The sequence below is a fragment of the Streptomyces longisporus genome, from assembly GCF_039532765.1.
Taxonomy (GTDB): Bacteria; Actinomycetota; Actinomycetes; order Streptomycetales; family Streptomycetaceae; genus Streptomyces; species Streptomyces longisporus.
Genome location: NZ_BAAASG010000014.1, coordinates 1 through 55,587 on the forward strand (window position 1 = coordinate 1; position 55,587 = coordinate 55,587).

The following is a 55,587-nucleotide window of genomic DNA, read 5'->3' on the forward strand; positions in this document are numbered from 1 at the left end:
GATCAAACTCTCCGTGAATGTTTACCCGTGATCGGGTGACACATCACGAGAGCGGAACCGCCGAGCGGAATAAGCCCGGCCGTTCACAGCGTCCTCGCTGTGTTTACTTCAAAGGAACCTCGCCCCAGCCATGACGGCCGGAGACGGGGTATCAACATATCTGGCGTTGATTTTTGGCACGCTGTTGAGTTCTCAAGGAACGGACGCTTCCTTTGTACTCACCCTCTCGGGCTTTCCTCCGGGCGCTTCCCTTCGGTCTTGCGTTTCCGACTCTATCAGATCCTTTCGGGCCTGATTCCCTGTCGGCGGGGCCTTTCGACATTCACTACGTTAACCGATTCCCCCGACAAACTCATAATCGAGTTCCGCGAGTCCGAATTCAGGCATGCGGGCACACCGAATTCGACCCCGCCGAGGGGCGATCGTAGGTAGTGGTTTGGCCGCTTCCGGCTGCTGGCGATTGCCGTACCCGGTTCAAGCGGCTCGGGCTACATTACGCACGTTCCAAGGACGCGTCAACTTGAGCGACGCCTCGGGACGTGGGCCCGATAGGGGCTCACCGTCGGGTCGTTGGCGATCCAGAAGCGCCATGGGTGCACGCCCCCGTCACCGGCCACGCCGGTGCGTGGACCGTTGCGTACCTGGTCGGGGGCGACAGCGGCGCCCGTGAGGATCCGCAACGGGGTGTCTCCCGGGGCGCAGGCGTCCGTGCCGTCGAGATCGCGGGCCACGCCCAGGGCTGTGGCCAGGCGGGCGGGCCCTTTGGCCAGTTCCTTGTCGTTTCGGGCCGAGAGTCGACGTTTACGAGCGAGCTCGGCACCCTCGATGACCTCGCCGGCCCGAAGCAGGACCGCGCTCGCCCGCCCTTCGGGGCCGCACACCAGGTTCATGCAGAACCACATGCCGTAGGTGAAGTAGACGTATACATGCCCGGGCGGACCGAACATCACGCCGTTTCGGGCCGTGCGGCCGCGATAGGCGTGGGAGCCGGGGTCGTTCTGGCCGTCGTAGGCCTCGACCTCTGTGAGGCGCAGGGCGATCGGACCGTCCGGTGTCGTACGGACGAGGATGCGGCCCAGGAGGTCGGGGGCGACTTCCAGGACGGGGCGGTCGAAGAACTTCCTGGGCAGTGGCGTACGGTCCGGTGGCACGATCATGGGGCACGAGCCTAGTCCAGACGGGTGGAGACCAAGGGCTGGTCAAGGTTCTCCCTCCTTGCCAGGGTGTGGGGCGGAACCGGCCTTGCCCGGATCGCGTTTGTAGGGATCAAGGGTCCACACGTAGAGGGAGAGACATGGCGTTCAAGAAGCTGCTCGCGAGCCTGGGGGCCGGCGGGGCTTCGGTCGAGACGGTGCTGACCGAGGTCAACGTCGTTCCGGGCGGCGTCGTCCAGGGTGAGGTGCGGATCCAGGGCGGGTCCGTGAACCAGGACATCGAGGGCCTGTCGGTCGGGCTGCAGGCCAGGGTCGAGGTCGAGAGCGGCGACGAGGAGTACAAGCAGAACATCGAGTTCACCAAGGTGCAGCTCGGTGGCGCCTTCGAGCTGCAGGCCGGGGCCGTGCACGCGGTGCCGTTCGGGCTCGAGATCCCGTGGGAGACGCCGGTCACGATGATCGACGGGCAGGCGCTGCGCGGGATGAACATCGGTGTGACCACGGAGCTGGCGATCGCGCGGGCCGTCGACTCCGGTGACCTGGACCCGATCAATGTGCACCCGCTGCCCGCGCAGAAGGCGATCCTGGACGCGTTCATCCAGCTGGGCTTCCGCTTCAAGAACGCGGACATGGAGCGCGGACACATCCGGGGTACTCGGCAGAAGCTGCCGTTCTACCAGGAGATCGAGTTCTTCCCGCCGTCGCAGTACCGCGGTCTGAACCAGGTCGAGTTGAGCTTCGTGGCCGACGAGCACGCCATGGACGTCATCCTGGAGATGGACAAGAAGCCCGGTCTGTTCAGCGAGGGCAGTGACACGTTCCGGTCCTTCCAGGTGGGTCTGCAGGACTTCCATGGGACCGACTGGGCGGCGTACCTCAACCAGTGGCTGTCCGAGGTCGGCAGCAAGCGCAACTGGTTCTAGGCTCGGAACTGCTGATTCCGTCATCGATCAGGAGGTACCGAGGTGACCGAGCTCAAGCGGCGGCCGCTCCCCCATGACTTCCATCCGCCCGTGCCGTCGTTCACGGTCACGAGTGAGGACGTCGAGGAGGGCGCCACGCTCAAGGACGCTCAGGTCTACGCGGGCGGCAACACCTCGCCGCAGCTGCGGTGGGAGGGCTTCCCTGCCGAGACCAAGAGCTTCGCCGTGACGTGCTACGACCCGGACGCCCCTACGGGCAGCGGGTTCTGGCACTGGACCGTGTTCGACATCCCGGCCTCGGTGACCGAGTTGCCGGCCGGTGCGGGCAGCGGCAAGTTCGAGGGACTGCCCGAGGGTGCCGTGCAGGTGCGCAACGACTACGGGAGCAAGGACTTCGGCGGGGCCGCTCCGCCGCCCGGGGACGGTCCGCACCGCTATGTGTTCACGGTGTACGCCGTGGATCAGGAGAAGTTGGGCCCGGACTCCGATGCCTCTCCCGCCGTCATCGGGTTCAATCTGCGGTTCCACGCGATCGCGCGTGCCCAGCTGATCGGTGAGTACGAGGTGCCCGCCGAAGACTGACGTTCATGGAACGTTTGCCCGCCTCTGGTCTTGGAATTGATCAGGGGCGGGCAGTTTTTATTGCGTTGTCCATCTCGGCGTGCCCGGCCAGAGTTGATCCAAGCCCGCCAGGGGGTGGGCCGACTGCACGGGAGGTGGGCTGGGATGCGGGACACGCTGGTACTGAATGCGAGCTTCGAGCCGCTGTCGACGGTGACGTTGAATCGAGCCGTCGTTCTGGTGCTGCAGGACAAGGCCGTTGTCGAGCAGGCCCACCCCGAGCTGCGCATGCGTGGAGCCGCGGTCGACATACCCGTGCCCCGGGTGATCCGGTTGTGCCGGTACGTGAGGGTGCCGTTCCGAAGACAAGCTCCATGGTCGAGGCGGGGTGTACTGGTCAGGGACCGGCACCGGTGCGCGTACTGCGGTCGGAGGGCGACCACGGTGGACCATGTGGTGCCGAGGGCGCAGGGTGGTCAGGACTCGTGGCTGAATACGGTGGCCTCGTGCGCGGAGGACAACCACCGTAAGGCGGACCGGACTCCGGAGCAGGCGGGTATGCCGTTGCTGCGGCAGCCGTTCGAGCCGACGCCGCAGGACGCGATGCTGCTGACGCTGGGCAGCGAGGACTTCGAGGCGCTTCCGGACTGGCTCGCCCAGTCCGCCGCCTAGGCCGTACGCAGAACCCGGGGCTCACCTCTGTCGGAGGTGAGCCCCGGTGTCGTACAGGACACGTCAGTCGATCGACGGCTTCTCTCGGCGTTCCGGGGCCTTCTCCGTGCCTCCGCCGCCCGAGTTGCCGCCGAACGGGCCGAAGTTGCCCATGGCGCCTGAGAGGCCCTTGAGGGCGTCGCCGATTTCGCTGGGGACGATCCAGAGCTTGTTGGCGTCGCCCTCGGCGATCTTCGGGAGCATCTGGAGGTACTGGTAGCTGAGGAGCTTCTGGTCGGGGTCGCCCGCGTGGATGGACTCGAACACTGTGCGGATCGCCTGGGCTTCGCCTTCGGCGCGCAGGGCGGCGGCCTTGGCCTCACCCTCGGCGCGCAGGATCTGGGACTGCTTCTCACCTTCGGCGGTGAGGATGGCGGCCTGGCGCGTACCTTCGGCGGTGAGGATCGCTGCGCGCTTGTCACGGTCGGCGCGCATCTGCTTCTCCATCGAGTCCTGGATGGAGGTGGGCGGCTCGATGGCCTTGAGCTCGACGCGGTTGACGCGGATGCCCCACTTGCCGGTGGCCTCGTCCAGGACGCCTCGCAGGGCCGCGTTGATCTCCTCCCGGGAGGTCAGGGTCCGCTCGAGGTCCATGCCACCGATGATGTTGCGGAGCGTGGTGACGGTGAGCTGCTCGATCGCCTGGATGTAGCTGGCGACTTCGTACGTCGCGGCCCGGGCGTCGGTCACCTGGTAATAGATGACGGTGTCGATGTTGACGACCAGGTTGTCCTGGGTGATCACCGGTTGCGGCGGGAACGGCACGACCTGCTCGCGGAGGTCGATGCGGTTGCGGATCGTGTCGATGAACGGCACCACGATGTTGAGGCCCGCGTTGAGTGTCCGCGTGTAGCGGCCGAAGCGCTCCACGATGGCGGCGCTGGCCTGTGGGATGACTTGGATGGTCCTGATCAGGGCGATGAAGACCAACACCACCAGAATGACCAGGACGATGATGACCGGTTCCATCGTCGTTCCCCGTACCCTTCTCCGCCTCGGCGCTTTCGGAAGATCTTATGGTTGTTGAAGATCTTGCTGGTCGAGTCTGACAGACCGTCGCACAACTCGTGGGCTGTTCGCTTCAGTTGAGTCCTACGAGGTCAGATGACGATCGCGGTCGCTCCTTCGATCTCCACGACGTCCACTTCCTGCCCCACTTCGTAGGCGCTGTCGGCGTCGAGTGAGCGTGCCGACCAGACCTCGCCGGCCAGTTTGATCCGGCCCCCGGAGCCGTCGACGCGCTCGAGCACCACGGCCTGCTTGCCCTTCAACGCCTCGACTCCTGTGGCGAGTTGGGGGCGTTGCGCGCTGTGCCTCACCGCGATGGGTCGTACGACGGCGATGAGGGCGACCGAGACGACGACGAAGGCGAGCACCTGGACCACGGAACCGAAGCCAACTCCGGCCGTGACGGCGGCGGCGACGGCGCCCACCGCGAGCATCCCGAACTCCGGCATCGCGGTCACCACGAGCGGGATTCCGAGCGCAGCCGCGCCGACGAGCCACCACACCCATGCGTCGATGTCGTTCACATGGTCATGGTAGGACCGCGGGTCCTGCCTCCGACAGGGCGCGATGTGGCGGGGTGGGCTTCTTGCCCGTGTTTTCGCGCGGGCTTCACACGGTCAGGACAGCGGCAGGCCCTGAGCGGTCCAGCGGTCGCCGACCTGTTCGACGACGAGCGGGAGGCCGAAGCAGAGGGAGAGGTTGCGGGAGGTGAGCTCGAGTTCCAGCGGGCCGGCGGCGAGGACCTTGCCCTGGCGGATCATCAGGACGTGGGTGAAACCGGGGGCGATCTCCTCGACATGGTGGGTGACCATGATCATCGAGGGGGCGATCGGGTCGCGGGCGAGGCGGCCGAGGCGGCGGACCAGGTCCTCGCGGCCACCGAGGTCGAGGCCTGCGGCGGGCTCGTCGAGGAGGAGGAGCTCGGGGTCGGTCATCAGGGCGCGGGCGATGAGGGTGCGCTTGCGCTCGCCCTCGGAGAGGGTGCCGAACCTGCGGTCCACGTACTCGGTCATGCCGAGCCGGTCGAGGAAGGCGCGGGCGCGCTGCTCGTCGATGTCCTCGTAGTCCTCGTGCCAGCCGGCGGTCATGCCGTAGGCGGCGGTGAGGACGGTCTGCAGGACGGTCTGGCGCTTGGGGAGCTTGTCGGCCATGGCGATGCCGGCCATGCCGATGCGGGGGCGCAGCTCGAAGACGTCGACCTTGCCGAGGGTCTCGCCGAGGATCGTGGCGCTGCCGTTGCTGGGGAAGAGGTAGCTGGAGGCGACGTTCAGGAGGGTCGTCTTGCCGGCGCCGTTGGGGCCGAGGATGACCCAGCGCTCGCCTTCCTTGACCGACCAGGAGACCTGGTCCACCAGAGCCCGGCCCTCCCGGACCACGGATACGTCCTGAAGCTCCAGAACATCGCTCATGAGCGCGTTGTCTCCCCTTGCAGTGTGACCGGTCTCGGCGTCTCGGCTGTCGCGTGCGCGCTTTCGGGCGCAGCCCTCGATGAAATCTACGCCACCAGCCGCCCGGCCCATTCCATCGGTCCGGTCCTTAGGGTGGGGGCATGCTCTCGGAACCGCGTTCAGGACGCTTTGCCGCTTGGGGAAACGCCCTTTTGGCCGGACTTGTCTCACCGGACGACGCCGTGCTGGCGATCGTCGGGGACGATGCCGTGCACCGCATGGAGGGGCTGCCCGGTGAGTCGGCGCCCGTCGGGCTCACGCTGGCGCTGGGCAGGCTGAGGGCGCTCGGCGTCACGGGACTGCGGGTCGCGCTGCCCGCGCCGGGGCATCCGCTGGGGCTGAGCGGCCCACCGGAGTTCAATGCGCGGGCGATCGACGCCGAGGAGGCGGTGGTCTGTCATGGCGCCGCGTTCGGGTTGGTGCCCGAGGTGTACGAGGCCGGGCCCGACGGCGATGTGCATGTGGAGGTCGTGTGGCACTGCCTGCCCGTGCGGGAGGCTCCGCCGGCCGATGTGCCCTCGCTGGGTGAGGCCGAGCGGGAGCTGGCGGAGGCGTTGCGGGAGGCGACGGAGGTGCTGGCACGGCTGGACGTGGCCGGGTCGGGGCCGGTGGCGGAGGCGGCGATCGATGCGTACCGGGCGCGGGCCGAGCGGGGGCGTGAGGTGCTGGCGCCGGGTTATCCGCCGCGGGCGGTGCGGGTGCTGGAGCTGGCGCAGCGGGTGGGGCTGCTGATTTCCCTTGCTCGCGGCAACGGGCACGGGGGTGCCGTGAGCGCCGGTGAGATGGGGGCGCGGGCCGAGGCGCTGCGGCCGGTGGAGCGGACGGCTCGGCGGGCGCAGGTCGCCGCGTACAACTCCGTTGTGGAGGAGCGGGAGCGGGGGGTGCGGTGAGCGGCGGCACTTTGTGACCGGCGGTTGTCGTCGCGTCCGGGGGCTCTGCCCCCAGGCCCCCGTGTCGGCCTGAACGGCCTCGTCCTCAAACGCCGGACGGGCTGAAAGACAAACCCCGACCGGCGCCGTGAATAACTGACCGGCCTCCCGGGTGCCCGGGAGGCCGGAGTCAGTGCATGCGGTGTGGCCTGCGTCAGTGATTGACGGCCAGGTTGCCGAAGGCGGGGTTCAGCACGCCGACGACGTTCACGCTGTTGCCCGAGACGTTCACCGGGATGTGCACCGGGGCCTGGACCACGTTGCCCGAGACGATGCCCGGCGAGCCCACAGCCGTCCCGTCGGCGTGCGCACCTTCGGTGGCGGAGGCCATTCCGGCTCCAGCGGCGAGCAGACCGCCGGCCACCATCGTCACAGCCGCTGCCTTCTTCAGGTTCTTCACTTTCCAAGCCCTCCCTAGCGGTTGCTGCGGCAATCGCCGCAGCACGCACTGAAGAACGGCGGAGATCCCAGGAGGATGCGCCATCCGGGGGACATTCCCACGACGGTATGAATCTCAGTCCGGAGCGGAACCCTCCGTATTGCCGTGGCCGTCCCGGCGCGAGGCGTGTTTCAGCCGGTCACGCCGTGTCGGACGGCCCACAGCGCCGCCTGGGTGCGGTCCGCCAGGTCGAGCTTCATCAGGATGTTCGAGACATGGGTCTTCACGGTCTTCTCGGACAGGACGAGGGCGCGCGCGATCTCGCGGTTCGAGCGGCCGTCCGCTATCAGACCGAGCACCTCGCGCTCCCGTTCCGTGAGTGAACCGCCCCGTCCCTGGCCGGAGTTGGCCTCCTCCTGGGACAGCAGGGCACCCGCGACCTCGGGCTGGAGCAGGATGTGCCCGGCGTGGACGGAGCGGATGGCGCCGGCCAGGGCGTCCGGGTCCACGTCCTTGTAGACGTATCCGGCGGCGCCCGCGCGCAGGGCGGGGACCACCGTGCGCTGTTCGGTGAAGCTGGTGACGATCAGCACGCGCGCGGGGTTGTTCAGCTCGCGCAGCTTGCGCAGGGCGTCCACGCCGTCCATGCCGGGCATCTTGACGTCCATCAGGACGACGTCGGGCTGCAGTTCCTCGGCGCGGGCGACTCCTTCGGCGCCGTCGGCCGCCTCGCCCACGACCTCGATGTCGTCCTGCACTTCGAGGAAGGTGCGCAGACCACGGCGGACCACCTGGTGGTCGTCGACGAGCAGCACCTTGATTGCGTCAGCCACCGGGGACCTCCATCTCGATCGTGGTGCCCTTTCCGGGCGCCGACTCCACGGTCAGCACACCGCCGACCCCGCTTGCGCGGTCCCGCATGGACACCAGGCCCAGGTGGCGTCCCGCGCGGCGTATCGACTTCGGGTCGAACCCACTGCCGTCGTCCGTGACGCGCAGGACCGCTCCGCCCGCGCGTCGGGACAGGGTCACGTCCACGTGCTGCGCCCCGGAGTGCCGCAGGGCGTTGTGCAGGGCCTCCTGGGCGACGCGCAGGACGGCCTCCTCCTGGGCGGCGGGCAGGGCGCGCACTCCACAGCTGTCGAAGGTCACCCGCGCGGTGTGGGCGCGGTCGAGGACCTGGATCTGGGTGCGCAGGGTGGCGACCAGGCCGTCCTCGTCGAGGGCGGCGGGGCGCAGCTCCACGACGGCGGCGCGCAGCTCGTCGGCGGCCTCGGCGGCGAGCGCGGCCACCTGTTGCAGCTCGCCCTTGGCGCGGGAGGGGTCGCGGTCGACGAGGGCGGCGGCGGCCTGTGCGGTCAGGCGCAGGGAGAAGAGCTTCTGGCTGACCGCGTCGTGCAGCTCGTGGGCAAGGCGGGAGCGCTCCTCGGCGATGGTCAGCTCGCGGCTGCGCTCGTACAGGCGGGCGTTGGTGAGGGCGATCGCTGCGTGCTGGGCGAGGATGGCGAGCAGTTCCTCGTCCTCCTCGGTGAAGCCACAGCTTCCGTCCGGCTCGGGGCATGGGAGGTTTCCCCCCACGGGGCGCAGCTTGTTGGCCAGGAACAGGGCGCCGATGACCTCGTCGCCGTCCCTGATGGGCAGGCCGAGGAAGTCGGACATGTCGGGGTGGGCGGAGGGCCAGCCCTCGAAGCGGGGGTCCTTGCGGACGTCGGCGAGGCGCTCGATCTTCGCTTCCTGCAGCATCGCGGCGAGGATGCCGTGCTGGCGCGGGAGCGGGCCGATGGCCTTCCACTGCGCGTCGCTCACGCCGTCGACCACGAACTGGGCGAAGCCGCCGTGGTCGTCGGGGACGCCGAGGGCGGCGTACTGCGCGTCGAGCAGCTCGCGGGCCGAGGCGACGATCGTCTTGAGGACGTCGCGCACCTCGAGGTGCCTGCTCATGGCCAGCAGCGCGGAACTCACCGCGGTGAGGCCGGACCGTGGGCCGTGACTCATGTCCTCAAGGTACCGGCGGGGTGTGACAACGGGGATCGGACCTGTGACGGCGGAGCCTGCGCCGGTGGACCTAGGGCGGGCGGACTAGGTCCGGGGCCCCGGACGGGCGGCTTAGTCCGAAGGGCCCCGCCTGGTTGGGGCCCGCGTCCGAGGCGGGGCGGGCGGCGCGGTTCCTAGGTTGAGGTCACCGCCGATCGACGGGCGGCCGAGACGAGGGGACGTGTCATGCCGGTAGCGATCATCACGGGGGCTTCGAAGGGGCTGGGGAGGGCGCTGGCCGAGGCACTGGCCGCGCGCGGCTGGGACCTGGTGCTCGACGCAAGGACGCGGGGGCCTCTCGATGAGGCGGCGGGGGCCGTGTCCGCGTACGGGACGCGGGTGAGCGCCGTACCCGGGGACGTCACGGACGCCGGTCACCGGGCGGAGCTGGTGGCGGCTGCGGAGAAGCTGGGCGGCATCGATCTGCTGGTGAACAACGCCAGCGCGCTGGGCGCCGAGCCGCTCGTACGGCTGGAGCGGCTGCCCCTGGAGGGGTTCAGGCGGGCGCTGGAGGTGAACGTGGTGGCCGCGCTGGGCCTGGTCCAGGAGGCGCTGCCGCTGCTGCGGACGTCCGAGGCGGGCACGGTGATCGCGGTCAGCTCGGACGCGGCCGCCGAGGCCTATGAGACATGGGGCGGGTACGGCGCCTCGAAGGCGGCCCTCGACCATCTTGCGGCGGTGCTCGGCGAGGAGGAGCCCGGGCTGCGGGTCTGGGCGGTCGACCCCGGGGACATGGCCACGGACCTGTATGCGGCGGCCGTACCGGACGACGGTGATCCGCGGCCGGCACCGGCGAGTGTGGTGCCGGCGTTCCTGCGGCTGCTGGACGAGCGTCCGGCGAGCGGCCGGTATGCGGCTCCGGCGCTGCTGGAGGGGCAGCGATGACGGTGGCGGTGCACGTACCGGAGGAATTGTCGGCCCGGATCCCGGTCGAGCAGCGCGGGGCGGGGCTCGACCGGGATGCCGTACGGCTGCTCGTGTCGCGCGGCTGCGAGGTGTCGCACCATGCGTTCGTGGAGCTGCCGCGGCTGCTGCGGGCCGGGGATCTGCTCGTGGTGAACACCTCGCCCACGCTGGCCGCCGCCGTGGACGGGCGGGCCGGGCACGCGCGCGTGGTGGTGCACTTCTCCACGCGCGGGGACGACGGGCGGTGGGCGGTCGAGCTGCGGGATCCGGACGGGAAGGGCACCACGCGCGCGCGTGCGGGCGGACCCGCGGGCCTGGAGGTGCGGCTGCCCGGGGGCGTACGGCTGGTCCTGGAGGAGCCGCTGAGCTCGCGCGGCGACCGCATGTGGTGGGCGCGGGTGTCGGGGGCCGGGGTTCTCGGGCTGCTGCGGGAGCACGGGCGGCCGATTCGCTACTCCTATACGGAGCGGGACCAGCCGCTGTCCGTGTACCAGACGGTGTTCGCGCTACCGCCCGCCGACGGGTCGGGCAGTGCGGAGATGCCGAGTGCGGCGCGGCCCTTCACGGCGCGGCTGGTGGCGGAGCTGGTGAGCCGGGGTGTGCAGTTCGCACCGATCACCCTGCACACCGGGGTGGCCTCGGCGGAGGCGCACGAGCCGCCGTATCCGGAGCGGTTCTCGGTGCCGGAGGCGTCGGCCCGGCTGATCAATGCCGCCCGGGCGGGCGACGGGCGGGTGGTCGCGGTCGGGACGACGGCCGTGCGGGCCGTGGAGTCGGCGGCGGGGCCGGACGGCGTCGTACGCGCGCGAGAAGGGTGGACGGATCTGGTTGTCACCCCGGAGCGCGGGGTACGGGTGGTGGACGGGCTGCTGACCGGGCTGCACGAGCCGGAGGCCTCGCATCTGCTGATGCTGGAGGCGATCGCCGGGCGGGCCGCGATCGACCGCAGCTACGAGGAGGCGCTGCGCGGGCTCTACCTGTGGCACGAGTTCGGGGACGTGCACCTCATCCTCCCGTAGGAGACCCCTTACGCAGTGCATTGCTCAAGCAACTCATGGTGAGACTGTCGCGGCGGCGATGTGAGCCCGCGCATAGGGCGCAGATCACGTACGAAGGGCGATAGGAGACAGACCCTCCCCTCATGAGCGGGGCGAACGGTCCAGTCTGTCCGTTTTTGCCCTCACCCGATCCACTACCGGGGATCGTACGTCACACCTTTGCCACGACTTTTTGCGGCCGCTAAGAATGGCTGCCGTCGCTCAGCGCCGCGGGTTCCCCCCGCGGCGTTTGTGCGGGAAGGACCCGTGTCCCCCGCCGGACGTAGAGCGACCTCCGCGCTATTCGAAGAGGTCCGTCTGCCATGCTCAAGAACACCAACATTCGCCGTCTCAGTCGCTCGCTGACCCGTCACCAGAAGGTCGCGATGGCCGGTGTCGCCACCCTCGGGGCCGCCGCTCTCGCGTTCTCCGCGGTGCCCAGCAACGCCGAGACGACCACGAACGAGGCCACCGTCTCGACGGCCAAGGTGGAGTACGGCTCCAACCAGATCAAGGACGTCAAGGCCAGCGTCACCGACCAGCTCGCCGGTGCCAGCCTGAAGGCCGAGGCCATCAAGGCGAAGGCCGAGGCCAAGGCCAAGCAGCAAGCCGCCGCCGCGGCCGCCGCGAAGAAGGCGGCAGCCGAAGCCGCGGCGAAGAAGCAGGCCGAGGCCGCGCGCCAGGCGAAGGAGGCCGCGAGCCGGGCCGCCCAGCGTGCCGCGATCAAGCCGGTCGCCAAGACCTACGCGAACAACCTGGACGGCTGGATCAGGAACGCGCTGGACATCATGCAGTCCAAGGGCATACCGGGCAGCTACAACGGCCTGTACCGCAACATCATGCGGGAGTCCTCGGGCAACCCGAACGCCATCAACGACTGGGACATCAACGCCATCAACGGCATCCCGTCGAAGGGCCTGCTGCAGGTCATCCCGCCGACCTTCAGCGCCTACCACGTGGCCGGCACGTCCTGGAACATCTACGACCCGGTCGCCAACATCACCGCCGCCGCCAACTACGCGGCCGACAAGTACGGCTCGATCGACAACGTCAACAGCGCGTACTGAGGTCGGCGCGGACCTCTTCACGCAAAGCGCCGAAGGGCGGCACCCACTGGGGTGCCGCCCTTCGGCGTCGTACGAGAGTGTTGTAGCGGGCCGACTACTTGCGCATGACCTCCGGCTCGTGGCGGCGCAGGAAGCGGGCCACGAAGAAGGCGCAGATCACACCGAGCGCGATCAGGGCGATCATGTCCATGCTCCAGGCGCCCACGGTGTGCTCCCAGAGCGGGTCGTTGGGCTTGCCCTTGCCGGGCGGGCTGATCCGGTTGAAGTCGAGCGTGGTGCCGGCGGCGGCGACGGCCCAGCGGGAGGGCATCAGATACGAGAACTGGTTGACGCCGATCGCGCCGTTCAGGGCGAAGAGGCAGCCGGTGAAGACGACCTGGACGATCGCGAACATGACCAGCAGCGGCATGGTCTTCTCGGAGGTCTTCACCAGGGCGGAGATGATCAGGCCGAACATCATCGAGGTGAAGCCCAGGGCCATGACCGGGATGGTGAGCTCGAGCAGCGGGAGACTCTTGAGGACCAGGCCCTCCGTCGGGATCTTCCGGCTGGCGAAGCCGATCATGCCGACCATCAGGCCCTGCAGCACCGTGATGACGCCGAGCACGAAGACCTTCGACATCAGGTACGCGGAGCGGGACAGGCCGGTGGCGCGCTCCCGCTCGTAGATGACCCGTTCCTTGATCAGCTCACGGACGGAGTTGGCGGCACCGGCGAAGCAGGCGCCGACCGCGAGGATCAGCAGGACGGTGGTGGCCGTGCCGTTGGGGACGGGCTGCTGGGTCGTCGGGTTGATCTCCGTGTTGACCAGCAGGTCCTTGCCCGAGTCGATGAGCAGGCTCACCGAGCCGAGGACGAGCGGCAGGATCACCGTCAGGGCGAGGAAGCCCTTGTCGGAGGCGATGACCGAGACATAGCGGCGCACCAGGGTGACGAACTGACTCATCCAGCCCTGTGGCTTCGGCGGCTTCATCGCCTGCATCGGAGGCATCTGTACGGACTGTGGTGCAACGGCGTCGATGTCCGCGGCGTACATCTGGTAGTGCTGCGAGCCCTTCCAGCGTCCGGCCCAGTCGTAGTCGCGGTAGTTCTCGAAGGCGGAGAAGACGTCGGCCCAACTGTCGTAGCCGAAGAAGTTCAGCGCCTCCTCGGGAGGGCCGAAGTAGGCGACCGCGCCGCCCGGGGCCATCACCAGGAGCTTGTCGCACAGCGCCAGCTCGGCCACGGAGTGGGTGACGACGAGGACCGTACGGCCGTCGTCGGCGAGGCCGCGCAGCAGCTGCATGACGTCGCGGTCCATGCCGGGGTCGAGGCCGGAGGTCGGCTCGTCCAGGAAGATCAGCGACGGCTTGGTGAGGAGCTCCAGCGCCACCGAGACGCGCTTGCGCTGGCCGCCGGAGAGGGAGGTGACCTTCTTCTCCTTGTGGATGTCGAGCTTCAGCTCGCGCAGCACCTCGTCTATGCGGGCCTCGCGCTCGGCGCCGGTGGTGTCGGCGGGGAAGCGCAGCTTGGCCGCGTACTTGAGGGCCTTCTTGACGGTCAGTTCCTTGTGCAGGATGTCGTCCTGCGGGACCAGACCGATGCGCTGGCGCAGCTCGGCGAACTGCTTGTACAGGTTCCGGTTGTCGTAGAGGACGTCGCCCTGGTTGGCGGGCCGGTAGCCGGTGAGCGCCTTGAGCAGGGTCGACTTGCCGGAGCCGGACGGGCCGATGACCGCGATCAGCGACTTCTCCGGGACGCCGAAGGAGACGTCCTTGAGGATCTGCTTGCCGCCGTCGACCGTGACGGTCAGATGGCGGGCTGAGAAGGACACCTCACCGGTGTCGACGAACTCCTCGAGGTGGTCGCCGACGATCCGGAACGTGGAGTGGCCGACGCCGACGATGTCGGTCGGGCCGAGCAGCGCCGAGCCGCCCTTGGGGATCGGCTGGCCGTTGACGTAGGTGCCGTTGTGCGAGCCGAGGTCGCGGATCTCCATACGGCCGTCGGGCGTCGAGTGGAACTCGGCGTGGTGCCGGGAGACCTGCAGGTCGGAGACGACCAGCTCGTTCTCCAGGGCACGGCCGATGCGCATCACGCGGCCGATGGAGAACTGGTGGAACGTGGTGGGGCTGCGGTCGCCGTAGACCGGCGGCGCCCCCGCGCCACCACCGGGGCCCTGCTGCTGCGGGATCGCCGCGGCGGCCTGCTGCGGCTGCTGCCAGCCGGGGTGCGGGGCCTGCTGCTGGGGCGGTGCCTGCTGCTGCGGTGTCTGCTGGGCCCAGCCGGGGCCCGCGCCCTGGGCCGCGTACGGCTGCTGCTGGGGCTGGGCGACCGCGGCCGCCGCGCCGGTGACGTGGACCAGCGGGCCGTCGGTCGCGTTGCCGAGGTGCAGCGCGGAGCCGGGTCCGATCTCCATGCGATGGATCCGCTGCCCCTGCACGAACGTGCCGTTGGTGGAGCCCTGGTCCTCGATGACCCAACTGCGGCCGCTCCAGCTGATCGTGGCGTGACGCCAGGACACTCTGGCGTCGTCGAGCACGATGTCCCCCTGCGGATCACGTCCGAGGGTGTACGGCCTGGACGGGTCGAGCGTCCAGGTACGTCCATTCAATTCCAGTACGAGTTCCGGCACTCCATGCCCCACTGAGTAGTCCCCCGAGTTACCCCCAACACAGGGAGTCTAGGGATGTCGAACATCGTCGGGAACTATTTCAGGCTCGCCCCCCTGACCGAAAGTCGGGCCTTGTGAACCACCACGCACATGCGCATCGGTTGGTTCCGTTGACGGGGTTGAAAACGGCCCGGAGAGTGGTAATCCACGCGAGGGGGACATGCGCGGCCACCGTGCCGCAACGCGGATCGGGGGGTCTGCCATGAGCGCGTCCATGGGCACGTCGTCGAGTGTCGAGTCCGTCGGAAGCGGCACCAGGGTGCCGTGGGGGGACGTCCTGCTGTCCGCGATCGCCACCGTGAGCTGGGCGTTGATCGGGATGGCGGGCACCGCGGCGCTCGGCCTGCATCTGCTGGAGGCGGACGCGTCGGGCTCACTCGGGCCGATGACCGCGGCGGTGGTGGCACTTGGGGCGGGTGGCTCGGTGACACCGTCCGGCGACGTGTCCGCGTTCGGCCTGACAGGCGCGCAGGCGCATACGGCCGTCACGATCACGCCATTGGGGGTCAGCCTGGTCGGCGCGCTCCTGCTGTCGTGGTTCTTCCTACGGTCCTTGCGGGCGGCGGGAGTTGTGATCGCGCCGGCCGAACTCCTCGCGCGTGCGGGCGCGGTGGTCGCGCTGTTCGTGGCGACGCTGGGCGGGCTGGCGTGGGCGGGGCACGACGTCATCACCATCGACGGCGGTTCGCTGGGGCTCGACAAGCTGCCCGGCACAGGCGGCGGGGGTGGGGGCGGCGTCGACATCCCCGGTCTCGGCGACATCGGGAACATCGGCGGGCTGCTGCCCGACAACGTCGGCAAGCTCATCCACGCGAAGGCGGCGGTCGGCTTCACCGTCGACACGGCGCCCACGCTGCTGGGCGGTCTCGGCTGGTCGGCCGGCATCCTGCTGATCGCCCTGCTGGCCTCGCGCCGCACTCCCCTGCCGCGCGGCTGGGAGGCCGTGCACCGGGTCGTACGGCCGGCGGCGTCGGCGATCGTCACGGTGATGCTGGTGGCGGTAGCGGCGGGGTTCGCGGCGGGGGCGTACGCGGCGATCGGTGACGACCACCCGAAGCGGATCTTCGGCGCCGCGCTGCTGGGCGCGCCCAACGGCATCTGGCTGGGCATCCCCATCGGTCTGTTCGTGCCGTTCGACGGCAGGGCGACCGGCGTACTGACCACGTTCCTGCCGCATCCGCTGGACGGCCTGCTCACCGCGAAGACCGACCGGTCGGTGACGCTGGCGCGGCTGGCGGACCTGGACGGGCGGGTGTGGCTGCTGGGGGTGGCGGCGGCCGTGCTGATGCTGCTGGCGGGGGTGCTGGCCGCGGTGCGGACGCCGGTGGGGGCCGGGGCTTCGCAGGCCGGTCCGGGCGCCCTCGCCTTCGCGGGGCGGTGCGCGGTGCGGCTGGGGATCGTCACGGCGCTGACGTTGCCGCTGCTGGCCTGGCTGACGGAGGTGTCGGTGGACGCCTCGCTGTCGGTGCTGGGCTTCGATGCGTTCGGCGCCGGGGTCGAGTTGCACGGGCACCTCGGCATGGCGCTGCTGCTGGGCGCCCTGTGGGGTGCGGGAGCGGGGGCTGCCGGGGCGCTGCTGGCGTGGGCGACCGGCGCGGCGGGGCGGCGGGCGGCGCCGTTGGCGCTGAGCGGCGAGGTCGCGGGGGTGTACGCGCCCGAAACCGGGGAGGGGATGCCTGCCGCCGGGGGCACGTCGGGTCCGTACACGCCCAGTACGCCGTACCGGGCGCCGAACCCCACCACCAATCCGTATCTGCGGCTGCCGGACGAGCTGCGGGAGCCGGAGGACGCGCGACCGCCGGACCGGCAGGGCCCGCCGGGAGCCCCCGGCCACGGACGGCCGCCCGCCGGCAGCGACATGTACGGCGCCCCGACGGTGGCCCGTCCGATGGGCACCCCGCCCCGCCCCCGCCCCGGGAACCGACCGAGCCCCGGCCCGAACGAGGCCCCGCCACCACCCCCGCCTCCGCCCCCTCCGGTGCGGCCGCAGGACGACCGCTGAACCACACGCAACCGGCCCCGGCACACATGCGCCGCTCGATGCACACCCCCGACCGGGCCCTCAAGGCACCCGCCCACCGCCGAAGCGGCCGGGGACGCCGGGGCCCTCGTGCGGTCGTGGTCAGCGCGTAAGGCCTTCGACATCTGCTCGACACCCACTGTTCCGTGTCCGGCAGGCGGACCGCGGCGGCGGGCGGCACTGGGTGCCGGATACGGTGGGTACACCATGAGCGCATCGCAGACCTCGACCTCTGACGTCCCCACCCTCCTCGTCAAGATCTTCGGCAAGGACCGGCCGGGGATCACGGCCGGCCTGTTCGACACCCTCGCCGCCTACTCCGTCGACGTGGTCGACATCGAGCAGGTCGTCACCCGTGGCCGGCTCACGCTGTGCGCGCTCGTGACCCCGCCGCCGCACGGTCTGGAGGGCGATCTGCGGGCCACCGTCCACAGCTGGGCGGAGTCGATGAAGATGCAGGCGGAGATCATCTCCGGGCGGGGCGACAACCGCCCGCGCGGTCTCGGACGCTCACTGGTCACGGTCCTCGGTCACCCGCTCACGGCGGAGGCGACCGCCCGGATCGCCGCGAAGATCGCCTCCGTGGGCGGCAACATCGACCGCATCTTCCGCCTCGCCAAGTACCCCGTCACGGCGGTCGAGTTCGCGGTGTCCGGCGTCGAGACCGAGCCGCTGCGCACCGCCCTGGTGACGGACGCCGCGGCACTGGGTGTCGATGTGGCGGTCGTCGCGGCGGGGCTGCACCGGCGGGCGCAGCGGCTGGTCGTCATGGACGTCGACTCGACGCTCATCCAGGACGAGGTGATCGAGCTCTTCGCGGCGCACGCCGGCTGCGAGGACGAGGTCGCCGAGGTGACCGCGGCCGCGATGCGCGGGGAACTGGACTTCGAGCAGTCGCTGCACGCGCGCGTGGCGCTCCTGGAGGGGCTCGACGCGTCCGTGGTGGACAAGGTGCGCAGCGAGGTGCGGCTCACGCCGGGGGCGCGGACCCTGATCCGTACGCTCAAGCGGCTCGGATACCAAGTGGGCGTGGTCTCCGGCGGATTCACCCAGGTCACGGATGATCTGAAGGAGCGGCTGGGGCTCGACTTCGCGCAGGCCAACACCCTGGAGATCGTCGGTGGCAAGCTCACCGGCAGGGTCACCGGCGAGATCGTCGACCGCGCGGGCAAGGCGCGGCTGCTGCGCCGGTTCGCCGCGGAGGCGGGCGTACCGCTCGCCCAGACCGTGGCGATCGGCGACGGCGCCAACGACCTGGACATGCTCAACGCGGCCGGCCTCGGTGTCGCCTTCAACGCCAAGCCTGTCGTACGGGAGGCCGCGCACACCGCGGTGAACGTGCCCTTCCTGGACACGGTCCTGTATCTGCTGGGCGTCACCCGTGAAGAGGTCGAGGCCGCGGACACGCACGACGAGCACTAGTCGCCCCGATCGGCACGTCGAGGGGCCCGGCACCGTGGTGGTGCCGGGCCCCTCGGTCGTCGTGTCGCCTGCTCGCTTCGTCGGTCGTCTACTGGTTGCGCCGTCTCGGCTACTCGGTCGGCGCCCAGTAGTCCAGCAGCGTGGCCACGCCTGGCTCCAGACCCTTCCAGGGCCCCTCGAAGGACAGGACGGCGAAGGCGGCGGCCGGGAAGCCGCGGCGGTTCATCCGCTCGCCCGCGTCGCCCTCGGACGAGCCGGCCAGGATCTCGGCGAGACCCTGCACGCCCGGGTTGTGGCCGATGAGTACGGCGTTCTGCACGTCGTCGGTGGTCTCGTTGAGCAGCGCGATCAGCTCGCCGGGTGAGGCCTCGTAGATCCGCTCCTCATAGACGGTTTTCGGCCGGTGCGGGAATTCATGGACGGCGAGCTTCCAGGTCTCTCGGGTCCGGATCGCGGTGGAGCACAGGGCCAGATCGAAGGGGATACCGGTGTCGGCCAGCTTGCGTCCGGCGACTGCGGCGTCCGTGCGGCCCCGCTCAGCGAGGGGACGTTCGTGGTCGGTCACCTGTGGCCAGTCGGCTTTCGCATGCCGGAAGAGGACGATCCTGCGGGGTTCTGCGACGCTCATGGAACCCAGCTTCGCATGAAACAGGCCATGGGGCGCAGGGAGTTGACTGGCGGCCGAACCGGTGCTCAGCGGCCTATGAGCTGCTGTGCCCGCTCGAAGAGGTGGGTGATCCCCGGGTCGCCCGTCGCCGCCTGCGCGTCCGAGGGGTTCAGCATCAGAGCGAGCAGCACGATGAAGGCGAGCGTCGGCAGCGCGAGGGCCCACCAGGGCAGCCGGATGTCGACGCCACCCGTGGTCGCCGGGTGGGGCCGGGTGCGCGACTGGGCCGACATGGGTGCCTCCGCTGGTCTTCGGGTCTCCGGTGATCCGCCGTATGCGGTCACACCCTCGAAGTTACGGAATCCCGAGCCCTCAACCCATCCGGAGATCCACCCAGTTGACCCTGACACTCACCCCCTAGGGGATGGTGGTGCTAACCCCACCATCGGGCCCGTCGGGCCGCCCGGCGGACGGTCACGGCGAGGCGATCGTCGCGATGATGGCGATGATCACGAAGATGGCGAGGAACGAGCCGAAGACGAGCAGCATCTTCTTCTGGCCGTTCTGGGGGTTCGGGTCGAGCACTGGCATACGGCAAGTCTCGCACCCGTCGCCCGCGGCGGTTCGGCCGGGGTCAGCGGGCCGCCTCGTCCTCCACCGTGCGGTTGCGCCCCGCCAGCACGCCGACGACCATCTGCGGGACCATCAGGGCGGCCATCAGCGCGATCGGCAGCCCCCAGCCGCCGCTGTGCTGGTAGAGCACGCCCACCAGGAGCGGGCCGGGGATGGAGATCAGATAGCCGGTGCTCTGCGCGAACGCCGACAACTGGGCGACGCCCGCGCCGGTCCTGGCCCGCATGCCGACCATGGTGAGGGCCAGCGGAAAGGCACAGTTGGCGACGCCGAGCAGCAGCGCCCACGCCCAGGCACCGGCGGCCGGTGCGAGGTACAGGCCGGCGTAACCGGCGAGTCCACAGGCGCCCAGCGCGATCACGATCGGCCCCTGGTGCGGCAGCCGGGCGGCGACCCGCGGGATGACGAAGGCCAGGGGCACGCCCATCACCATGGTGACGGCGAGCAGCAGCCCCGCCGTGCCCGCGGGCACGCCCGCGTCCCGGAAGATCTGCGCCATCCAGCCCATCGTGATGTACGCGGCGGTGGCCTGCAGCCCGAAGAAGACGGCGAGCGCCCAGGCGGTGCGGCTCCGGGTGATCCGCAGCGCGGGCGCCTCCATGCGCGCGTGCTCCTGCCGCCCGGCCGGCTCCTCGGCGGGCGCCGCGCCCCGCTGCCGTACGAAAGGGGTCCACGGCAGTACGGCGGCCGCCGCGAGGGCCGCCCACACCGTGAGTCCGGACTGCCAACTGCCGCCCAGCGCCTCGGTCACGGGGACCGTCACCGCGGCCGCCGCGGCGGTGCCCAGGGCGAGCGCCATCGAGTAGAGGCCGGTCATGGAGCCGACCCGGTCGGGGAACCAGCGCTTGACGATGACCGGCATCAGGACGTTGCTGACGGCGATGCCCATGAGGGCGAGCGCGCTGGCGGCGAGGAAGCCGGCCGTGCCGCCCGCGTACGGCCGTATGAGCAGGCCCGCGGTGATGGCGACCATGCCCGCGCACACCACCGCGCCGGGTCCGAAGCGGCGGGCCAGGCGCGGGGCCGTGACGCCGAAGACGGCGAAGCAGAGCGGGGGCACGGAGGTGAGCAGGCCGGCCACGCTGCCGCTCATGCCGAGCCCGTGGCGGACCTCTTCGAGGAGCGCGCCCAGGCTGGTGATGGCGGGGCGGAGGTTGAGGGCCGACAGGACGATGCCGAGTACGAGCAGCCTCGTCGTCCACGCGCGCGTGGCGGGTCGCCGGGGCTCGTCCCCGGCGTGAATGGCCACGGTGGTGAACGTCTTCGTGCGGGTTTCCTCACTTGCCATGCCGTCCATCATAGAATCATAGGATGATTGGTTGCCCATCCCCGGGCCGGCCGGATCCGCCCGCCGCGTGCGAAGGTGTGCCATGCCCCTGAGTCATCCCCGCCGTTCCGCGCTGCCCGAGCAGGTCATCGCCGCGCTGCGGCACGAGATCACCTCGGGCGAGTGGCCGGTCGGCTCCCGGATCCCGACGGAGCCCGAGCTGGTCGAGCAGCTCGGGGTCGCCCGGAACACGGTCCGTGAGGCCGTCCGCGCCCTGGCGCACAACGGTCTGCTGGATATCCGCCAGGGCTCGGGCACATATGTCGTGGCGACCAGCGAGCTGGCGGGCGTGATGCACCGCCGCTTCGCCGACGCGGACCCGCGGCACATCGCCGAGCTGCGCTCCACGCTGGAGTCGGCGGCCGCCAGACTTGCCGCCGGGCGCCGCACGGAGAAGGACCTCAAGCAGCTGGACGCGCTGCTCGTACGGCGCGAGGAGGCCTGGGAGTCGGGTGACACGGAGACCTTCGTGACGGCGGACGCGACCTTCCACATGGCGGTGGTGGCGGCCTCGCACAATGACGTGATGACCGCGATGTACGCGGACCTCGGCGAGGTGCTGCGGGACTGGCTGCGCGAGGACGTCGGCCAGGAGCTCGCCCCGGAGACGTACATGGACCACGCGCGCCTGGTCGACGCGATCCGCACGGGCGACGCCGAGGCGGCCGGTGCGGAGGCGGCGAGCTATCCGTTCCTGTGCCGTCCGGGACGGTTCAGCGCCTCTGGTGACTGATCCACACCGAGCCGACTTCCTTCCAGCACCGGCCGGTGAGCCGTACGGTCATCGCCGGCTCGGTGTCGACGGGGGTGCCGTCGGTGTCGAGGTCCCACCAGCGGGCGCACTCGACGTGCAGGCTGACGCCGTCGGTCAGCGGATACGGGTTGTGGCAGTACGCGGTCACATGGGAGCCGGTCACCCTGGTGCGGCACTCGGCGCCGAAGAGCTGCGGCGCCGGCGGCTTCCCGGGCTTCACGCGCGCGTGGGGCATCGCCTCGTACGGCAGGGACATCACGAGAGCGACGGCGACGGTCACTGAGGCCAGGTTGCGGAAGATGCGCACAAGGGGACCTCCTCGGCCGTGCTGGGGAGGGAATCACGTGCCGGACCCGTAATCCAGGGTGCGCAGTGGTGGCCCGGCCCGCCCGGTCGCATAGCCCGAACGGGTGACATCTCGCACCAAGGGCGGCGGACGCGCCGAGGGCCCGCACCCGGCGGGGTGCGGGCCCTCGGTGTCGGCCGGGGCTCAGCGGCAGCGTCAGGCGCCGATGGCGTGCAGACCGCCGTCCACGTGGATGATCTCGCCCGTGGTCTTCGGGAACCAGTCGCTCAGCAGGGCGACGATGCCCTTGCCGGCCGGCTCCGGGTCCTTGAGGTCCCACTCCAGCGGGGAGCGGCTGTCCCACACGGAGGCCAGGTCGCTGAAGCCCGGGATGGACTTGGCGGCCATGGAGCCGATCGGGCCCGCCGAGATCAGGTTGCAGCGGATGTTCTGCTTGCCCAGGTCACGGGCGAGGTAGCGGCTGGTGGCCTCCAGGGCGGCCTTCGCCGGGCCCATCCAGTCGTACTGCGGCCAGGCGTACTGCGCGTCGAAGGTGAGGCCGACGACCGAACCGCCGTTCTGCATCAGCGGCAGACAGGCCATGGTCAGCGACTTCAGGGAGTACGCCGAGACATGCATGGCGGTGGCCACGGACTCGAACGGCGTGTTCAGGAAGTTGCCGCCGAGCGCGTCCTGCGGCGCGAAGCCGATGGAGTGCACGACGCCGTCGAGGCCGCCCAGCTCCTCGCCGACCAGGTCGGCCAGACGGGCCAGGTGCTCGTCGTTGGTGACGTCGAGCTCGATGACCTTGGTGGGCTTGGGGAGCTTCTTGGCGATGCGCTCGGTCAGCGTGGGCCGCGGGAACGCGGTCAGGATGATCTCGGCGCCCTGCTCCTGGGCCAGCTTGGCGGCGTGGAAGGCGATGGAGGACTCCATCAGCACACCGGTGATCAGGACGCGCTTGCCCTCGAGAATTCCGCTCATGGTTGTCAGTGACCCATTCCCAGTCCGCCGTCAACGGGAATGACGGCTCCAGTGATGTACGAGGCGTCGTCCGAGGCGAGGAACCGCACCGTCGCGGCCACCTCCTCCGGCTGCGCGTAACGGCCGAGCGGCACCTGCTTGACGATGCCCTCGCGCTGCTCGTCGGTGAGCACCTTGGTCATGTCGGTGTCGACGAAGCCGGGCGCGACGACGTTGAAGGTGATGTTGCGCGAACCCAGCTCACGGGCGAGGGAACGCGCGAAGCCGACCAGGGCGGCCTTGGAGGCCGCGTAGTTGGCCTGGCCGGGGCCACCGTACAGCCCGACGACCGACGAGATCAGGACGACGCGGCCCTTCTTGGCGCGCAGCATGCCGCGGTTGGCGCGCTTGACCACGCGGAAGGTGCCGGTGAGGTTGGTGTCGATGACCGAGGTGAAGTCCTCCTCGGACATGCGCATCAGGAGCTGGTCCTTGGTGATGCCGGCGTTGGCGATCAGGACCTCGACCGGGCCGTGCTCGGCCTCGATCTCCTTGTAGGCCTGCTCCACCTGCTCGGTGTCGGTGATGTCGCACTTGACGGCCAGGCAGCCCAATTCCGTCAGGGCGGCCGGCGGCTCACCCGAGCGGTAAGTGATCGCGACCTTGTCGCCGGCGTCGGCGAATGCGCGGGCGATGGCGAGGCCGATGCCCCGGTTGCCTCCGGTGACGAGAACCGAGCGGCTCAACGGATCACCCTTTCGATAGCGGTCTGATACCCCCCGCCCGAACACCTGGATGACAGGCGGCTTCCTCGAAAACCTATCGGTCCCGGTGCTCCCGCGGACAATCGGGCACCGACAGTGGCTTAGGGGACTCACTGTCGGGTCCCTACAGAAAGTTCCCGGTACCGGCTCGAAACCTGTGGTCCGCGGCCCGGTCACGCGAAATGATCGGGGGCAACCGCCGGTCCGATCACAGGTCACGACAACAAGGAGAGACCTCGGTGCCTCATACCATCGACGAAGCCTTCACGGCACTTCCCCTACGGGCCCTGGCCGACGCGGCGCTGGCACGCGCGCGTGCCCTGGGTGCCGAGCACGCGGACTTCCGGTTCGAGCGGGTGCGCAGCGCGTCCTGGCGCTTCCGGGACGCCAAGCCCGCCGGTTCGTCGGACACCACCGATCTCGGGTACGCGGTACGGGTCGTGCACGGCGGCACCTGGGGCTTCGCATCGGGGGTGGATCTGAGCCTGGACGCCGCCGCCAAGGTCGCCTCGCAGGCGGTGGCGATGGCGAAGCTCTCCGCCCAGGTGATCAAGGCGGCCGGTTCACAGGAGCGGGTGGAGCTCGCCGACGAGCCCGTGCACGCCGAGAAGACCTGGATCTCGTCGTACGACATCGACCCGTTCTCCGTGCCCGACGAGGAGAAGTCGGCGCTGCTGGCGGACTGGAGCGCGCAGCTGCTGGCGGCGAACGGCGTCAACCATGTCGACGCCTCGCTGCTCACCGTGCACGAGAACAAGTTCTACGCCGACACGGCCGGGACCGTGACCACACAGCAGCGCGTGCGGCTGCACCCGCAGCTGACGGCCGTGTCGGTCGACGAGTCGAGCGGCGAGTTCGACTCGATGCGGACGATCGCGCCGCCCGTGGGACGCGGCTGGGAGTACCTCACCGGCACCGGCTGGGACTGGGAGAGCGAGCTCGAGCAGATCCCGGAGCTGCTCGCCGAGAAGATGCGCGCGCCGAGCGTCGAGGCGGGTCTGTACGACCTGGTCGTGGACCCGTCCAACCTGTGGCTGACCATCCACGAGTCCATCGGCCACGCCACCGAGCTGGACCGGGCCCTCGGCTACGAGGCGGCCTACGCCGGCACCTCCTTCGCCACCTTCGACCAGCTCGGCAAGCTGAGGTACGGCTCCGAGCTGATGAACGTCACCGGCGACCGCACCGCCGAGCACGGACTTGCGACCGTCGGGTACGACGACGAGGGTGTCGAGGCGCAGTCCTGGGACCTGGTGAAGGACGGCACGCTCGTCGGCTACCAGCTGGACCGGCGGATCGCGAAGCTGACCGGGTTCGAGCGGTCCAACGGGTGCGCGTTCGCCGACTCCCCCGGACACGTGCCGGTGCAGCGCATGGCCAATGTGTCGCTGCAGCCGGATCCGGCCGGGATGGCGACGGAGGACCTGATCGGTGGGGTGGACCGGGGCATCTACGTCGTCGGTGACCGTTCGTGGTCGATCGACATGCAGAGGTACAACTTCCAGTTCACGGGTCAGCGGTTCTTCAAGATCGAGAACGGTCGGATCACCGGCCAGCTGCGGGATGTCGCCTACCAGGCGACGACCACCGACTTCTGGGGCTCGATGGCCGCGGTGGGCGGCCCGCAGACGTATGTCCTCGGGGGTGCCTTCAACTGCGGCAAGGCCCAGCCGGGCCAGGTCGCCGCCGTCTCGCACGGCTGCCCGTCCGCGCTCTTCAAGGGCGTCAACATCCTCAACACCACGCAGGAGGCCGGTCGATGAGCGCCCGCAGCAACAAGCCGCACGAGATCGTCGAGCGGGCGCTGGAGCTGTCCACCGCCGACGGCTGTGTCGTCATCGCCGACGAGCACTCGACCGCCAACCTACGCTGGGCGGGCAACGCGCTCACCACGAACGGCGTCACGCGCGGGCGTACCCTCACGGTCGTCGCGACCGTCGACGGCAAGGAAGGCACCGCCTCCGGTGTCGTCTCCCGCTCGGCCGTGACCGCGGACCAGCTGGAGCCGCTGGTGCGGGCCGCCGAGGCCGCCGCCCGTGGCGCCGGGCCCGCGGAGGACGCACAGCCGCTGGTCACGGGCGTCGCGCAGTCGCCGGACTTCGTGGACGCGCCCGCCGAGACCTCGTCGACCGTGTTCGCCGACTTCGCGCCGGCACTCGGTGAGGCGTTCGCACGTGCGCGGGCGGGCGGCCGCGAGCTGTACGGCTTCGCCAACCACGAGCTGGTGTCGAGCTATGTGGGTACGTCGACGGGCCTGCGCCTGCGGCACGACCAGCCCAACGGGACGCTGGAGCTGAACGCCAAGTCCCCGGACCGTACGCGCTCGGCGTGGGCGGGCCGTTCCACGCGTGACTTCAAGGACGTCGACCCGGCCGCGCTGGACGCGGAACTCGCCGTACGCCTCGGGTGGGCTCAGCGGCGGATCGCGCTGCCCGCCGGGCGGTACGAGACGCTGTTGCCGCCGACCGCCGTCGCGGACCTGCTGATCTACCAGATGTGGTCGGCGTCCGGCCGGGACGCGGTCGAGGGCCGCACGGTGTTCTCCAAGCCGGGCGGCGGCACGCGCGTGGGCGACAGGCTCAGCGAGCTGCCGCTGACCCTGCGCAGCGACCCGAACGAGCCGGGCCTGGAGTCGGCGCCCTTCGTGATCGCGCACTCCTCCGGCGGCGACCAGTCGGTGTTCGACAACGGCCTGCCGCTCGCGGCCACCGACTGGGTACGGCAGGGCGAACTGGCCCACCTGACCACCACCCGGCACAGCGCGGGCCTGACGGGGCTGCCGGTGGCTCCCTCGATCGACAACCTCATCCTGACCGGCGGTGACGACCGCTCTCTTGAGGAGATGGTCGCGAACACCGAGCGGGGGCTGCTGCTGACCTGCCTCTGGTACATCCGCGAGGTCGACCCGGCCACGCTGCTGCTCACCGGTCTGACCAGGGACGGCGTCTACCTCGTCGAGAACGGCGAGGTGAGCGGCGAGGTCAACAACTTCCGCTTCAACGAGTCGCCCGTCGACCTGCTGGGGCGGGCGACGGAGGCCGGGCGTACGGAAAAGACGCTGCCGAGGGAGTGGAGCGACTGGTTCACTAGGGCTGCGATGCCTGCGCTGCGGGTGCCCGACTTCAATATGAGCTCTGTCAGTCAGGGCGTATAACCTCGTAGCCGGTGGTCGCTCGACTGCCCGAAGATCATCAAGGAGATACGAGAACCGTGACGGACATCGTCGACGAGCTGAAGTGGCGGGGTCTGTGGGCCCTGTCCACTGACGAGGATGCTTTGCGCAAGGCGCTCGCGGACGGTCCCGTCACGTTCTATTGCGGCTTCGACCCGACCGCGGCCAGTCTGCACGTCGGCCACCTGGTCCAGGTCCTCACCATGCGCCGGCTGCAGCAGGCCGGCCTGCGCCCGCTGGCCCTGGTGGGCGGCGCGACCGGCCAGATCGGTGACCCGCGCCCCACGGCGGAGCGCACGCTGAACGACCCGGAGACGGTCGCGAACTGGGTGACCCGGCTGCGCGCGCAGATCGAGCCGTACCTGTCCTTCGAGGGCGAGAACGCCGCGGTGATGGTGAACAACCTGGACTGGACGGCCGGTCTGTCCGCCATCGAGTTCCTCCGGGACATCGGCAAGCACTTCCGCGTCAACAAGATGCTGACCAAGGACTCCGTCGCGCGCCGTCTGGAGTCCCAGGAAGGCATCAGCTACACGGAGTTCAGCTACCAGCTGCTGCAGGGCATGGACTTCCTGGAGCTGTACCGGAGGTACGGCTGCACGCTCCAGCAGGGCGGCAGCGACCAGTGGGGCAACCTCACGGCGGGCCTGGACCTGATCCACCGGCTGGAGCCCGACGCCGAGGTGCACTGCCTGGCCACACCGCTGATGGTCAAGGCGGACGGCACCAAGTTCGGCAAGACCGAGGGCGGCGCCGTCTGGCTCGACCCCGAGATGACGACGCCGTACGCGTTCTACCAGTTCTGGCTGAACGTGGACGACCGGGACATCTCGACGTACATGCGGATCCTGTCCTTCAAGTCCCGCGAGGTACTCGAAGAGCTGGAGAAGCAGACCGAGGAGCGTCCGCAGGCCCGTGCCGCTCAGCGCGCGCTGGCGGAGGAGCTGACGACGCTGGTGCACGGCGCCGACCAGACGGCCGCGGTGATCGCCGCGTCCCGTGCCCTCTTCGGGCAGGGGGAGCTGGCGGAGCTGGACGAGCGGACGCTGGCGGCGGCGCTGTCCGAGCTGCCGCATGTCCGGGTCGCCGAGCCCGGCCCGGTGGTGGACCTGTTCGCCGAGGTCGGCCTGGTGGCCAGCAAGTCGGCTGCGCGGCGGACCGTGAAGGAGGGCGGGGCGTACGTGAACAACGTGAAGGTCGCATCCGAGGACGCCGTTCCCGCCAAGGAGGATCTGCTGCACGGGCGGTGGCTTGTGCTGCGGCGGGGCAAGAAGAATCTTGCCGCCGTCGAGGTCGCCGGGGCGTAGTCGCCATAGGGGCGCGGGGGGTCTGCGGGCTGCTGCTTCGTCGTGGCTGTTCGCGCCCTCGCGGCGGAGCCGTAAATCGACGCAGCCCCGCGCCCCTGACGGAGCGCTTCAGCTCACGCCCGTTGTTTTGGCCGTGCACCGTACGGCGCATGCCGGGCGGGGCCGTACGTGCTGCGGCTGAGGCCGTTCGGGCAGGTAGGAGGTGACCCGCTCTCGTAGGCGGCGCAGGCGCGGCGTAACGTTGGAGGGGTCCGGGCACCGCTCCCCGACCGGGGGTGGACCGGGCACGGGGACGGGGACGGTCCGATGCGGGCGGATGGTGGAATGTGATGCGGAAGCTGCATGGCGTCGGCAACAGCCAGGTGTTCCGGATCACCGGGGCTCGGGCGAGCCTCGATGAGGACGTGCGCAGCCGGCAGCGCCGGTACGTCATCTCGATGTCTATCCGTACGGTGTCGGTGATCCTCGCGGCCTCGCTGTGGAACGTGGAACGGCCTGTTGCGATCGTGGCGTTGGTCCTCGGAGCGGTCCTCCCCTACATCGCCGTGGTGATCGCCAACGCGGGCCGGGAGAACGCGCCGTCGCTTCCGTCGACGTTCGTGAGTGTCCCGATGCGTCCGATGATTGCGCCGCCGCGGACGAAGGACGGTTTCGCGGAACCGGTCCCGGAAGATGTCGCGGCCGAGCCCGCACCGGGCGCACGAAGCGAGCCGCACGACCGGGCGTGACCATGGCGCAGGGGTCGCAAGCGGAAGGCGGCTCCGCACCAAGCTCAAGAAAAGCTCAGATCAATCATGTTGTTCCGGTGCCGGGCAACGGGTTACCCGTGACATACTTCGTAGGCGCTCCGCATCCCCCGTCGGAGCGACAGACCGACGCCGGGCAGCTCCCCCCGTGGCTGCTCGGCGTCGCCTTGTTCGGCGGCTTTTTCCGCGCCTTGTTCAGCCCGGTTGTGAGACGAACCTGTGAGTGACGAGAACCCGATCTGCTCCGCCAAGGGCTGCCGTGCCGATGCCGTGTGGGTGCTCGCGTGGAACAACCCGAAGATCCACACGCCGGAGCGGCGCAAGACCTGGCTCGCGTGCGAGGAGCACCGGGAGCATCTGTCGCAGTTCCTCGGGGTGCGGGGTTTCCTCAAGGACGTCGTGGAGTTCGACGACTGGGAAGCGCCCGAGAACTCCTAGCCGCCGATCGCCGACATCGGGCGGTCCGGCTGGACGAACGACGGGTCGTCCAGGCCCGCTCCCGCCTTCTTGCCCCACATGGCCAGTCGCCAGATGCGGGCGATCTCCTCGTCCGGAGCGTCGGAGCGCAGGGCTGCGCGCAGGTCGGTCTCCTCCTGTGCGAACAGGCAGGTGCGTATCTGGCCGTCGGCGGTGAGGCGGGTGCGGTCGCAGGCCGAGCAGAACGGACGCGTGACGGAGGCGATGACGCCGACACGGTGCGGGCCGCCGTCCACGATCCAGCGCTCGGCGGGGGCCGAGCCGCGCTCGTCCGTACCCTCCGGGGTCAGGTCGAAGCGGGTACGCAGCGAGGCCAGGATGTCGCCCGCGGTGACCATGCCCTCGCGCTTCCAGCCGTGCTGGGCGTCCAGGGGCATCTGCTCGATGAAGCGCAGCTCGTAATCGTGCTCCACGGCCCAGGCGAGCAGGTCCGGGGCCTCGTCCTCGTTCAGTCCCGGCATCAGGACGGTGTTGACCTTGACCGGGGTCAGTCCTGCGTCGCGGGCGGCCTGCAGGCCCTCGATGACGTCCTTGTGCCGGTCGCGGCGGGTGAGGGTCTTGAAGGTAGCGGGGCGCAGGGTGTCGAGCGAGACGTTCACCCGGTCCAGGCCCGCTGCCTTCAGGGCCGTCGCCGTGCGCCCCAGTCCGATGCCGTTCGTCGTCAGGGACATCTGGGGGCGGGGGTGCAGCGCGGCGACCCGCTCGACGATGCCGACCAGGCCCGGGCGCAGCAGGGGTTCGCCGCCGGTGAAGCGGACCTCCTTGATGCCCAGGGAGGTGACGGCGATGTCGATCAGGCGGACGATCTCGTCGTCGGTGAGCAGGTCGGGCTTGGCCAGCCACTGCAGTCCCTCTTCGGGCATGCAGTACGTGCATCGCAGATTGCACCGGTCGGTGAGCGAGACCCTCAGGTCGGTGGCCACTCGGCCGTAGGTGTCGATGAGCACGTGGGCCCCCTCCCTCGTAGCTGATCAGATACGGATCAGTGCCGGTCCATCATTTCCGTCACTTGTGAGCCTACGTGACGTCACTGACAACAACAGCGGCCCGATCCCACGAGGTACGGCACGGCCGCGTCGTAGGGACCTACGACGCGGCCGGGTCAGGGGCCGTTTCCGGCTGTCGTCAGTGGGCGCCGGTGCCGGTCAGGGACCGGACCTCCAGCTCTGCGTACTTGCCCTTGTCGGGCTCCTCCTTGGACAGGTAGGTGCCGATGACGCCGAGCAGGAAGCCGACCGGGATCGAGATGATGCCGGGGTTCTCCAGCGGGAACCAGTGGAAGTCGACGTGGGGGAACATCGACGACTCCTTGCCGGAGACCACCGGCGAGAACAGCACCAGGCCGACCGCCGTGATCAGGCCGCCGTAGATCGACCACAGGGCTCCGGAGGTGGTGAACCGCTTCCAGAAGAGGCTGTAGAGGATGGTCGGCAGATTGGCGGAGGCGGCGACCGCGAAGGCGAGGGCCACGAGGCCGGCCACGTTCAGGTCGCGGGCGAGGGCGCCGAGGCAGATGGAGACGGCACCGATCGCGACCGTCGCCCAGCGGGCCGCGCGCAGCTCCTGCTTCTCGGTGGCCTCGCCCTTCTTGATGACGTTCGCGTAGATGTCGTGGGCGAACGACGAGGAGGAGGCGAGGGTCAGGCCCGCGACGACCGCGAGGATCGTGGCGAAGGCGACCGCGGAGATGGAGGCCAGCAGGATGGCGCCCCAGTTGGAGTCGACCCCGCCCAGGTGCAGGGCCAGCAGTGGTGCCGCCGTGTTGCCCGCCTTGTTGGAGGCGATGATCTCGTCCGGTTTGATGAGCGCCGCGGCCCCGAAGCCCAGCGCGAGCGTCATCAGGTAGAAGGCGCCGATGAGACCGATCGCCCAGTTCACGGACTTGCGGGCGGCCTTGGCCGTGGGAACCGTGTAGAAGCGGATCAGGATGTGCGGAAGGCCCGCGGTGCCCAGCACCAGGGCGATGCCCAGGGAGATGAAGTCCAGCTTGGACGTCGAGGTGAGGCCGTACTTCAGGCCGGGCTCCAGGAACGCCGATCCCTTGCCGCTGTTGTCGGCAGCCTTGCCGAGCAGGTCGGAGATGTTGAAGTTGAACTTCAGCAGGACCAGGAAGGTCAGCAGCAGGGCGCCCGCGATGAGCAGCACGGCCTTGACCATCTGGACCCAGGTGGTGCCCTTCATGCCGCCGATGGTGACGTACACGATCATGAGGATGCCGACGAGGGCGACGATGCCGATCTTGCCGGCGTCGCTGGTGATGCCGAGCAGCAGCGAGACCAGGACACCCGCGCCCGCCATCTGGGCCAGCAGGTAGAAGATCGAGACGACGATGGTGGAGGTGCCGGCCGCGGTGCGGACGGGCCGCTGGCGCATCCGGTAGGCGAGGACGTCACCCATGGTGTAGCGGCCCGAGTTGCGCAGGGGCTCGGCCACCAGGAGCAGCGCGACCAGCCAGGCGACCAGGAATCCGATGGAGTACAGGAAGCCGTCGTAGCCGGCCAGCGAGATCGCGCCCGCGATGCCGAGGAAGGACGCGGCGGACATGTAGTCGCCGGAGACGGCGAGGCCGTTCTGGAAGGCGGTGAACTGGCGGCCGCCCGCGTAGAAGTCTGCGGCGTCCTTGGTCTGGCGGCCCGCCCATACGGTGATGACGAGGGTCGCGGCGACGAACACCGAGAACAGGGTGATGATCAGCGGCCGGTGCTCACTGGCCGCACCCGCGGCCAGCACGGTCTGCTGCGCGATGCTCATGCGTCGCCCTCCATACGGGACTTGATCGCCTCGGCCTTGGGGTCGAGCTCGGCGGCGGCGTGCCGCGAGTACCACCAGGCGATGAGGAACGTGGTGAGGAACTGGGCGAGGCCGAGCACCAGGGCGACGTTGACGTTGCCGAACAGCTTGGTGCCCATGAAGTCGTCCGCGTAGTTCGACAGCAGGACGTAGAGCAGGTACCAGGCGATGAAGCCGACGGTGAGCGGAAAGGCGAAGGAGCGGTGGGAGCGGCGCAGTTCACCGAACTCCGCGCTCTCCTGCTCCGCGACGAACTCCTCGGTGGCGGGAAGTCGGGCTTGGGTCTTCGAGGGGGGCGGTGTCTCGGTGGCCACGGAGTCTCCTCGCGTTGCGGATGCGGTTGTGACGGGGATCGGGGGCGAGTGTCCTCGTGCTCCCTGTCCAAGGTCACGGCGCCACGCGAGGACAGGTTCAACTCCCTTGACCTGTTTCCGAACTCACCTTGGGCAACTCATTGCTGACCAGCGGCGCCGGGAGATAGCTTCGGCCTGCACCGCCCGTCATGTACCTGCCCGAGCAGCACCTGCGTCTCGGGCGGTTTCGTTTCCGGATGATGTGGAGACCCCATGGCTCATCTGCGTTCCAGACGCCGGCTCGCACTCGCCGTACCGGTCGTGCTGTCGCTGACCGCCTCGCTCGGCTTCCTCCCGGCGGCCGCACAGGCCGCCCCCCGCGCGCAGTCCACGGCGCGGACGGCCGACGCGGAAAACTTCGCCTATCTCGTCAACACCAGGACGGACCGTCGCACGATCGAGTCGGTCAAGGGGGCGATAGCCAAGGCCGGCGGCACCGTCGTCGTGGCGTACGACAGGATCGGCGTGATCGTCGTTCACTCCGCGAACCCCGCCTTCGCCCAGCAGATACGCAAGGCGCCCGGCGTGCAGTCCGCGGGGGCCTCGCGCACCTCGCCGGTGACGGCGGCGGGGACGACGGACGAGGGGGCGGTGCAGTACCTCTCCAAGGCCGAGGCCGCGAAGATCGCGGGGAGTTCGACGGCCGGCGAGGAGCCGCTCGAGGCCGACCAGTGGGACCTCAGGGCGATCGGCGCCGACAAGGCGGCCAAGGTCGACCCGGGCAGCAAGAACGTGACCGTCGCCGTGATCGACGTCGGCGTCGACGACACCCACCCCGACATCGCCCCGAACTTCTCCGCCTCGCAGTCCGCGAACTGTGTGAGCGGCAAGGCGGACACGACGTACGGCTCCTGGCGGCCGGTGGACGCCGAGCACTACCACGGCACCCATGTGGCGGGCGAGATCGCCGCGGCACGCAACGGCATCGGTGTCGCGGGGGTCGCGCCCGGTGTGAAGGTTTCCGGCATCACGGTGGCCCAGCCGGACGCGAACCAGCTGTTCTTCCCGGAGAGCGTGGTGTGCGCCTTCGTGTTCGCCGCCGACCACGGCGTCGAGATCACCAACAACAGCTACTACGTTGATCCGTGGCAGTACAACTGCATGGACGACCCCGATCAACGTGCCATTGTTGATTCGGTCAACAGGGCCCAGCTGTATGCACAGCGCAAGGGCACGCTCAATGTCGCCGCCGCGGGCAACTCCAACGACGACCTCGACTCGAACGCCCTCGTCGACGCCTCCAGCCCCGACGACTCGACCCCGGTCACCCGGACGGTCGACCCGCACAAGTGCTTCGACGTGCCGACCCAGCTGCCGGGTGTGGTCACGGTCAGCGCGACCGGTGTCACGGGCGCAAAGTCGTACTACTCCAGCTACGGCGACGGTGTCATCGACGTCGCGGCGCCGGGCGGCGACAAGTACAAGATCCCCGACACGCCGTCGAAGAACGGCCGCATCCTGTCCACGCTGCCGAACAACTCCTACGGCTTCCTGCAGGGCACGTCGATGGCCACACCGCATGTCGCGGCCGTCGCCGCGCTGCTGAAGTCGACGCACCCGTGGGCCACTCCGGCCCAGCTGCAGGCCCTCCTCAAGGCGCAGGCCGACAATCCGGGCTGCCCGGCCGGCCCGTACGACGGGAACGGCGACGGCGTCGTGGACGCCACCTGCGTGGGCGGCAAACGGATCAACGGATTCTACGGTTTCGGTATCGTCAACGCGCTGCGCGCAGTGAAGTAGATCCAGTGCCTGCTCGGGCGGCGCGGTGACAGGGACCGCGCCGCCCCGGACCGCCCGCACGGTCCGTACCCACCGCTCGCACCGCGAACGAACTGGAGGCACCGACACATGACAGCGCCTCACCCGCGCTACCGCCGCGCGCTCGCGATCCCGCTCGGGACGGCGATGGCGACGGCCCTCGCGTTCGTGCCCAACGGCACGGCCGAGGCGGACAGCGCGCCGGCGGCCAGGACCGCCGCCGACGCGAGCTCGCTCAGCTATGTCGTCAACGTCCGCCCCGGGCATGGAGCTCCGGCATATGTGAAGAAGGCGATCGCCGAGGCCGGCGGCACGATCGTGACGTCGTACGACGAGATCGGCGTGATCGTCGTCCACTCGGCGAACCCCGGCTTCGCCAAGACCCTGCGCACCGTGCACGGGGTGGAGTCGGCCGGCAACACCCGCAACGCACCGCTGCCCGCCCAGTCGACGACCGACACGGGCGCCCCGAAGGCGCTCACGGCCGAGGAGCTGAAGGGCGTCCAGGCCGCCGACGGGCAGGACCCGCTGGAGCCGCTGCAGTGGGATCTCGCCGCCATCAAGGCGGACAAGGCGCACGAGAAGTCGCTGGGCAGCCCGAAGGTCACGGTCGGCGTGATCGACACCGGCGTCGACGACACGCACCCCGACATCGCGCCGAACTTCAACCGGAACGCCTCGGTCAACTGTGTGTCGGGCAAGCCGGACACGACCGACGGCGCCTGGCGGCCCAGCGCCTCGGAGAGCCCGCACGGCACGCATGTGGCGGGCGAGATCGCGGCCGCGAAGAACGGCATCGGCATGACGGGTGTCGCTCCGGGCGTGAAGGTCGCCGGCATCAAGGTGGGGAACCCGAACGGCTACTTCTACACCGAGGCCGTGGTCTGCGGCTTCGTGTGGGCGGCCGAGCACGGCGTCGACGTCACCAACAACAGCTATTACACCGACCCCTGGTACTTCAACTGCACCGACGACCCGGACCAGAAGGCGCTCGTGGACGCCGTCACCCGGGCCGCGCGGTTCGCCGAGCGGAAGGGCACGGTCAACGTGGCCGCGGCCGGCAACGAGAAGTACGACCTGGCATCGGACTCGATCACGGACCCGTCCTCGCCGAACGACGGCACACCCTCCGAGCGGGTGGTCGACCCGTCCAAGTGCCTTGACATACCGACCCAGTTGCCGGGTGTGGTGACCGTGGCGGCAACCGGCGCGAAGGGCATCAAGTCGTCGTACTCCAACTACGGTCCTGGCATCATCGACGTGGCCGCTCCGGGCGGCGACTCGACCCGCTTCCAGGCCCCGGCCCCGCCGGCCACCAGCGGCCTGATCCTGGGCACGCTGCCGGGCGGCAAGTGGGGCTACATGGCCGGAACGTCCATGGCCTCGCCGCATGTGGCAGCGGTCGCCGCATTGATCAAGTCAACCCATCCGCACGCCTCCGCCGCCCTGGTGAAGGCCCTGCTGTATGCCGAGGCCGACAGCACGGCGTGCACGGACCCGTACGACATCGACGGGGACGGCAAGGTCGACGCGGTGTGCGAGGGGCCGAGGAACTACAACGGCTTCTACGGCTGGGGCACGGTGGACGCGCTGGCCGCAGTGACGAAGTAGCGGGAAGGAGCAGACAGAAGCAGGACGCAGGTCACCGGACCACCGTCCATATATTGATTCAGTCAATGATGCATAGTGCATTCATGACTGCAATCAAGTTCGCATGGTCTGCACTGGGCGGCGATGCCGCTCTTCTCCGGCGAGTCTCGGCCGTGGTGCGGGAGGGCGCTCTCCAGGGGCGCCTTCCCGTACGGGAGTTGGCGCGGGCCTGCGTCGGGGCCTGCGCGCTGGCCGCTGCCGAGTTGGGCGCACGGCGGAGCGGGCTCCCCGAGGTGCCCGCGGTCCGGGTGGACGACGGTGCCGTCGCCGCGGCCTTCCACAGTGAGCGGCATCTGCTGGTCGACGGGCGGGCGCCGGTCAGCTTCGCGCCGTTGTCGCGGTTCTGGCGGACGGCGGACGGATGGGTGCGGACGCACGCGAACTATCCGCACCACCGGGCACGGCTGCTGAACGCGTTGGGGGTGCCGGCCGACGCGGCCGCCGTCGAAGCCGCGCTGGCCGAGCGGTCCGCGCCGGAGGTCGAGGAGGCGGTGTGCGCGGCCGGGGGCCTGGCCGTGGCACTGCGCACCCCTGAGGAGTGGGCCGCGCACGAGCAGGCCGTGGAGGTGGCCGCGCGCCCCCTGGTGGAGCGCGCACGGCTCGGCTCCGCGCACGCGCGCGTGCTCGCCCCGCTCGACGGGTCCCCCCTGCTGCCCGCGGCCGGACTGCGTGTCCTCGACCTGACCCGGGTGCTGGCCGGCCCGGTCGCCACCCGCACGCTCGCCCTGCTGGGCGCGGACGTACTGCGGGTGGACCCCCCGCGCCTGCCCGAACTGCCCGACCAGCACGCCGACACGGGCTTCGGGAAGCGGTCGACGACGCTGGACCTGACGGCCGACCGGCGCGCCTTCGAGGAGCTGCTCGCGGCGGCGGACGTGGTCGTCACCGGGTACCGGCCCGGCGCCCTGGACCGGTTCGGGCTGTCGCCGCACGCGCTGGCGGAGCGGCGGCCCGGGGTGGTCGTGGCGCAGGTGTCGGCATGGGGCGCGTACGGGCCGTGGAGCGAGCGGCGGGGCTTCGACAGCCTGGTGCAGGTGGCATCGGGGATCGCCGCCGTCGAGGGCTCGCCCGAGCAGCCGGGGGCGCTGCCCGCGCAGGCGCTCGACCACGGGACGGGTTATCTGCTGGCGGCGGCGGTGCTGCGGGCGCTGACCGAGCAGTCGTACGAGGGGGGCAGCCGTTTCGTACGACTGGCGTTGGCGCGGACGGCCGAGTGGCTGGTGAACGGCATCGAGGCCGGCACCGCGGGCGACGAGTCGTACGACGGGCCCGGTCCCTGGCTCGCCGAGACGGACAGCTCGCTGGGGCGGCTGCGGTACGCGCTGCCGCCGGTGTCCTTCGCGGGCGGGCCCGCCGACTGGGCGCGGCCGCCGATGCCCTGGGGGACGGATCCCGCGCGCTGGGTCTGAGTCATCGGAGCGCCGGAAAGCGTACCCGTGAGCAGAATGCCGTACCCCAGTTGTCTTACTCCACTTGCCCGGTTCTGTGACGGGTGGCGAACATCGTGAGGTGACCTTGATAAAACCCACGGCCGGGGAAGCCGAGGCCGGGAAGCCCGTACGGCGCTCCCGGGCCGGCCGAGCCGTCGCCGTACTCGTCCTGGTGGCCCTGGCCGCGCTGATACCGCTGCTCGGCCCGTCCGTCGCCCTGCACGGCACCGGAGAGGCCGCCGCACCCGGGGTCAGCGGCATCGCGCTGCTGCGGGCGATCCTGTTCGCCGCGTTGTGCGTGCCGGTGGGCGAGTTGTTCGTCAAGCGTCTGGCCCGTTCGCTGCCCGACACTCCGCAGGGAGTGCCCCGCAGCTGGGCGCCGTATGCGGCCGCCGCCGGTTTCGTCGCCGCACTGGGCCTCGCCTCGGTCGTGTCCACCGGCAACCTGGTGCCGCACAGCCTGGCCGACATCAACGTCGGCGGCCTCTACGACTCGCGGGACGGCAAGCTCGCGCTGGTCGAGGTCAACGCCTTTCTCGCGGCCGGCCTCTGCGCCCTCTCGCGCCGCCCCGCCACCCAGGCCTGGCCGCTGGCCGCGGTCATCACTGCGGAAGCCCTGCGCGCGCACCCCACGAGCGAACACAGCCCGCTGCTCGGGTCGGGGCTGACGGTCGTGCACCTGACCTGCGCGACGCTGTGGTCGGGGAGTCTGCTGCACACGCTGCGGACGCTGCGCCGGTGGGGCCCCTCCGAGGCGGGCGCGGCCCTGCTGGGGCTCTACGCGCGCGTGGCGGCCGTTCTGCTCGCCGTCATCACCGCGACCGGGGTGTGGAGTTCGCTGCGCCGCATGCCGTTGCACACGATCCTGGACCAGCTGACGACGACGGCGTACGGGCGCACTCTGCTCGCCAAGGTGATCCTCGTGGCCACCGTCGCCCTGCTCGCCCTGTGGGCGCGGATCCGGCTGCGCCGTGCCACCGACCCGCTGACCGCCTGCTCCCCCGCGCGCGTGGAGGTCGCCGCGCTCGGGGTGGTGGTCCTGGTGTCGGGGCTGCTGACGGCGCTGCCGCTGCCGATCCGCTGGTCGTGACGGTCAGTCGTTGGTGACGAGCACCTTGAGGGCCGTGCGCTCGTCCATCGCCTTGTAGCCGTCGGGGACACGCTCCAGATCCACCGTCAGGTCGAGGACCGGGAGGCGTCGACGGTACCGCCCAGGACGTCGGGCAGCAGCTCCGGGATGCAGGCGCGGACCGATGCGACGCCGCGCAGTGCGATGTTCGGGTCGAACATGACACCGATGGCTACACCGGTGCCTCCCCCAGTCTCGTGCGGTGTCATGGGGCGCTCGGGGGGCGGTCGGGCGCACTTCACGGTACGCCGTCGCGGACGCCCGCCGCTCGCCCAATGCGGCGCCGACCAGCGGGAATCGGGTGCCTGCTAGACCCCGGCCGCCCCCAGCAGCGTCCCGGCCGCGTAGGTGACCCCCATGGCCAGGGCTCCGCCCGCCACGTTGCGCAGCACGGCCGGCCCGGGCCGGGCGCCGCCGAGACGTGCGCTGGTCCAGCCGGTGAGGACCAGGGCGGCCAGCACGCAGACCACGGTGACCGGGAGCCGCCAGTGGGCGGGCGGCAGGACGATCGCCAGCAGCGGCAGCAGCGCGCCGACGGTGAACGCGAGGAAGCTCGCCCACGCCGCATGCCAGGGATTGGTCAGCTCGTCGGGGTCGATGCCGAGCTCCACGCGCGCGTGCGCCCTGAGTGCGTCCCGTGCGGTCAACTGCTCGGCCGCCTCCCTGGCCACCTCGTGGGACATGCCCCGCTCCTGCAGCAGCCCGGTGAGTTCCTCCAGCTCGGCCTCGGGCTGTTCGCGCAACTCCCGCCGTTCCAGGGCGAGTGCGGCCATCTCCGAGTCCCGCTGGGTGGAGACCGACACGTACTCCCCGGCGGCCATCGACATCGACCCGGCGAGCAGACCCGCGAGACCGGCGGTGAGCAGGGCCGAGCGGTGGTCCGTCGCGCCGGCCACACCGACGACCAGGCCCGCGGTGGACACGATGCCGTCGTTCGCGCCCAGCACGGCCGCGCGCAGCCAGTTCAGCCGCTCACCCAGTGCGCCTGCATGGGCCTCGCCGGCGTGCATTGGTTCCGTCACACCGGGAGGATCCCACCGCGGGCGTCACCACACCCGTACCGACGCTCCCCGGGCGAACGCCGGGCTCGTCGCGTCCGGCGGCGGTTCGGTGAGCGGCTCGGCCAGTTCCGCCAGCGTCGGCCCCGTCTTCGCCGCGATCGGATCCAGCAGGTCCAGGTCGAAGCCGTACACGCGGGCTGCGTTGCCCCCGACCATGGCGGCGACCTCGTCGCGCGGCACGCCCGCGTAGGCGATGCGCAGGCCCTCCCTGGAGTACGGGTAGGTGTACGGCAACAGGGCCTGGGCGCTGACCCGTTCGACGACCTTGCCGCGCTGGTCGCTGGTCTTCTCACCGATGGTGATGTCGACGAGCCTCAGCACCGGGAGGTCGGCCACCGGGTCGTACATGGACTCGCGCAGGACGACCTCCCCGGTGACCCGCTCCAGCCGGCGCACCTTCTCGTTGCGCAGGCAGTGCACCAGCACCGGATCGCCGTCGAAACCCCAACCGTCCACCGCGGGAAGGAACTTGAAGTAGAAGTCGGTCTTCCGGCTCGGCTCCGGCAGCGGCAGCGGCCCGCTCACCGCGCCGCGCACCTCGACGAAGGCGATGCCGTGCCGGGCGAGCGAGGCGTGCACGACGAGGCCCTCGCGCTCGACCGTCACCTCGCCCAGCTTCTTGGGCTCCCCGAACACCTCGCGGCCGCCGGTGAGGGCCCGCTCCTGGGTCATCGGCATGACGAGCGGGTACCAGCCGTCGACGCCCGCGTGCGCGGCGGCGACCGCGAACGAGCCCGCGCCGAGCGGGTGTCCGGGCAGGTCGACCCGGCTGATGTTCACCCGGACGAGGGGCCGGCCGGTGGGCTTCAGGGGCGGTGGCAGCACCGCGGCGAGAGCGTCCGGGTCGGTCTCCCACCGGGCCACCACCCCGGTGGACCAGATGTCGGGCAGCTTCGCGACCGCTGTGCGCCCGGCGGCCATCTCCGCCTCGGTCCGTGCCCCGTACCGTACGCGTGCCATAGCCGTACCGCCCTTCCGTCGACCGTCACACGCCGGGCGGGCAGCACGCTTGCACCGGCCGCTGAAAAGGTCCATAGCCGGGGCACAGACATTCGCGCCATTCGCGGCACTCGAACAGACCGGCGGGGAAGGCGACCTGACGGACAGGACTGTCAGTGCCGGGCCGTATCCTCAGGGACCATGCTCGAAGACCGTACGACCGCAGCGTCCTCCCCCACAGCGTGGCCGGCCGCGTATCCGCAGGGATACGCGGTCGTTGACGTGGAGACCACCGGCCTGGCCCGGGACGACCGGATAATCTCCGCGGCCGTCTACCGGCTGGACGCGCGCGGCGAGGTCGAGGACCACTGGTACACGATGGTCAACCCGGAGCGGGACCCGGGACCGGTGTGGATCCACGGTCTGACGAGCGAGGCGCTCGAAGGTGCGCCCCTCTTCCAGGACATCGCCGAGGAGTTCGCGACCCGGCTCGAGGGAAGGGTGCTCGTCGCGCACAACGCGGTCTTCGACTGGCAGATGATCGCCCGGGAGTACGCGCGTGCGCAGCGCGAGGCGCCGGTGCGGCAGCGGCTGTGCACCATCGCGCTCTCCAAGGAGCTCGGCCTGCCGCTGCCCAACCACAAGCTGGAGTCGCTGGCCGCCCACTTCGGCGTCGTACAGCAGCGTGCGCACCACGCGCTGGACGACGCGCGGGTGCTGGCGGAGGCGTTCCGCCCGAGCCTCGCGGCCGCGGCGGCCGGTGGTGTACGGCTGCCGCTGCACGAGTGCCGGCCGCTGACGGAGTGGGCGGACCGGCCGGTGCCGCACATCGGACAGCAGAGCAGCGGCTACGGCAGTTATCGGCCGAGCAGTTGGCGCCCCTCCCGCAAACGACCCGTATGCCCGTATCCCAACCCAGGGCGTTACGAAGACGGCAAACCACTCAAACAGGGCATGCGGATCGCCTTCTCCGGGGACACCTCCGTCGAGCGGGAGCTGCTGGAGGACCGCGCGGTCGAGGCGGGGCTGCATGTCGCGACGAGCCTGTCCCGGCTGACCAGCCTGCTCGTCACCAACGACCCGGACTCGGGTACGTCGAAGGTGGTCAAGGCCCGGCAGTACGGGACACCGGTGGTGGACGAGGCGGCCTTCGGGCAGCTGCTCAGGGATGTGGAGCCCGCCGACGGATGACCCGTACGGACGGGTGATTGCCACGCGACTCGCCCGCCGACCGCTCGCCCGCGCGGCGGCGACGGCTCACCCTGTGGCCCATGGCGACGTGTGAAGTATGTGGCAATGACTATGGAATGACCTTCGAGGTGCATGCGCAGGGAGCGGTGCACGTCTTCGACTGCTTCTCCTGTGCGATCCACCGCATGGCACCCGTGTGCGAGCACTGTCGTGTGCAGATCATCGGGCAGGGAGTCGAGGTCGACGGCCAGTGGTTCTGCGGAGCGCACTGCGCCCGCGAGGAGGGCAAGGTGGGCATCGTCGACAAGGTGTAACCCGCCACCCGGCCTCATGCACCCCACGACCGAGTTGTACGGTCGTGGGGTGTACCGCTTCCTGTTGTCCCGGCAGTGGGTGATTCTCACCCTGATCGCCCTCCTCCTGATCCCCACGATGATCAGGCTGGGCATCTGGCAGAAGCACCGCTACGAGATGCGCACCGCCCGCAACGACCTGGTCTCCGCGGCGCTGCACGCCAAGCCGGTCCCCGTGGAGCAGCTCACCTCCCCCGGGCACGCGGTCACCAGCGCCGAGAAATACCGCACCGTCACCGCGACGGGCACCTTCGACACCGCCCGCGAGGAGGTCGTCAGGCGCCGCACCAACTCCGACGACGAGGTCGGCTTCCATGTCCTGACCCCGTTCGTCCTGACGGACGGCAAGGTGGTGCTGGTCAACCGCGGCTGGATCCCGGCGAACGGGGCGCAGACCACCTTCCCGAAGATCCCCGCACCGCCCGCCGGCAAGGTCACCATCAAGGGGCGGCTGAAGGCCGACGAGACGACCGCGGCGAGCGGCATCAAGGAGATCAAGGGGCTGCCGGACCGGCAGGTCATGCTGATCAACAGCGAGGAGCAGGCCCGGCGGCTCGGGGCCACGGTCCTCGGCGGTTACATCGAGCAGACCGCACCGGAGGCGAAGGGCGGCAGCCCCGAGCAGATCTCCGACCCCGGCAGCGAGGACGCCCCGCTGAACTACGCGTACATGATCCAGTGGTGGCTGTTCGCCGCCGGTGTCCCGGTGGGCTGGTGGGTGCTGGTGCGGCGCGAGCGCCGTGACCGGCAGGAAGCGGCCGCCAAGGAGCAGGCGGAGGAAGCGGAACCCGCGGCGGTGTAGCCACGCGCCGGTCACTCCCCCGGCCCCACCCCGGATTGCCCCGCGGCCCTTGCGGGAACCCGCAACTCCGTGCACCCCCGTATCGAGGACTACGCCCTCATCGGCGACGAACAGACCGCGGCCCTGGTCGGCCGGGACGGCTCCGTCGACTGGCTGTGCCTGCCCCGCTTCGACTCGCCGGCCTGCTTCGCCAAGCTGCTCGGCGACAAGGAGAACGGCCACTGGCGCATCGCGCCCAAGGGCGCCAAGGGCCACTGCACCCGCCGCGCCTACCGCCCCGACACCCTCGTCCTGGACACCGAGTGGGAGACCGACGAGGGCGCGGTGCGCGTCACCGACCTGATGCCCCAGCGCGACCGCGCCCCCGACCTCGTACGCATCGTCGAGGGCCTGCACGGCAAGGTGACCGTCCGCAGCACGCTGCGGCTGCGCTTCGACTACGGCTCGATCGTGCCGTGGATGCGCAGATCCGACAGCCAGCGGGTGGCGATCGCCGGCCCGGACTCGGTGTGGCTGCGCACCGAACCCGCGGTGCACACCTGGGGCGAGGACTACGGCACGCACTCGGAGTTCACCGTCAAGAAGGGGGAGAAGGTCGCGTTCGTGCTCACCTGGCACCCCTCGCACCACCCGCGGCCGCCCCAGATCGACCCGTACAAGGCGCTGCACTCCAGCGTGAAGGACTGGCAGAAGTGGTCCGCCGCTTGCCGCTACCACGGTCCCCACCGCGACGCCGTGATGCGCTCCCTGATCACTCTCAAGGCCCTCACCTACGCGCCGACCGGCGGCATCGTCGCCGCTCCCACCACCTCACTGCCCGAGGAGCTGGGCGGGGTGCGCAACTGGGACTACCGCTACTGCTGGCTGCGCGACTCCACCCTCACCCTCGGCGCACTCCTGGCCTGCGGCTACCACGAGGAGGCCGAGGAGTGGCGGAACTGGCTGCTGCGCGCTGTCGCGGGGGACCCGGCCGACCTGCAGATCATGTACGGCCTGGCGGGCGAGCGGCGGCTGCCCGAGTTCGATCTGCCGTGGCTGTCCGGCTTCGCGGATTCGACGCCCGTACGGATCGGCAACGAGGCCGTGAACCAGCTGCAGTTGGACGTGTACGGCGAAGTGCTGGACTCGCTGTGGCTGGCCCGGAAGTCGGGCCTGTCCGTCAAGCCGCACATGTGGGCGATACAGGCCTCCCTGATGGACTGGCTGCACGCCGAGTGGCGGCAGCCCGACGAGGGGCTGTGGGAGGTGCGCGGCGGACGGCGCCACTTCGTCCACTCCAAGATCATGGTGTGGGTGGCCGCCGACCGTGCTGTGCGCACGCTGGAGGAGAACCCGAAGCTGCGCGGCAACCTGGACGACTGGCGCGCGCTGCGCGACGAGGTGCACCGCGAGGTGTGCGAGAAGGGCTTCGACGCCGAGCGGAACACGTTCACCCAGTCCTACGGCTCCCGCGAACTCGACGCCGCGCTCCTGCTGATCCCGCGCGTCGGATTCCTGCCTCCGGACGACCCGCGGGTGGCCGGCACCATCGACGCGATCCGCCAGGAACTGGACCACGGCGGCTTCCTGCGCCGCTACAGCACCGACGAGACGACGGTCGACGGGCTGCCCGGCGACGAGGGCACGTTCCTGGTGTGCTCGTTCTGGCTCGCGGACGCACTGCACATGACGGGCCGCAGGAAGGAGGCACGGGAGCTGTTCGAACGGCTGGTGGGGCTCACCAACGACGTGGGGCTGCTCTCCGAGGAGTACGACCCCGTCGACGACCGCCAGCTCGGCAACTTCCCGCAGGCCTTCAGCCATGTCGGCCTGGTGAACACCGCCCTCGCCCTGTTCGGGGACGACGAGGCAGGATAGGGGCCATGGATCTTGGACTGAAGGACCGGGTGTACGTCGTCACCGGGGCCACGCGGGGCCTCGGGAACGCCGCCGCGCGTGAGCTCCTCGCGGACGGCGCGAAGGTGGTCGTGACGGGTCGGGACGAGAAGCGGGTCGCCGACGCGGCGGCCGGCCTTGGGCCCGACGCCCATGGCGTGGCCGTCGACAACGCCGACCCGCAGGCCCCCGAGCGGCTGATCGCGGCGGCCCGTGAGAGGTTCGGCGGCTTCGACGGCATCCTCATCAGCGTCGGCGGGCCGGCCCCCGGGTTCCTCGCGGACAACACGGACGAGCAGTGGCAGGCGGCGTTCGACTCGGTGTTCCTGGGAGCGGTCCGGCTGGCGCGGGCGGCGGCCGCCGAACTCGACGCGGGCGGTGTCATCGGGTTCGTGCTGTCCGGTTCGGTGCACGAGCCGATTCCGGCGCTGACGATTTCGAACGGACTGCGCCCCGGGCTGGCCGGTTTCGCGAAGTCGATCGCCGACGAGCTGGGCCCGCGCGGAATTCGTGTCGTGGGTCTGCTGCCGTCTCGTATCGACACGGACCGCGTGCGCGAGCTGGACGGACTGTCCGCGGACCCCGAAGCCACACGGGCCGCCAACGAATCCCGCATTCCACTGCGGCGCTATGGCACTCCGGAGGAGTTCGGGCGTACGGCTGCCTTCCTGTTGTCCCCGGCGGCTTCCTATCTGACGGGAATCATGGTCCCGGTAGACGGCGGCATGCGGCACGGATTCTGAGGGCCTGCCGAAGGGAGTCCGCGTAGGTCAACTCACCCTTTCTGCACGGTGTTTGACGCCTTTCATCCGCACCTCTGCGGGAAATGCGGCGAGACCCGCGGAATTGCGTGCGTGCAGCAGGGCCCGGGTCGTGAGTTCGTGCAGGGCCGTTCCCGGGTCCACGTGCGGTTCCAGATGGAGTTGCACGCGCGCCTCGGGGGCGGTGCGGCGGCCGGTCAACTGGACATGGGCCTGCGCCACGCCCTCCAACCCGCCCGCCTCGCTCGCGAGTACGCCCTCCAGGGCCCGGCCCCGCAGCAGCGCGCCCTCGCCGTCGCCGGTGTCCACCAGGACCTCGGCGAGGCGGCGCCGGCGCAGGACCGCGGCCAGCCACCACAGGGCGAGCAGCACCAGGACGGCCAGTGCGGCGATGACGGTCGGCCACCACCAGCCGGAGCCCTGCCAGTGGGTGCGTTCGGCGTCGCTGAGCAGGACGTCGTGCCGGCCGTGGTGGATCCACCAGGACGGTGGCGGAGCGCCGAGTCCGACGGCCAGGACCGAGCCGCCCAGCAGGAGCAGGGCGAGTCCGACGATCCCGATCAGCACCCGGTTGACGATCCTGGGCATCGCTCTCACCCCTTCCGTCCGGGACGCCGTACGTGCACGGACAGCGCGGGCGGGTGGGTGAGCCCCAGGCCGCTGATCGCGTCGTCGAGCGTGGCGTTCAGGTCGGCGCGTACGTCGCCCAGTTCACGGAAGTGCGACAGGGCGTACACATCGGCGCGGGTGCGGCGCATCCGGACCCGTACCGACTGGACGCCGGCGACCTCCATGGCGCGGTCGCGCAGCACGTAGGCGGCCGCCTCGCGGTGCAGTCCGGCGCGGACGTCGGCGTGGGTGCGCCGCATCGGCAGGACCCCGCGCAGGCCGGGCGTGAGCGCCAGCACGAGCAGCCACAGACCGAGGGCGGCGGCGACCCCGGCGCCGACGAGCACCACGGTGTCGTCGAGATGACGTTCGGCGAGCTGCCGGGCGAGTTCCCGGCGCCAGGCCATCGCGGGCCGGTGCGCCCGTACGGCCGCGATGTCGTAGAGGAACAGGCCCGCGACCGCCAGGACCAGCAGCGCCACGATGCCCGCGGGGACGCGGCGCGCCGACCAGAAGCGGCCCTGGTCGCCGTCGTGGCCGGACGGCGGAGGCCCGTACGCCGGTTCCTGTGCGGGTGCCCTCTCGATGACCGGCAGTCGTTGTGTGGTGCCCTCGGAGCCCTGGGGCTCGCTCATCGCGTCCTCCCCTGTGCCACGCCGTGTGCCGGGGTCAGATGCAGCCGCTCCACGTGGACGGCGACCTCCGGCACCTCCATGCCCACCAACGCGCCTACCCGCGAAGCGACATGTCGACGCACATCCGCGCAGCGGGCGCCGATGTCGCAGGGATAGTCGAGTTCGATGTGGACGCGGACATGGGCGGCTCCATGGTGGACGACGACGGTGGCGTGCGGGGGTGAGGTGTCCTCGGACTGGCCACTCAGGGTCTCCCGGGCCGCCTGGGAGGCGATCTTCGCGACCACCCGGTCGGCGATCCTGGTGGCCCCGCGCTCGCCGGGCGCGACGGTGGCCGTGGCTCTGCGCAGCTCACCGACACCGTCGCTCACCGTGCTCACCGTCGGCGGTCCTCGCGCGTACGGAAGAACTCGCCGATCTCCAAGTCCCCCTCCAGGAACCGGCCGACGACGAACCCGACGGCGCCCAGGGCGGCCACCAGCAGGAAGGCGCCGAAGCCGCCGAAGTATCCGGCGAAGCCCAGCGCCATTCCGGCGATCATGCCGACCACGGCCCTGCTCATCGTGCGCTCCCCTCAGTGGTGCGGTTGTCCGGTCGCCGGCCGGTCACTGGATCCGGGGCTCCGGCTCCTCGTCCTCTTCCTCCGGCAGCTTCACATCGCTCACCGCGATGTTGACCTCGACGACCTCGAGGCCCGCCATCCGCTCCACCGCGGCGATGACGTTCTCCCGCACCGCGCGGGCGACGTCGGAGATGGAGACCCCGTAGTCGACGACGATCTCCAGGTCCAGTGCCGTCTGCACCTCGCCGACCTCGGCCTTCACACCCCGCGTCACGGACTTCGAGCCGCCCGGCACGCGGTCGCGCACGGCTCCGAAGGTGCGGCTGAGGCCGCTGCCGAGGGCATGCACGCCGACCACGTCCCGCGCGGCCAGTCCGGCGATCTTCTCCACGACCCCGTCGGCGATCGTCGTCCGCCCCCGGGTGGCGGGGTCTCCTCCGCCGCGCCGCGTCGGCGCCTTGCGCAACGTCGGGGGGTCCGTCACCTCGCTCGTCCCTTGGGGGTTCCTCGTCCGGCCCTGCTCCGTCATGTCGGTCATCGCCGCACGTCCCTTTCGGTTCGTCGTCCTACGACCACGGTAAGTGGGGTTACGCCGCCGCGCGCCGGGGATGCGGCAGGCTGGAGGAATGACGACGGAACGGTGGGCCGGGGTACGGCATCAGTTGGGCCTGGGCAGACTCCTGCCGCTGGGCGGGCCGCACGACGGCGCGTGGATCTCGCAGGAGGCGGCCGAGGCGGCGCTCAGGCGCGCGGCCGGGGAACTGAGCGGGGTACGGCTGGACGCGCTCCGCATCGCGCTCGCCGACCCGGACACCGCTCAGGACCCCGCCGTACCGCCACCGCCGAGCGCCCTGCCGCCGGGACCGCTGCGCGTGACGGCGGACTTCGCCACGACGGCGTCCGAGCCACTGCCGATCAGGGCGGCCCTCGTACGTACGACGCTGGCAGCCGCGGCGACAGAACTGCTCGGCCTGGTGCTGGCCGAGGTGGACCTGCGCGTCACGGCCCTGCTGGACGAGGAACCGGACCCCGTCCCCGTACGAGGCCCGGAGCCGCCACGCGCCGCGGAGCCCGACGACGCGGACGAACTGCGGGCGGCGTCCGCCGCCCTGATGGTCCCGGGCGTCGCCCACCTGACGGGCGGCCTGGGGCGGGCGGCGGTACACATCACGGCCCTCCAGGAGGAAGGCAGCCTGCCGCACCGCCACGCGCGCGTGGAGATCGCGGTGAGCGCGAACCACCGTGCCGCGGACGTGGCCCGCGAGGTACGTGCAGCCGTCGCCGGGGTGCTGTCGGATCACCCGACTGTGGCGGTGCTGGTAACAGCGGTCAGCTGATTACTGCCGATGCGGCAGCGGCTTTTAGGGGCGCGGGGAACTGCGCGACAAGCCACGACGGAGCCGCAGACAAATAGCGCGCCACCGCCGGAGGCTCACTCACCGAGACCGGCAAGATCCCGCAGCCGCCGCGCCTGCGCAGCCCGCTCAGCGGCACGCTGCTCGTCGTAGGACCGCCCCTGGGCCCCACGGATCAGCGCCTTGGTCTCGATCACGGCATCCCGCGGCGCAGCCAGAATCGCCGACGCCAGATCCCGCACCGCCCCGTCGAGCTGATCGCCCGGTACCGCGAGGTTGGCGAGCCCCGTGCTGACGGCCTCCTCGGCCGACACAAAGCGCCCGGTGACGCAGATCTCCAGCGCGCGGGCATAGCCGACCAGCCCCACCAGCGGATGCGTCCCTGTCAGGTCCGGCACCAGCCCGAGGCTGGTCTCGCGCATGGCGAACTGCACGTCGTCGGCGACGACGCGCAGGTCACAGGCGAGCGCGAGCTGGAAGCCCGCACCGATGGCGTGCCCCTGGACGGCGGCGATGGACACGAGGTCGCTCCGCCGCCACCAGGTGAAACCGGCCTGGAACTCGGCGATGTTCGCGTCGAGTTCACCGTCGCTGCTGCGCGCAAGGTCGATGAACGTCGGCTCGCCCTCGATTCCCTCGGGCGTGAACATCTGCCGGTCGAGCCCGGCCGAGAAGGACTGCCCCTCGGCGCGCAGCACGACGACACGGACGGACCCCGGCAGGACCCGCCCGGCCTCGGCGAGCGCACGCCACATGGCGGGGCTCTGCGCGTTGCGCTTGGCCGGGTTGGTCAGCGTCACCGTGGCGATCGCGTCGTCGACGGTGAGCCGTACGCCGTCCTTGTCGAGTACCGGACCGAGGTCCTGGGCGGGCGAAGCCATGGAGTGCCTCCGATGAGTGCGGTCAGCAGAGCAAGCTAAAGCGCAAAGCTAAGTGACTGCACAGTAACCACCCGGCCGATCTGCCGACCGACCGGGTGGCCACCATCGAAGCCGATGGGCCGCCCGGGATCAGGACGAGGCGGCCTTCTTGCCCCGCGTCGCCCCGCCACGCCCACGGAGCGTGACGCCCGACTCACTGAGCATCCGGTGCACGAAGCCATACGAGCGGCCGGTTTCCTCGGCCAGCGCCCGAATGCTCGCACCGGAGTCGTACTTCTTCTTCAGGTCTGCCGCGAGCTTGTCGCGCGCGGCGCCGGTTACCCGGCTGCCCTTCTTCAGAGTCTCGGCCACCCGTGCCTCCTCATGGGAAGTGCGCTCTGGTCCCCTCATGATCACCCCTCCGGGCTTTCATGGCCACCCATTCGGCAAGGTCCGTGAGACAGGGTTTTGACGACAGGAGCGCATCCCCACAAGCGGAATCCGTAATTCCCCCTGGCTGCGTTCGTACCGCCGAACGGGTTCTTTTGTGAAGTGCCAGGTCAGAGACGTACGACGGCCGAGCCCTTGTCGATAAAGGGCCCGGCCGCGAAATGGATGTAGGACACACCTCGGTACGAGGAGATCTCACACAGATGATGGATCACGGATCGGCCGAATGATCCATACGCTGTGGATCACGCCTTCGATCAAGCTGCGCTGACGATCCAACGGGGTCAGGCGAGGGCGACCAGGTCCGCGTAGTCGGCGCCCCACAGGTCCTCGACGCCGTCCGGCAGCAGGATGATCCGCTCGGGCTGCAGCGCCTCGACGGCGCCCTCGTCGTGGGTGACCAGGACGACCGCGCCCTTGTAGGTGCGCAGGGCGCCCAGGATCTCCTCGCGGCTGGCGGGATCGAGGTTGTTGGTCGGCTCGTCCAGCAGCAGGACGTTGGCGGAGGAGACGACCAGGGTCGCGAGCGCCAGGCGGGTCTTCTCGCCGCCGGACAGCACGCCGGCCGGCTTGTCGACGTCGTCGCCGGAGAACAGGAACGAGCCGAGCACCTTGCGGACCTCGACGAGGTCCAGGTCGGGGGCGGAGGAGCGCATGTTCTCCAGGACCGAGCGCTCCGGGTCGAGGGTCTCGTGCTCCTGGGCGTAGTAGCCGAGCTTGAGGCCGTGGCCCTGGACGACCTCGCCGGTGTCGGGCTTCTCGACGCCGCCGAGCAGGCGCAGCAGGGTCGTCTTGCCTGCGCCGTTGAGGCCGAGGATGACGACGCGGGAGCCCTTGTCGATGGCCAGGTCGACGTCGGTGAAGATCTCCAGCGAGCCGTACGACTTGGACAGTCCCTCGGCGGTGAGCGGTGTCTTGCCGCACGGCGCGGGCTCGGGGAAGCGCAGCTTGGCGACCTTGTCGCTCTGGCGTACCGCCTCCAGGCCGGAGAGCAGCTTGTCCGCGCGCCGGGCCATGTTCTGCGCGGCGACCGTCTTGGTGGCCTTGGCGCGCATCTTGTCGGCCTGCGAGTGCAGGGCGGCGGCCTTCTTCTCGGCGTTGGCCCGCTCGCGCTTGCGGCGCTTCTCGTCGGCCTCGCGCTGCTGCTGGTAGAGCTTCCAGCCCATGTTGTAGATGTCGATCTGGGCGCGGTTGGCGTCCAGGTAGAACACCTTGTTGACGACCGTCTCGACCAGGTCGACGTCGTGGGAGATCACGATGAAGCCGCCGCGGTAGGTCTTCAGGTAGTCGCGCAGCCAGACGATCGAGTCGGCGTCGAGGTGGTTCGTCGGCTCGTCGAGCAGCAGGGTGTCCGCATCGGAGAACAGGATGCGGGCCAGTTCGATACGGCGGCGCTGACCGCCGGAGAGCGTGTGCAGCGGCTGGCCGAGCACCCGGTCGGGCAGATTGAGCGCGGCGGCGATCGTGGCGGCTTCGGCCTCGGCGGCGTACCCGCCCTTGGTGAGGAACTCCGTCTCCTGGCGCTCGTACTGCTTCAGTGCCTTCTCGCGGGTCGCGCCCTGACCGTTGGCGATGCGCTGCTCGTTGTCGCGCATCTTGCGGATCAGTACGTCGAGACCGCGCGCCGAGAGGATGCGGTCGCGGGCGAGGATGTCGAGGTCGCCGGTGCGGGGGTCCTGCGGGAGGTAGCCGACCTCTCCGGAGCGGGTGACCGTGCCGCCGGCCGGGATGCCCTCGCCGGCCAGCACCTTGGTGAGGGTGGTCTTGCCGGCGCCGTTGCGGCCGACCAGGCCGATGCGGTCGCCCTTGGCGATACGGAAGGAGGCGGACTCGATGAGGACGCGGGCACCGGCGCGCAGCTCGATACCGGAGGCGGAGATCACGGACAGGCTCCAGGGCAGAAAGGGTTGACGGGTGGGCGGCTGAGGCGTTCCCGCCGTCTAATGCGCGAGGAGAATGGCCATGGGCCAAGTCTAACGGGGCCGTGCAAGCACTTTTTCTGTGTTCGGGTGTTCGGGCCGCCTGCGGCCCGGGCCGCCGACGGCGATGAGCTGGGACGTCCACGCCGCCGCCGGGCAGGGCTGGGCGACGATCAGCGCGCCGGCGTGATGTACGGCACGCCCGGGCGTGAAGACGCACCCTTCGTGCGACTGCGTCGCCGTCGTGGCTGGTCGCGCGCCGCGGCGGAGCCGCTGATGTCACAGCCCCGCGCCCCTGAAGGGCGCTCAGCTGCCGCCCGTGTGCACCTGGAAGGCCGCGCGGCGCACGGCCTTCGCCAGGGCCGGGTCCGGGTGGGCCGCCGCGAGGGCGACGAGGACCTGGACGGTGCGGGGGTGGCCGACCGCCCGTACCTCTTCCAGGAGCAGGGGGACCGTCGGCTGCACGGCCGACTCCAGGTGGCGTACGAGCATCGGGGCCTCGCCGTGGTCGGCGACCGCGGCGGCGGTGTCCACCCACAGCCAGGTGGCCTCCTCGCGGGTGAGGACCTCGTGGGCGTCCTCGGGGTCGACGCCGTCGTGCTCGGCCAGCCACAGCAGGGCGTACGGCCGCAGGGTCGGCTCGTCGGCGACGGCGCGGACGTCCGGCTCGGCGGGGGCACCGACCACGCGCAGTGCCTCGAAGGCGAGACCGCGCAGCAGGGCGTCGTCGCCGCGGGCGGCGGCGATGAGTTCGGTGACGGCGCTGCCGACGGGGCGGGCGGCGAGCCAGGCGCGGTATTCGGCGCGGGCGGCGTTGGGGCGCAGCTGGGCGCAGCCGCGGAGCATCTCGTCGGCGGCGACCTCGATGTTCCCGGCGGGGCTCTGCGCGGCGACGCAGATCTGCTCCAGCTTGACCCAGACGGCCCAGCTGCCGAGCGGGGTGAGGGTGGCCTGTCCGCCGCCGTAGGTGAGGGCGCCGACGGAGGCGAGGGCGTGCAGGGCCCAGTCGAGGAGGGGCGCGAGCGGGGCGTCGAGCGCCTCGGGCTGCTCGGCGGGCTCGGGCTGCGGGCCGTAGGGGATCTCGCAGCGCTCGGTGCGCAGTTCGGTGACGCGCTGCTCCAGGAGGTCGAGGAGCTGGTCGACCGGTACGGGCCCGGCGGACAGCTGGAGGAAGGAGAGCACCTGGGGCATGGCCGAGACGACCTCGGCGACGGCGGCGGGCGCGTGCTCCGCGGGCTCGCCGTGGGCGAGGGACCAGGCGTCGAAGAGGGCGACCCAGCCGCGCAGGACGGCGCTGTCGTCGCGGTTCCAGGCGCGCAGCCGCCAGCCGGGGCGGGCGCTGTCGCCGTGCACCTCGACGAGGCCGGCGAGGCGGGCGGTGTCCCAGTCCGCGCGGACCTGAGCCACGGTCAGGCCGAGGTCCCGGGCAGCCCGTTCGGCGGTCGCGTCGGCGAGGGTGGCCTTGCCGTCGGCGGTCGCGCCGTCGCTGCCCGGGCCGAGCGCGGCGTCGGCCCAGCGGGCGACGCGGGCCGCGGCGGCCAGCTGGGAGCGAGCCATTCTGGCCAGCTCCGCGGGTGCCGGGGTGCCCTCCGGGGGTCGGGGTGCGGCGCGGCGCGGGCGGCGCTGGTTCACGGCTCTGGGGGCGGCGGACAGGGATCGCGGGCCGACGAGTCGAAGCCTGGAGTCGCGCGGGATACGGGACGTCACGGGTGCAGTCTTCCGGTTGACGGTCCGAAAACCCAAACGGAATGTCACGGCGGGCGACGGGACTGGCCAACGCACGGGGTCCGGCGGGCGGCTCGGGGACGGGAACAGGCCAGTGGTACGGCCTTAAACGGAATGGTGCCGACTGTTCGGCTCCGCTCGGGACCGGCACCGCGGGAGTGATCACATGAGAGGGGTGAGGAAGCGGCGCAACGCTTCTTCGTAGGCCTCCGGGTCGGCGTTCCACATCGCTGAGTGCGGGGCGTTCGGGACCGTGCGCAGCGCGATCAGGTTGGGACGGGCGTGGGCGAGCCGGCGGGAGTACTCCCAGGGGGCCAGGGTGTCGTCCGGGCCGTGGAATATCAGCGTCGGCACGGTGAGCTGCTCGGCCTCGACGGCGCGCTCGCGCTCCATGCCGGTACGGCCCTGGGCGGCCCGGACGGCGAGCGGCAGCAGTGCGCCCGGTGTGCGGCGGGCGGCGGCGAGGGCGCGCAGTGTCGTGGCCCAGCTGAGCACCGGGGAGTCCAGGACCAGTCCGGAGATGCTGTCGCGCAGCCCGGAGTGGGCGGCGGCGCGCAGCGCCATGGTGGCGCCGGTCGACCAGCCGTGCAGCACAACCTGTTTGGCGCCGTGGCTGACGGCGTGCCGGATCGCCGCGTCCACGTCGCGCCACTCCGTCTCGCCGAGGTGGCCCAGGCCGTCCGGGGAGCGGGGTGCGCCGGGGTCGCCGCGGTAGGCGAGGGCGAGCACCGGGAAGCGCTGGCGGTGCAGGAACTCCATGATGTTCATGGCGAGTTCGCGGGTGGCTCCCAGCCCGTGCACGGCGATCACCCAGGTGTCCCGCACGCCGGGCACGAACCAGGCGGGCAGGGAGCCGAGTTCGCCGGGGATGTCGACGTCGGTGTGGGGCAGGCCGAGGGCGCTGCCCGGGTCGCCGGTGTGCAGGTTCGGGGTCAGCCACACCTTGTCGCCGGGCTCCAGGGTGCCGTGGGTGACCCGTTCCAGGCGGCGGACGACGGTGTCGGCGGAGTGCGTTGCCGTGGCGAGGACGGGGCCGACGACCGCGTGGGTGCCGTCGCCGGCGAGGCCGTAGGTGCCGGGACGCATGGCCGCCAGGTCGCGGGTGAGCGCAATCTGGCCGGCCGCCGTGGCGTGCACGGTGAGCTGGGGTTCGGTGGGCAGGGGCCGGCCCGGCGGCGCCTTGAGCGCCGCGTCGCTCGCGAACCGGCCGGCGGCCACGCTTGCCGCGCCGGCCGCCAGGGCCACGGTGACGGCTGCAGCCGTCGCTTTGACTGTGCGCACCCGTCCAGTGTCCTGGCGGACCCCGCCACCGGCCAGCGGGAGGACGGGGCGGGGTGATGCGGATTGCGCCGGGGTGTGCCCCCTCACCCCGAGTGCGGTTTCCCGGGCGTCACTTCCGTTGCCCGTAGCCCCGCAGCTTCTCTGCCGCCTCCGCCACCTGCTCCAGGGACAGCAGCGTCGGGGACATGCCCGGTACCGAGGAGGCCGTCAGCCACAGGCGGCACATCCATTCCAGTTGGGCCGTGCGGTCGTAGGCCTGGTCGAGGGTGGTGCCGTAGGCCATCGTGCCGTGGTTCTGCAGCAGGCAGGCGGTGCGGTCGGCGAGGGCGTGGAGCATGTTCTCGGCCAACTCGTCGCTGCCGTATGTCGCATAGGGGGCAACTCGGACGGGACCGCCGAGGGCGCCGGTCATGTAGTGGATCGCCGGGAGCTCGCGGACGAGGGTCGAGACGGCGGTCGCGTGCACGGCGTGGGTGTGGACGACGGCGCGGGCGTCGGTGGTGCGGTGGATCGCAAGGTGCATGGGGAGTTCGCTCGTCGGGACGAGCGTGCCGAGCACCTGGCGGCCGTCCAGGTCGACACCGGTCACGTCCTCGGGCGTGAGCCGGTCGTAGGGCACGCCCGAGGGTGTGACCAGCACGGTGTCCCCGACACGCACCGAGACATTGCCGGAGGTGCCGACGACGAGCCCGTCGGCGACCGTGCGGCGGGCGGTCGCGACGAGCGCTTCCCAGGCGCGGGCCACCTCGGCACTCACACCCCTCCCCCGCCGCTCCGGCACTCCCTGCACACCTTCCCGCGCATCCCGTTC

Annotated in this window: 56 protein-coding genes and 1 pseudogene (1 of these 57 only partly in view); 25 read left to right on the top strand and 32 right to left on the bottom strand. The window is 70.7% G+C overall.

Features of this window, described 5'->3' with window-relative positions; translation table 11 throughout:
• Nucleotides 1-515: 515 nt before the first annotated feature.
• Entirely contained in the window at nt 516-1,157 is a 642-nt protein-coding gene (locus tag ABD355_RS28900) for a DNA-3-methyladenine glycosylase (protein WP_344403674.1), read from the bottom strand.
• Between the two features lie 137 nt (nt 1,158-1,294).
• Between ABD355_RS28900 and ABD355_RS28905 the strand changes: the two genes are divergently transcribed.
• From ABD355_RS28905 to ABD355_RS28915, 3 genes are all read left to right on the top strand, one after another.
• The gene (locus ABD355_RS28905; RefSeq protein WP_344403675.1) at nt 1,295-2,077 is read left to right on the top strand and encodes a sporulation protein; all 783 of its coding nucleotides are present in this window, start codon (nt 1,295-1,297) and stop codon (nt 2,075-2,077) included.
• Nucleotides 2,078-2,119: 42 nt separating this feature from the next.
• The gene (locus tag ABD355_RS28910) at nt 2,120-2,659 is read left to right on the top strand and encodes a YbhB/YbcL family Raf kinase inhibitor-like protein (RefSeq protein ID WP_115908979.1); all 540 of its coding nucleotides are present in this window, start codon (nt 2,120-2,122) and stop codon (nt 2,657-2,659) included.
• A gap of 144 nt (nt 2,660-2,803) precedes the next feature.
• Complete coding sequence (locus ABD355_RS28915) at nt 2,804-3,310, top strand: HNH endonuclease (protein ID WP_115908978.1); 507 nt, start codon at nt 2,804-2,806, stop codon at nt 3,308-3,310.
• A gap of 63 nt (nt 3,311-3,373) precedes the next feature.
• Here the strand turns inward: ABD355_RS28915 and ABD355_RS28920 are convergent, their stop codons facing one another.
• The 3 genes from ABD355_RS28920 to ABD355_RS28930 form a co-directional block, all read right to left on the bottom strand.
• On the bottom strand, nt 3,374-4,318 hold the full coding sequence (locus ABD355_RS28920) for an SPFH domain-containing protein (RefSeq protein ID WP_344403676.1): 945 nt from the start codon (nt 4,316-4,318) through the stop codon (nt 3,374-3,376).
• A 131-nt stretch (nt 4,319-4,449) separates the two neighbouring features.
• Complete coding sequence (locus ABD355_RS28925; protein WP_344403677.1) at nt 4,450-4,881, bottom strand: NfeD family protein; 432 nt, start codon at nt 4,879-4,881, stop codon at nt 4,450-4,452.
• 93 nt (nt 4,882-4,974) lie between these two features.
• Entirely contained in the window at nt 4,975-5,766 is a 792-nt protein-coding gene (locus ABD355_RS28930) for an ATP-binding cassette domain-containing protein (protein ID WP_115908975.1), read from the bottom strand.
• Nucleotides 5,767-5,906: 140 nt separating this feature from the next.
• On the opposite strand from ABD355_RS28930, the gene ABD355_RS28935 reads away from it, so the two are divergent.
• Nucleotides 5,907-6,695 carry a hypothetical protein gene (locus tag ABD355_RS28935; protein ID WP_344403678.1) on the top strand — a complete coding sequence of 263 codons (789 nt, stop codon included), beginning with the start codon at nt 5,907-5,909 and terminating at the stop codon, nt 6,693-6,695.
• Nucleotides 6,696-6,888: 193 nt separating this feature from the next.
• On the opposite strand, the gene ABD355_RS28940 is transcribed toward ABD355_RS28935, so the two are convergent.
• From ABD355_RS28940 to ABD355_RS28950, 3 genes are all read right to left on the bottom strand, one after another.
• On the bottom strand, nt 6,889-7,134 hold the full coding sequence (locus ABD355_RS28940) for a chaplin (protein ID WP_344403679.1): 246 nt from the start codon (nt 7,132-7,134) through the stop codon (nt 6,889-6,891).
• 170 nt (nt 7,135-7,304) lie between these two features.
• Nucleotides 7,305-7,946 carry a response regulator gene (locus ABD355_RS28945; RefSeq protein WP_344403680.1) on the bottom strand — a complete coding sequence of 214 codons (642 nt, stop codon included), beginning with the start codon at nt 7,944-7,946 and terminating at the stop codon, nt 7,305-7,307.
• Nucleotides 7,939-9,108: a GAF domain-containing sensor histidine kinase gene (locus ABD355_RS28950; protein ID WP_344403681.1), complete on the bottom strand. Its 1,170-nt coding sequence runs from the start codon at nt 9,106-9,108 to the stop codon at nt 7,939-7,941. Before ABD355_RS28950 ends, ABD355_RS28945 begins: the two co-directional genes overlap by 8 nt.
• A gap of 225 nt (nt 9,109-9,333) precedes the next feature.
• Here ABD355_RS28950 and ABD355_RS28955 point away from each other — a divergent pair, with 225 nt between their 5' ends.
• The 3 genes from ABD355_RS28955 to ABD355_RS28965 all read left to right on the top strand — a co-directional run bounded on the left by ABD355_RS28955 (nt 9,334) and on the right by ABD355_RS28965 (nt 12,157).
• Complete coding sequence (locus ABD355_RS28955; protein WP_344403682.1) at nt 9,334-10,032, top strand: SDR family NAD(P)-dependent oxidoreductase; 699 nt, start codon at nt 9,334-9,336, stop codon at nt 10,030-10,032.
• Entirely contained in the window at nt 10,029-11,072 is a 1,044-nt protein-coding gene (locus tag ABD355_RS28960) for an S-adenosylmethionine:tRNA ribosyltransferase-isomerase (RefSeq protein ID WP_344403683.1), read from the top strand. Before ABD355_RS28955 ends, ABD355_RS28960 begins: the two co-directional genes overlap by 4 nt.
• A 341-nt stretch (nt 11,073-11,413) precedes the next feature.
• Nucleotides 11,414-12,157 (top strand): transglycosylase SLT domain-containing protein, encoded by a 744-nt coding sequence (locus ABD355_RS28965; RefSeq protein ID WP_344403684.1) that lies wholly within the window; start codon nt 11,414-11,416, stop codon nt 12,155-12,157.
• Nucleotides 12,158-12,251: 94 nt separating this feature from the next.
• Here the strand turns inward: ABD355_RS28965 and ABD355_RS28970 are convergent, their stop codons facing one another.
• Complete coding sequence (locus ABD355_RS28970) at nt 12,252-14,771, bottom strand: ABC transporter ATP-binding protein/permease (RefSeq protein ID WP_344403685.1); 2,520 nt, start codon at nt 14,769-14,771, stop codon at nt 12,252-12,254.
• A 253-nt stretch (nt 14,772-15,024) separates the two neighbouring features.
• Here ABD355_RS28970 and ABD355_RS28975 point away from each other — a divergent pair, with 253 nt between their 5' ends.
• Both ABD355_RS28975 and serB read left to right on the top strand, forming a co-directional pair.
• A complete protein-coding gene (locus ABD355_RS28975; protein WP_425585808.1) occupies nt 15,025-16,812 on the top strand; it encodes a streptophobe family protein in 1,788 nt (595 codons plus the stop codon).
• 225 nt (nt 16,813-17,037) lie between these two features.
• Nucleotides 17,038-18,252: a phosphoserine phosphatase SerB gene (gene serB, locus ABD355_RS28980; RefSeq protein WP_344403687.1), complete on the top strand. Its 1,215-nt coding sequence runs from the start codon at nt 17,038-17,040 to the stop codon at nt 18,250-18,252.
• A 109-nt stretch (nt 18,253-18,361) separates the two neighbouring features.
• Here the strand turns inward: serB and ABD355_RS28985 are convergent, their stop codons facing one another.
• The 4 genes from ABD355_RS28985 to ABD355_RS29000 all read right to left on the bottom strand — a co-directional run bounded on the left by ABD355_RS28985 (nt 18,362) and on the right by ABD355_RS29000 (nt 20,792).
• Nucleotides 18,362-18,880: a SixA phosphatase family protein gene (locus tag ABD355_RS28985; RefSeq protein WP_344403688.1), complete on the bottom strand. Its 519-nt coding sequence runs from the start codon at nt 18,878-18,880 to the stop codon at nt 18,362-18,364.
• Nucleotides 18,881-18,945: 65 nt separating this feature from the next.
• Nucleotides 18,946-19,152 carry a hypothetical protein gene (locus ABD355_RS28990; protein ID WP_344403689.1) on the bottom strand — a complete coding sequence of 69 codons (207 nt, stop codon included), beginning with the start codon at nt 19,150-19,152 and terminating at the stop codon, nt 18,946-18,948.
• 181 nt (nt 19,153-19,333) lie between these two features.
• Entirely contained in the window at nt 19,334-19,450 is a 117-nt protein-coding gene (locus tag ABD355_RS28995) for an SGM_5486 family transporter-associated protein (protein WP_269787331.1), read from the bottom strand.
• 43 nt (nt 19,451-19,493) lie between these two features.
• Nucleotides 19,494-20,792: a CynX/NimT family MFS transporter gene (locus ABD355_RS29000; RefSeq protein WP_425585801.1), complete on the bottom strand. Its 1,299-nt coding sequence runs from the start codon at nt 20,790-20,792 to the stop codon at nt 19,494-19,496.
• A gap of 70 nt (nt 20,793-20,862) precedes the next feature.
• Here ABD355_RS29000 and ABD355_RS29005 point away from each other — a divergent pair, with 70 nt between their 5' ends.
• Nucleotides 20,863-21,552: a FadR/GntR family transcriptional regulator gene (locus ABD355_RS29005; RefSeq protein ID WP_344403691.1), complete on the top strand. Its 690-nt coding sequence runs from the start codon at nt 20,863-20,865 to the stop codon at nt 21,550-21,552.
• Here the strand turns inward: ABD355_RS29005 and ABD355_RS29010 are convergent.
• The 3 genes from ABD355_RS29010 to fabG all read right to left on the bottom strand — a co-directional run bounded on the left by ABD355_RS29010 (nt 21,533) and on the right by fabG (nt 23,568).
• Nucleotides 21,533-21,880, bottom strand: a complete 348-nt coding sequence (locus ABD355_RS29010; protein ID WP_344403692.1) for a hypothetical protein — start codon at nt 21,878-21,880, stop codon at nt 21,533-21,535. The two genes, ABD355_RS29005 and ABD355_RS29010, sit on opposite strands and share 20 nt — an antisense overlap.
• A 195-nt stretch (nt 21,881-22,075) precedes the next feature.
• Nucleotides 22,076-22,843, bottom strand: coding sequence for an enoyl-ACP reductase FabI (gene fabI / locus ABD355_RS29015; RefSeq protein ID WP_344403693.1), 768 nt, complete (start codon nt 22,841-22,843; stop codon nt 22,076-22,078).
• A gap of 5 nt (nt 22,844-22,848) precedes the next feature.
• Complete coding sequence (fabG, locus tag ABD355_RS29020) at nt 22,849-23,568, bottom strand: 3-oxoacyl-[acyl-carrier-protein] reductase (RefSeq protein ID WP_344403694.1); 720 nt, start codon at nt 23,566-23,568, stop codon at nt 22,849-22,851.
• Between the two features lie 257 nt (nt 23,569-23,825).
• Here fabG and ABD355_RS29025 point away from each other — a divergent pair, with 257 nt between their 5' ends.
• The 5 genes from ABD355_RS29025 to ABD355_RS29045 all read left to right on the top strand — a co-directional run bounded on the left by ABD355_RS29025 (nt 23,826) and on the right by ABD355_RS29045 (nt 29,249).
• Entirely contained in the window at nt 23,826-25,349 is a 1,524-nt protein-coding gene (locus ABD355_RS29025) for a TldD/PmbA family protein (protein ID WP_344403696.1), read from the top strand.
• Nucleotides 25,346-26,740, top strand: coding sequence for a metallopeptidase TldD-related protein (locus ABD355_RS29030; protein ID WP_344403699.1), 1,395 nt, complete (start codon nt 25,346-25,348; stop codon nt 26,738-26,740). Before ABD355_RS29025 ends, ABD355_RS29030 begins: the two co-directional genes overlap by 4 nt.
• 56 nt (nt 26,741-26,796) lie before the next feature.
• Nucleotides 26,797-28,065, top strand: a complete 1,269-nt coding sequence (tyrS, locus tag ABD355_RS29035) for a tyrosine--tRNA ligase (RefSeq protein WP_344403700.1) — start codon at nt 26,797-26,799, stop codon at nt 28,063-28,065.
• A gap of 329 nt (nt 28,066-28,394) precedes the next feature.
• The gene (locus ABD355_RS29040; protein WP_344403702.1) at nt 28,395-28,793 is read left to right on the top strand and encodes a DUF3099 domain-containing protein; all 399 of its coding nucleotides are present in this window, start codon (nt 28,395-28,397) and stop codon (nt 28,791-28,793) included.
• Between the two features lie 237 nt (nt 28,794-29,030).
• Nucleotides 29,031-29,249 (top strand): hypothetical protein, encoded by a 219-nt coding sequence (locus tag ABD355_RS29045; RefSeq protein WP_344403704.1) that lies wholly within the window; start codon nt 29,031-29,033, stop codon nt 29,247-29,249.
• Here the strand turns inward: ABD355_RS29045 and moaA are convergent.
• The 3 genes from moaA to ABD355_RS29060 form a co-directional block, all read right to left on the bottom strand.
• On the bottom strand, nt 29,246-30,235 hold the full coding sequence (moaA, locus tag ABD355_RS29050; protein WP_344403705.1) for a GTP 3',8-cyclase MoaA: 990 nt from the start codon (nt 30,233-30,235) through the stop codon (nt 29,246-29,248). The two genes, ABD355_RS29045 and moaA, sit on opposite strands and share 4 nt — an antisense overlap.
• 178 nt (nt 30,236-30,413) lie before the next feature.
• Nucleotides 30,414-32,039, bottom strand: coding sequence for a solute symporter family protein (locus tag ABD355_RS29055; RefSeq protein WP_344403707.1), 1,626 nt, complete (start codon nt 32,037-32,039; stop codon nt 30,414-30,416).
• On the bottom strand, nt 32,036-32,392 hold the full coding sequence (locus ABD355_RS29060; protein WP_344403709.1) for a DUF485 domain-containing protein: 357 nt from the start codon (nt 32,390-32,392) through the stop codon (nt 32,036-32,038). Before ABD355_RS29060 ends, ABD355_RS29055 begins: the two co-directional genes overlap by 4 nt.
• 252 nt (nt 32,393-32,644) lie before the next feature.
• Between ABD355_RS29060 and ABD355_RS29065 the strand changes: the two genes are divergently transcribed.
• From ABD355_RS29065 to ABD355_RS29080, 4 genes are all read left to right on the top strand, one after another.
• Nucleotides 32,645-34,171, top strand: coding sequence for a S8 family peptidase (locus tag ABD355_RS29065; RefSeq protein ID WP_344403710.1), 1,527 nt, complete (start codon nt 32,645-32,647; stop codon nt 34,169-34,171).
• 108 nt (nt 34,172-34,279) lie between these two features.
• Entirely contained in the window at nt 34,280-35,800 is a 1,521-nt protein-coding gene (locus tag ABD355_RS29070; RefSeq protein ID WP_344403712.1) for a S8 family peptidase, read from the top strand.
• Between the two features lie 83 nt (nt 35,801-35,883).
• A complete protein-coding gene (locus ABD355_RS29075) occupies nt 35,884-37,248 on the top strand; it encodes a CoA transferase (protein WP_344403714.1) in 1,365 nt (454 codons plus the stop codon).
• Nucleotides 37,249-37,348: 100 nt separating this feature from the next.
• A complete protein-coding gene (locus tag ABD355_RS29080; RefSeq protein ID WP_344403716.1) occupies nt 37,349-38,359 on the top strand; it encodes a CopD family protein in 1,011 nt (336 codons plus the stop codon).
• Between the two features lie 3 nt (nt 38,360-38,362).
• Here ABD355_RS29080 and ABD355_RS29085 read toward each other — a convergent pair.
• The 3 genes and pseudogenes from ABD355_RS29085 to ABD355_RS29095 all read right to left on the bottom strand — a co-directional run.
• Nucleotides 38,363-38,589, bottom strand: a pseudogene (locus ABD355_RS29085) (IMP dehydrogenase); the annotation flags it as partial.
• A 117-nt stretch (nt 38,590-38,706) separates the two neighbouring features.
• Complete coding sequence (locus ABD355_RS29090; RefSeq protein ID WP_344403718.1) at nt 38,707-39,420, bottom strand: VIT1/CCC1 transporter family protein; 714 nt, start codon at nt 39,418-39,420, stop codon at nt 38,707-38,709.
• Nucleotides 39,421-39,444: 24 nt separating this feature from the next.
• Complete coding sequence (locus ABD355_RS29095) at nt 39,445-40,419, bottom strand: acetoacetate decarboxylase family protein (protein ID WP_425585802.1); 975 nt, start codon at nt 40,417-40,419, stop codon at nt 39,445-39,447.
• A gap of 180 nt (nt 40,420-40,599) precedes the next feature.
• On the opposite strand from ABD355_RS29095, the gene ABD355_RS29100 reads away from it, so the two are divergent.
• The 5 genes from ABD355_RS29100 to ABD355_RS29120 all read left to right on the top strand — a co-directional run bounded on the left by ABD355_RS29100 (nt 40,600) and on the right by ABD355_RS29120 (nt 45,362).
• Nucleotides 40,600-41,589: a DEDDh family exonuclease gene (locus ABD355_RS29100; RefSeq protein ID WP_344403721.1), complete on the top strand. Its 990-nt coding sequence runs from the start codon at nt 40,600-40,602 to the stop codon at nt 41,587-41,589.
• A gap of 80 nt (nt 41,590-41,669) precedes the next feature.
• Complete coding sequence (locus ABD355_RS29105) at nt 41,670-41,903, top strand: hypothetical protein (protein WP_099934050.1); 234 nt, start codon at nt 41,670-41,672, stop codon at nt 41,901-41,903.
• A gap of 49 nt (nt 41,904-41,952) precedes the next feature.
• Nucleotides 41,953-42,744 (top strand): SURF1 family cytochrome oxidase biogenesis protein, encoded by a 792-nt coding sequence (locus ABD355_RS29110; protein ID WP_344403724.1) that lies wholly within the window; start codon nt 41,953-41,955, stop codon nt 42,742-42,744.
• A 69-nt stretch (nt 42,745-42,813) separates the two neighbouring features.
• Nucleotides 42,814-44,601, top strand: a complete 1,788-nt coding sequence (locus tag ABD355_RS29115) for a glycoside hydrolase family 15 protein (RefSeq protein WP_344403726.1) — start codon at nt 42,814-42,816, stop codon at nt 44,599-44,601.
• 5 nt (nt 44,602-44,606) lie between these two features.
• Nucleotides 44,607-45,362 (top strand): SDR family oxidoreductase, encoded by a 756-nt coding sequence (locus tag ABD355_RS29120; RefSeq protein WP_344403728.1) that lies wholly within the window; start codon nt 44,607-44,609, stop codon nt 45,360-45,362.
• A 27-nt stretch (nt 45,363-45,389) separates the two neighbouring features.
• Here the strand turns inward: ABD355_RS29120 and amaP are convergent, their stop codons facing one another.
• The 5 genes from amaP to ABD355_RS29145 are packed head-to-tail and all read right to left on the bottom strand — an operon-like array spanning nt 45,390 to nt 47,724.
• Nucleotides 45,390-45,968 (bottom strand): alkaline shock response membrane anchor protein AmaP, encoded by a 579-nt coding sequence (gene amaP / locus ABD355_RS29125; RefSeq protein ID WP_344403729.1) that lies wholly within the window; start codon nt 45,966-45,968, stop codon nt 45,390-45,392.
• 5 nt (nt 45,969-45,973) lie between these two features.
• The gene (locus tag ABD355_RS29130; protein ID WP_344403730.1) at nt 45,974-46,624 is read right to left on the bottom strand and encodes a DUF6286 domain-containing protein; all 651 of its coding nucleotides are present in this window, start codon (nt 46,622-46,624) and stop codon (nt 45,974-45,976) included.
• On the bottom strand, nt 46,621-47,004 hold the full coding sequence (locus ABD355_RS29135; protein WP_344403732.1) for an Asp23/Gls24 family envelope stress response protein: 384 nt from the start codon (nt 47,002-47,004) through the stop codon (nt 46,621-46,623). Before ABD355_RS29135 ends, ABD355_RS29130 begins: the two co-directional genes overlap by 4 nt.
• The gene (locus ABD355_RS29140; protein ID WP_344403735.1) at nt 47,001-47,186 is read right to left on the bottom strand and encodes a hypothetical protein; all 186 of its coding nucleotides are present in this window, start codon (nt 47,184-47,186) and stop codon (nt 47,001-47,003) included. Before ABD355_RS29140 ends, ABD355_RS29135 begins: the two co-directional genes overlap by 4 nt.
• A gap of 43 nt (nt 47,187-47,229) precedes the next feature.
• Complete coding sequence (locus tag ABD355_RS29145; RefSeq protein ID WP_344403737.1) at nt 47,230-47,724, bottom strand: Asp23/Gls24 family envelope stress response protein; 495 nt, start codon at nt 47,722-47,724, stop codon at nt 47,230-47,232.
• An 88-nt stretch (nt 47,725-47,812) separates the two neighbouring features.
• Here ABD355_RS29145 and ABD355_RS29150 point away from each other — a divergent pair, with 88 nt between their 5' ends.
• Nucleotides 47,813-48,523 (top strand): nucleopolyhedrovirus P10 family protein, encoded by a 711-nt coding sequence (locus tag ABD355_RS29150; RefSeq protein ID WP_344403739.1) that lies wholly within the window; start codon nt 47,813-47,815, stop codon nt 48,521-48,523.
• 95 nt (nt 48,524-48,618) lie between these two features.
• Here ABD355_RS29150 and ABD355_RS29155 read toward each other — a convergent pair whose 3' ends face one another.
• The 6 genes from ABD355_RS29155 to ABD355_RS29180 form a co-directional block, all read right to left on the bottom strand.
• Nucleotides 48,619-49,422, bottom strand: a complete 804-nt coding sequence (locus tag ABD355_RS29155) for an enoyl-CoA hydratase/isomerase family protein (protein ID WP_344403740.1) — start codon at nt 49,420-49,422, stop codon at nt 48,619-48,621.
• A gap of 129 nt (nt 49,423-49,551) precedes the next feature.
• Nucleotides 49,552-49,773 (bottom strand): helix-turn-helix domain-containing protein, encoded by a 222-nt coding sequence (locus tag ABD355_RS29160; protein WP_004002281.1) that lies wholly within the window; start codon nt 49,771-49,773, stop codon nt 49,552-49,554.
• A gap of 362 nt (nt 49,774-50,135) precedes the next feature.
• The gene (locus tag ABD355_RS29165) at nt 50,136-51,734 is read right to left on the bottom strand and encodes an ABC-F family ATP-binding cassette domain-containing protein (protein ID WP_344403742.1); all 1,599 of its coding nucleotides are present in this window, start codon (nt 51,732-51,734) and stop codon (nt 50,136-50,138) included.
• 342 nt (nt 51,735-52,076) lie between these two features.
• Nucleotides 52,077-53,477: a hypothetical protein gene (locus tag ABD355_RS29170; protein ID WP_344403744.1), complete on the bottom strand. Its 1,401-nt coding sequence runs from the start codon at nt 53,475-53,477 to the stop codon at nt 52,077-52,079.
• A 180-nt stretch (nt 53,478-53,657) separates the two neighbouring features.
• Nucleotides 53,658-54,776, bottom strand: a complete 1,119-nt coding sequence (locus ABD355_RS29175; RefSeq protein ID WP_344403746.1) for an alpha/beta hydrolase family protein — start codon at nt 54,774-54,776, stop codon at nt 53,658-53,660.
• Nucleotides 54,777-54,885: 109 nt separating this feature from the next.
• On the bottom strand, nt 54,886-55,587 hold the 3' portion of the coding sequence (locus ABD355_RS29180) for a class II aldolase/adducin family protein (protein WP_344403748.1). The gene runs 30 nt beyond the window's last position; 702 of the gene's 732 nt are visible here — the last part of the coding sequence; its start codon lies off the right edge, out of view — the gene reads right to left on this strand; the stop codon is at nt 54,886-54,888.

Bases quoted from the DNA above. Each gene is read 5' to 3' on its own strand.
- ABD355_RS28900 (WP_344403674.1), bottom strand. From the start codon at position 1,157: ATGATCGTGCCACCGGACCGTACGCCACTGCCCAGGAAGTTCTTCGAC.
- ABD355_RS28905 (WP_344403675.1), top strand. From the start codon at position 1,295: ATGGCGTTCAAGAAGCTGCTCGCGAGCCTGGGGGCCGGCGGGGCTTCG.
- ABD355_RS28915 (WP_115908978.1), top strand. From the start codon at position 2,804: ATGCGGGACACGCTGGTACTGAATGCGAGCTTCGAGCCGCTGTCGACG.
- ABD355_RS28920 (WP_344403676.1), bottom strand. From the start codon at position 4,318: ATGGAACCGGTCATCATCGTCCTGGTCATTCTGGTGGTGTTGGTCTTC.
- ABD355_RS28930 (WP_115908975.1), bottom strand. From the start codon at position 5,766: ATGAGCGATGTTCTGGAGCTTCAGGACGTATCCGTGGTCCGGGAGGGC.
- ABD355_RS28935 (WP_344403678.1), top strand. From the start codon at position 5,907: ATGCTCTCGGAACCGCGTTCAGGACGCTTTGCCGCTTGGGGAAACGCC.
- ABD355_RS28950 (WP_344403681.1), bottom strand. From the start codon at position 9,108: ATGAGTCACGGCCCACGGTCCGGCCTCACCGCGGTGAGTTCCGCGCTG.
- ABD355_RS28955 (WP_344403682.1), top strand. From the start codon at position 9,334: ATGCCGGTAGCGATCATCACGGGGGCTTCGAAGGGGCTGGGGAGGGCG.
- ABD355_RS28960 (WP_344403683.1), top strand. From the start codon at position 10,029: ATGACGGTGGCGGTGCACGTACCGGAGGAATTGTCGGCCCGGATCCCG.
- ABD355_RS28965 (WP_344403684.1), top strand. From the start codon at position 11,414: ATGCTCAAGAACACCAACATTCGCCGTCTCAGTCGCTCGCTGACCCGT.
- ABD355_RS28975 (WP_425585808.1), top strand. From the start codon at position 15,025: ATGGGCACGTCGTCGAGTGTCGAGTCCGTCGGAAGCGGCACCAGGGTG.
- serB (WP_344403687.1), top strand. From the start codon at position 17,038: ATGAGCGCATCGCAGACCTCGACCTCTGACGTCCCCACCCTCCTCGTC.
- ABD355_RS28985 (WP_344403688.1), bottom strand. From the start codon at position 18,880: ATGAGCGTCGCAGAACCCCGCAGGATCGTCCTCTTCCGGCATGCGAAA.
- ABD355_RS28990 (WP_344403689.1), bottom strand. From the start codon at position 19,152: ATGTCGGCCCAGTCGCGCACCCGGCCCCACCCGGCGACCACGGGTGGC.
- ABD355_RS28995 (WP_269787331.1), bottom strand. From the start codon at position 19,450: ATGCCAGTGCTCGACCCGAACCCCCAGAACGGCCAGAAGAAGATGCTG.
- ABD355_RS29000 (WP_425585801.1), bottom strand. From the start codon at position 20,792: ATGATGGACGGCATGGCAAGTGAGGAAACCCGCACGAAGACGTTCACC.
- ABD355_RS29005 (WP_344403691.1), top strand. From the start codon at position 20,863: ATGCCCCTGAGTCATCCCCGCCGTTCCGCGCTGCCCGAGCAGGTCATC.
- fabI (WP_344403693.1), bottom strand. From the start codon at position 22,843: ATGAGCGGAATTCTCGAGGGCAAGCGCGTCCTGATCACCGGTGTGCTG.
- ABD355_RS29030 (WP_344403699.1), top strand. From the start codon at position 25,346: ATGAGCGCCCGCAGCAACAAGCCGCACGAGATCGTCGAGCGGGCGCTG.
- ABD355_RS29040 (WP_344403702.1), top strand. From the start codon at position 28,395: ATGCGGAAGCTGCATGGCGTCGGCAACAGCCAGGTGTTCCGGATCACC.
- ABD355_RS29055 (WP_344403707.1), bottom strand. From the start codon at position 32,039: ATGAGCATCGCGCAGCAGACCGTGCTGGCCGCGGGTGCGGCCAGTGAG.
- ABD355_RS29065 (WP_344403710.1), top strand. From the start codon at position 32,645: ATGGCTCATCTGCGTTCCAGACGCCGGCTCGCACTCGCCGTACCGGTC.
- ABD355_RS29070 (WP_344403712.1), top strand. From the start codon at position 34,280: ATGACAGCGCCTCACCCGCGCTACCGCCGCGCGCTCGCGATCCCGCTC.
- ABD355_RS29075 (WP_344403714.1), top strand. From the start codon at position 35,884: ATGACTGCAATCAAGTTCGCATGGTCTGCACTGGGCGGCGATGCCGCT.
- ABD355_RS29095 (WP_425585802.1), bottom strand. From the start codon at position 40,419: ATGGCACGCGTACGGTACGGGGCACGGACCGAGGCGGAGATGGCCGCC.
- ABD355_RS29100 (WP_344403721.1), top strand. From the start codon at position 40,600: ATGCTCGAAGACCGTACGACCGCAGCGTCCTCCCCCACAGCGTGGCCG.
- ABD355_RS29105 (WP_099934050.1), top strand. From the start codon at position 41,670: ATGGCGACGTGTGAAGTATGTGGCAATGACTATGGAATGACCTTCGAG.
- ABD355_RS29120 (WP_344403728.1), top strand. From the start codon at position 44,607: ATGGATCTTGGACTGAAGGACCGGGTGTACGTCGTCACCGGGGCCACG.
- amaP (WP_344403729.1), bottom strand. From the start codon at position 45,968: ATGCCCAGGATCGTCAACCGGGTGCTGATCGGGATCGTCGGACTCGCC.
- ABD355_RS29130 (WP_344403730.1), bottom strand. From the start codon at position 46,624: ATGAGCGAGCCCCAGGGCTCCGAGGGCACCACACAACGACTGCCGGTC.
- ABD355_RS29140 (WP_344403735.1), bottom strand. From the start codon at position 47,186: ATGAGCAGGGCCGTGGTCGGCATGATCGCCGGAATGGCGCTGGGCTTC.
- ABD355_RS29145 (WP_344403737.1), bottom strand. From the start codon at position 47,724: ATGACCGACATGACGGAGCAGGGCCGGACGAGGAACCCCCAAGGGACG.
- ABD355_RS29150 (WP_344403739.1), top strand. From the start codon at position 47,813: ATGACGACGGAACGGTGGGCCGGGGTACGGCATCAGTTGGGCCTGGGC.
- ABD355_RS29155 (WP_344403740.1), bottom strand. From the start codon at position 49,422: ATGGCTTCGCCCGCCCAGGACCTCGGTCCGGTACTCGACAAGGACGGC.